This window comes from Brucella pseudogrignonensis, assembly GCF_031454375.1.
Lineage (GTDB): Bacteria > Pseudomonadota > Alphaproteobacteria > Rhizobiales > Rhizobiaceae > Brucella > Brucella pseudogrignonensis_A.
The window spans coordinates 115344-169620 of sequence record NZ_JAVDQT010000002.1; the positions used below are offsets into that span (position 1 = coordinate 115344).

Here is a 54277-nt window from a genome sequence, read left to right on the forward strand (position 1 = left end):
GAAACACTTTGTTGCTGGCGAATGGCTCGATGGAGCCGGAACCTTTGAATCTTCACCAGCAAGTGGGCCAGCGCATTCGTTTGCAGTCGGTACAGTCGAACTGGTGAACCGCGCTTGTGAAGCTGCGGAAGATGCTTTTTGGTCTTATGGTTATTCGACCCGCGCGGAACGCGCCACATTCCTGCGCGCAATCGCTGATGAAATTGAAGCACGTATTGCTGATATCGTCGTGATCGGCTCGCAGGAAACTGGCTTGCCGGAAGCACGTCTTCAGGGTGAAACCGGACGCACGACCGGCCAGCTACGCCTGTTCGCTGACCATATCGAAAAGGGCGACTATCTTGATCGCCGTTTTGATGCTGCGCTTCCTGACCGTCAGCCAGCACCTCGTCCTGAAATTCGTCTGGTTCAGCGTCCAATCGGTCCTGTTGCCGTATTCGGCGCATCTAACTTCCCAATGGCCTTTTCAACCGCAGGTGGCGATACCGCAGCAGCACTTGCAGCTGGTTGCCCTGTTGTCGTGAAGGGCCATTCGGCACATCCGGGAACTGGCGAAATCGTGGCACAGGCTGTTGAAGCCGCGATCAAGAAGACTGGCGTTCATCCGGGCGTATTCTCGCTCATTCAGGGCGGACGTCGTGATGTTGGTCACGCTCTCGTCCAGAATCCTTATATCAAGGCCGTTGGCTTCACCGGTTCGCTCGGTGGTGGTCGTGCATTGTTCGATCTTTGCGCAGCACGTCCAGAGCCGATCCCGTTCTTTGGTGAACTTGGTTCAGTTAATCCGATGTTCCTGTTGCCAGAAGCCATGAAAGCACGCGCCGAAACGCTTGGACAGGGTTGGGCAGGATCGCTAACCATGGGAGCGGGCCAGTTCTGCACCAATCCGGGTATTGCCGTTGTTCTTGATGGTGCTGATGCGGATACCTTCACAACTGCTGCTGTTGAAGGTCTCAAGAAAGTCGCTCCGCAGACCATGCTGACTGACGGTATTGCGCAAGCATATCATGAAGGCAAAGAGCGTTTTGAAACGCGCAATGCAGTCAAGCCGCTTTATGAAACCGTGTCATCGGGTCGTCAGGTTTCGCCAAATCTGTTTGAAACAACTGGCGAGCGCTTCCTGTCTGACCATGCGCTTGGCGAAGAAGTGTTCGGTCCTCTTGGACTGGTCATTCGCGTTGGCTCCGTTGACGAGATGGAAAAACTCGCGCGTGGCTTTGAAGGCCAGTTGACCGCAACTATCCATATGGATGCAGGCGACATTGGCGAAGCACAGAAGCTCCTGCCTGTGCTGGAGCGCAAGGCTGGCCGTGTGCTGGTCAATGGTTTCCCAACTGGCGTTGAAGTCGTTGATTCAATGGTTCATGGCGGACCATACCCGGCATCGACGAACTTTGGCGCAACCAGCGTTGGAACAATGTCGATCCGCCGCTTCCTGCGCCCAGTTTCTTACCAGAACTTCCCGAAGGAACTTCTGCCAGAAGATTTCGCGTAATCTCTTAGGTATGAAAAATATAAAGCCCCGCTTAGGCGGGGCTTTTTTATTAAAAGTCCTGCTTCATCCCACCCGGCAACAGTGTCGCTGCCTTTTCTATTGTCGCGGGATCGCGCCCTGTTTCCTGGCAAAAGCGGAGCAGCGTTGGCTCATGGCTTAGGTAGAATTGCAGTACGCCTGCGAGAAAGCCTGGCTCTTGCGCAGCCGAGCGAATTGAAGATACTTCAATGCCTGTCAAAGCGAGAAAACGCTGCATTAGCTCATTATCCTGCGCCATCCATACAAGTGCTTCTACCGCAAGAGCTTCGGCCTCTGTCTCACTCATGACAGTTTTCATCTCATTTCTCTCCACGTTAAGCTCAGCCACTTCGCCATAGTTCGCTGAAAATTCGATTCACGCTGATTTGCACTATACGCTAAAATGAAGCGCATATTCAGCTGTTGGGCGAAATAGCTGCAATGCGCGATTTGGGAGAATATTTGCTATTCGTCAATCAAATAGGCTTAAAGTGCGTAGAATCCATGCGGGCGTAATGGGCACAACAAACCTGTCGTTTGGCGGACAAGAATAAGGCCAGGGAATATTCGATGACCAAAACTGTGATGATCGTCGAGGACAACGAACTGAATATGAAGTTGTTTCGCGATCTAATCGAAGCCAGTGGATATGAGACCATCAGGACCAGAAGTGGTCTTGAGGCGCTTGATCTTGCCCGTGAACATCGCCCTGATCTCATTTTGATGGATATTCAGTTGCCTGAAGTATCCGGTCTGGAAGTCACCAAGTGGCTTAAGGACGACGAAGAACTCAAGCATATTCCGGTCATAGCCGTCACCGCATTTGCGATGAAGGGCGATGAGGAACGTATTCGACAGGGCGGTTGCGAGGCTTACATATCCAAGCCAATTTCTGTTCCGCGATTTATTGAGACGATAAAGTCTTATCTCGGCGACGCCTGATTATTTTGAGTAAAGGCACGTTCGCGGTATAAGATTTTAGGGGGGCAGGGGATCATGACAGCACGAATTCTCGTCGTGGATGATGAAGAATCGAGTGTAAGGCTGCTCGAAGCTCTGCTTTTGCGCGAATATTATGAAGTTGTGTCCGCTTATAATGGTGCGGAAGCGATCGAAATCTGTCTGGGTGGGCAGATTGATGTCGTTATTCTTGATGTTTTGATGCCGGGTATCGATGGTTTTGAAGTTTGTCGTCGTCTGAAAGATGATCCGCGCACGACCAATATACCTGTCGTGATGCTGACCGCCCTTAACAGCGCTCAGGATAAGATCACAGGCCTTGAAGCTGGCGCAGACGATTTTATGACGAAGCCAGTCAATGATATGCAACTGCTATCGCGTGTCAAAAGTCTTGCCCGATTAAAGATGGTCTCGGATGAATTGTTTCAACGAACCGGAACGGTTGCCGATACTGAAGTTGAAGCGTTGCTCGTCACCAAACTTTCCGGTCGCTTTGGTGGTGGAGAAGACGCAGCACGCATTCTGATCGTAGATGAGAACGAAATTGCGGCAGCACGACTACGCGTGATTCTGGGCGAAGACTATTTCGTCGATGTAGCCAGTGATGCCAATGATGCGCTCATCAAGGCAATTGAAAACGATTATGACAGCATCGTCATATCCGCCGATTTTACCTATTATGATCCGCTGCGCCTTTGTTCGCAGATACGAACGATAGAACGTACAAGGCTCGTGCCGATTATCCTGATCGTCAATGAAGATGAAGGCTCGCTGGTGGTGCGCGCGCTCGAATTGGGTGTGAATGACTATGTCATGCGCCCATTGGAGAAGCTTGAGCTTTACGCGCGTTTGCGTACGCAGATTAAGCGTAAATGCTACAATGATCTTCTGCGCCAGAGCCTGCACCGCACCATAACTATGGCGGTTACAGACAGCCTCACAGGGCTGCATAACCGCCGTTACCTTGATACGCATATGCCGGTGCTTCTCACGCGCGCCACAGGCCGCGAGAGGCCGCTAACGGTCATCATGATTGACTTCGACCACTTCAAGCGCGTGAATGATCAATATGGTCATGATGGTGGCGATGATGTTCTTCGAGAATTTGCTGCACGATTGCGCAAGAAGATTCGCGGCATGGATGTGATGTGCCGCTATGGCGGTGAAGAGTTTGCCATCGTGCTGCCTGACACTGATTTAGCGGCTGCTGCGGCCGTGGCAGAGCGGATTCGTGATGCCGTGTCAGAAGAGCCATTTTTGCTTGCTGGCGGCAAGCATCAGATTGCAATGACGATCAGCATTGGTATAGCGTCGCTTCGCTTGATGGGGGGCGATACGGTCGAAGCGCTTTTCGCCCGCACGGATGCGGCCCTTTATGAAGCCAAGAAGAAAGGTCGCAACCGGATCGTTCTTTCTGCGGCCTGAATGCAATAAATTGCACGCAACAAAAAAGCCGTCTCTAAGAGACGGCTTTTTGATTCCTGCCAGTTAGTCTGGCGGCGGAAACGAATTACTTGATCTTCGTTTCCTTGAAGTCGACGTGCTTGCGCGCGATCGGGTCGTACTTAGTCTTTGTCATCTTATCCGTCATCGTGCGGCTGTTCTTCTTCGTTACGTAGAAGAAACCGGTGTCAGCGGTCGACAAAAGCTTGATCTTGATGGTCGTAGCCTTGGCCATATCGAAATACCTGCTCTTTCATGATTAAACCGCTACGAGTCTCACCTATTGGTAAGAAGCGGAAATTCGGCGCGACACTACGGTTTGAGAGCGAAAAGTCAACCCCGCTTCTTCTTTTGAACCAACCTAATCGCAGCAAAGAGTGCAAAAGCCGCAAAAAAGATGCCGAGTGTGAGCGGGAATCCCTTTGGTCCCATCGCATCCATGCCGACTCCAACCGCTTGCGGGCCTGCCAGCATGCCAATCGCATAGCAGAAGATAAATGCGGCATTGGCGGATGCAAGTTCGCGTCCGGTAAGCTCAGAGCCGAGATGAGCAAGGCCCACGGTGTAGAGACCGGCGACCACGCCGCCCCACAGAAACAGCACGGCAGCCATGAGATACCAGCTGTGCATCAGGTAGGGCAGGGCTATCATTCCGATCAGGCCAGTCACAGCGCAGAACAGCAGCAATTTGCGGCGGTCTGAAATTTTGTCGCTGATAATTCCCAATGGAATCTGCATCAACACATTGCCAAGGCCGATCATGGTCAACAGCAATGCAGCGTCGCCTTCACTAAAGCCGACGCGTGCGCCAAAGACCGGGAACAGTGCGAAACCTCCGGTCTCGACTGCACCGAAAACAAACACGGCCATTGTCGCGGTTGGAACTGCGAAGATAAACGGCAGGAAGGGGACGTGCTCACCTTCTTCAAAATCTGGACTATCGCGCCATGCGATCAATACCGGAATGATGGCAATTATGATGATTGCGAAGCCGACATAGAAGGGCATGCCGCCAGCACTGCCGATTTTCGAGAATAGCCACGGCCCGAGCGCGAAACCGAGTGATAGCGACGTCGCATAGATACCAAGCACCAAGCCTCGTTTTTCTGGTGGAGCGGAAGCGTTGATCCAGTACTCGGAAAGAACGAAAAGCACGGTCAATGCGAAGTGCAGTACGATTCGCAGTGCGAACCATGCCCAAAGTGGCTGAAAAAAATGAAATCCAAGAAATGCGAAACTGCCAATCAGTAGCATCAAAACGATTGCTTTCGCGACGCCAAGGCGCGCTGCAATCGGTGCTGCGAGTGGCGCTGCAACGATGGATGCAAGGCCAGCGACAGCGGTGTTGGCACCAATGAGACTGGCTGAGTGGCCTCGGCTTTCCAGCAAAACGCTCAAAAGCGGAATGCCTAGCCCGATAGCGGCACCCATAGCGCTGATCGTAGCAATTGCTGCGGCAAGCGAACGCCAATGCAATTCGCCTTCATTAGGCCCGTTGCCGGGTTGCTGCGCTGCAAGATCGGCGGGATGAATTTCTTTGTTCATAAGGTCAGATCACTTCACGCACAAAGCGGCCATACCGCTTGCTGTATTGTACCACCGGAAGGGTGGCTGGCAATTCGTGCCGGGTTTCTGTCAGCAGCGTCTTCGCTTCTTTCAGAATGGCCTGAGTAATACGGGCAACATCCAGTTTATCAACCTCATCAATCGAAACCCAATTCAAATCCTGAAGTTCTCCACCGGGAACAAGTTTCTGGTTTGGCAGTTCTGGCAGGCTGTCACGAAAAGCAATGAAAAAACGCGCATCAAATCGTCGGACATTTCCGGGTGGTGTGATTGCGCGTGCGAAATAGCGCAGATCGCCTAGCGCAGGCAGTGCGCCACCCTCCAGAAATGAAAACCAGTCCTTGTTTGCAGGAGAATTGCCACCGTTTGATGACATGGCTGCTTGATGGTTTTGTCGGGCAAAACGAAGGCCGGTTTCTTCAAAAGTCTCGCGAATTGCGCAAAGCCCAAGCGCTCGCGCTCGCCGTAGCGTCGCGCGTGTTCCCATCCCTGTGACGAGCTTAACCGTGTCCTCAGCGGTTAATTCGGATGCAGCAGCCATGCTGCCATCGCCGGGGTCAGCCCGACCTCCTGGAAACACATATTTTCCCGGCATGAAGGCGAGAGATTGATGGCGGCGTCCCATCAAGATTCGCGGGATACGCTCAGTGCGATCAACAAGGAGAAGCGACGCTGCATCACGAGGGCGAAGCAGCGGTTTTATTTTATCATTTGTGGTGTGTGAGGCGGATGTCACGGGAAAAACCCTATCAGGTGACGTCGCCGTATTCACCTTCGCCTTTTCCGCCAAAACCATGCATGAACAAGGCCCATTGCAATCCAATGGTAGCGCCTTTGATCGGCTGCAGAAGCGCCAGCGACATCAGAACGATCATCGGTCCCCAGATGGCCATATGCGCTACGAGCGAAAGGTTTGTTGTCGCTTCAACGCCCATGAAGGCACCAACGACGATATGACCGACAATCAAAATTGTCAGGTAGGCAGGAAGATCATCGGCGCGCTGCTCTGTATAATCCTCATCGCAGACCGAGCAATGATCGACTGGCTTTACAAAAGAGCGAAACAGTTTGCCTTCACCGCAATGCGGGCAGCGGGATTTAAATCCGCGCCACATTGCCTGGCCCAGATTGCGTGTTGGCCGGGCTGTTTTCTGGCTATCGCCACCGAAAACGTGGATTTGATTATCAGTTGAACTGGCCTCTAACGTGCTCATTTGCGACCTTTTCTTTTTGAGCGCGAAACGCCTGCCGGCTTTCCTGTGCGCCCGCGCATTCCCTTGGTTGCCTTATGATGCGAACGCGTCGACATCGGCAGGGAGTGCGGTTCCGAAACCATCTCAAAACGAAGCGCACCCGCGACAGGGAGCGCTTCCACAAGCTTCACCGTGACTGTATCGCCGAGCCGGAAGCCTTTTCCGCTTCTTTCACCAGCGATCGCGTGGTTTGCTTCATCATACAGATAGTATTCATTGCCCAAAGTTGAAATGGGCACAAGTCCATCCGCGCCATATGTCGCAAGAGAAACGAAAAGTCCGGCTCTCGTAACGCCGGTAACACGGCCCTCATATTCATCGCCAAGATGCGCTGCGAGGAAATGTGCAATCAGGCGGTCAACGGTTTCGCGTTCGGCCAGCATGGCGCGGCGTTCGGTTGAGGAAATAAGTGCCGCTATTTCTACGAGTTGCGCCTCTTCAGCCGTGGTCAGGCCGTCATTTCCAAGTCCGAGAGCCTTCACCAATGCACGATGCACGATCAGATCGGCGTAACGACGGATTGGCGATGTGAAATGGGCGTATTTGTGCAAGTGCAGACCAAAATGCCCGATATTTTCGGGGCTATAAATGGCTTGGCTTTGCGTGCGCAATACAACCTGATTGACCAAATCCTGATGGTCGGTGCCCTCGACTGCTTCAAGAATACGATTGAACTGACCCGGCCTGAGTTCGGCACCTTTGGCGAGGTTCATATCAAGCGTACGCAGAAATTCGCGCAGCGATTCCTGCTTGGCAAGCGCTGGTGCATCATGGATACGGAAAATGAGCGGCTGGCGTTTCGCTTCCAGAATTTCTGCTGCAGCCACGTTGGCCTGAATCATAAACTCTTCAATAAGCTTATGTGCATCCAGACGTTCCGGCACGACGACCTTTTCGACTTTGCCATCAGGCGCGAGGATAATTTTCTTTTCCGGCAGATCCAGCTCAAGCGGCTCGCGTGCATCACGACCGCGTTTAAGTGCTGCATAAGCGGCCCAAAGTGGCTTCAGGATGGTGTCGAGGATTGGTGCGGTCTTCTCGTCCGTTGCACCGTCAATCGCCGCCTGTGCCTGCTGATAGGACAGCTTGGCGTGTGAACGCATCAAAATGCGATGGAACTTATGCGACTTCTTATGACCGTTTGCGTCAAACACCATCCGCACAGCAAGTGCTGGGCGGTCTTCCAGTTCACGCAACGAACACAGATCGTTGGAAATGCGTTCCGGCAGCATCGGCACAACCCGATCCGGGAAATAGACCGAATTGCCGCGCTTTAATGCCTCGCGATCAAGAGCAGAGCCGGGGCGAATGTAAGCCGCAACATCGGCAATCGCGACAACAGCGATAAAGCCACCGAGATTCTTGGGATCCGTATCGGGCTCCGCATAAACGGCATCATCGTGGTCTTTTGCATCTGCGGGGTCGATGGTGAGCAATGGCATTTCGCGCCAGTCTTCACGACCATCCAGCGTTGCAGGCTTTGCAGCTGCTGCTTCGCGCAGAACTTCCTCAGGGAAGATATGCGGGATTTCATGCTCATGAATAGCGATCATCGACAGCGCTTTTTCACTGTCTACGGAACCAACGACCTGACGCACCTTGCCAGAAGGCAGGCCATAGCGGCGCGACGACAGCAGTTCCACTTCGACAAGATCACCACTCTTGGCATCTTGCAGCGATTGCGGGTCAAGCTGCACTTCCGGCTGCTTGCGATTGACCGGCTCAAGCCGCCATTCACCATTGCTCAGTTTGCGCAAAACGCCGAGCACGGCATTGTTGTTCTGTTCAAGAACCTTGATGACACGCGCTGAATATTCCGGGCCGTCGTGCTCTTTGCTGCGGAAAATTTTCGCCAACACGCGATCACCGACGCCCACAACCGGGCCATCGGAGGTTTTGTTCAAGCGTGTGCGACGGATCAGAACGACGGGTGGCTTGCCATATTCTGCCTCGTCCCAATCGACAGGACTCGCAACGAGGCCACCTTCTTTATCGCGACCAGTGATGTTTAAGCTGGCAATCGGCGGCAATGAACCCGGACGAGACAAGCGGCGATCACGTTTTTGAACCAAGCCTTCATCGCTCAATTCACGCAACAGGTCTTTGAGATAAACCCGCGCATCACCCTTGATATTAAATGCCTTAGCCAACTCGCGCTTGCCTGCACGGTCGGGATTTTCCTCGATAAATTTGAGGACTTCCTCACGCGTTGGCAGATAAGCAATAGGATCGGCGGATTTTGCCTCGTTCAATTTTGCTGTTGCTGCACGCCGTTCGGTCCGTGCGGACCGTCCGGTATCGGGTTTGGGGAAACGACGTGCCAATTTTTACTCCTCTGCCGGCTTCGATTTTGCTTTTGAAGCGGCTGTTTTCTTCGCTGCAGGCTTTTTAGCAGCAGCTTTTTTCGGCGCTGCCTTCTTTTCGCCGTCTGCCGATTTAGCGGCTGACTTGCGAGCAGGAGCCTTCTTTGTCTTGGTGCTGCCAGCCTTTGCGGTGATCAGAACCAAGGCTTCTTCCAAGGTCACACTCGCCGGGTCTTGACCCTTTGGAAGCGTCGCATTGACCTTGCCCCAATTCACATATGGACCGTAGCGACCATCGCGAACAGTGATTGAACCACCATCCGGGTGATCGCCAAGTGTTGCAAGTGCTGCAGGCGTTGAACGCCCACGGCCACCACCATTGGCTTTTTTATCCGCAAGTACAGCAACAGCACGGTTCAGGCCAACCGAGAATACTTCTTCTGCGTTTTCAAGGTTCGCGAAAGTTCCGTCATGGCTGACATAAGGACCATAGCGGCCAATGCCTGCCGAGATCATTTTGCCGGTTTCAGGATGCTGTCCAACATCGCGTGGTAGTGACAGAAGGGCAATCGCCTTTTCATGATCAACGGTATCCAGCGACCAACCCTTTGGCAGACTGGCACGCTTTGCTTCTTTGCCTTCGCCACGCTGAATATATGGACCAAAGCGCCCACTGCGCGCCGTGATTTCTTCGCCGGTGAATGGGTCTTTGCCAAGTGACTTAGGCTCATCTGAAGCAGCAGCTTCACCATTGCCGTCGCCGCTCAACTGGCGCGTGAACTTGCACTCAGGATAATTCGAGCAGCCAACGAATGCGCCATACTTGCCAAGCTTCAGCGATAGCTGTCCGGTGCCACACGTTGGGCATGAGCGTGGATCGCTGCCGTCGCCACGATCAGGGAAGGCGAGTGGTGCGAGCTCTTCATTGAGCGCATCAAGAACATTGGTAACGCGTAGTTCTTTGATGTCATCAATTGAACCGGAGAAATCGCGCCAGAAATCGCGCAATACGTCTTTCCACAGCAGCTTGCCGTCAGAAATCAGATCAAGCTTTTCTTCGAGATCAGCGGTGAAATCATATTCCACATAGCGTTTGAAGAAGCTTTCGAGGAACGACGTTACCAAACGGCCTTTCGGGTCGGGTGTCAGCTTGCGCTTGTCGATAGTGATATATTCGCGATCGCGAAGCGTTGCGAGTGTCGCGGCATAGGTCGATGGACGACCGATGCCCAGTTCTTCCATCTTCTTGATGAGAGAAGCTTCAGAATAACGTGGCGGTGGTTCTGTCGAATGCTGTGTCGCATCGATTTTTTCGCGCGCAATCGTTTCGCCCGAACGGATTTCAGGCAGCTTTGCGCTGTCTTCATCTTCGTCTTCTTCCTCACGGTGATCCGTATATGCAGCGAGGAAGCCGTCGAATTTTGTTACCGAACCGTTTGCGCGCAGCATGGCTGATTTCGCGCCGTTGGTGGCTTCGATGTCAGCAGTCGTGCGTTCAATATCGGCCGCCTGCATCTGGCTTGCTATAGTGCGCTTCCAGATCAGTTCATAAAGGCGCGCCTGATCTTCATCAAGGAAGCGGCGCATTTCTTTTGGATGGCGCGAGAAATCCGTTGGGCGGATTGCTTCGTGCGCTTCCTGCGCATTCTTCGCCTTACTGGAATAATAGCGCGGCTTTTCCGGCACGTAATTTGGGCCGAAGTTTTTACCAATCGTGTCACGCGCCGCGTTGATCGCTTCTGGTGCGATCTGCACACCGTCAGTACGCATATAAGTGATCAAACCGGCAGTTTCGCCGCCAATATCGACACCTTCATAAAGACGTTGTGCGATCTGCATCGTGCGAGATGCCGAAAAGCCGAGCTGGCCCGATGCGGCCTGCTGAAGCGTTGAGGTGGTAAATGGAGGGCCGGGATTGCGCTTGGTTGGCTTTGCTTCGACAGAGACAGCCTTAAAGCTTGCGCCTTCCAGCATCGTGCAAATTGCCGTTGCTTGCTCTTCATTCTTAATGTCGAGCTTGCCGAGCTTTTTGCCGTCAACTGCCGTCAGGCGTGCGGTAAACGCATCATTGCGTGGCGTTTTCAACGAAGTGGCAACGTTCCAGTATTCTTCACGAATGAAGCGTTCGATCTCAGATTCGCGGTCACAGACGAGACGCAGTGCAACCGATTGAACACGTCCAGCGGAACGCGCGCCAGGCAGCTTGCGCCACAGAACCGGCGATAGATTGAAACCCACCAGATAATCCAGTGCACGGCGCGCCAGATACGCATCGACCAATGGCACGTCGAGATCACGCGGATTAGCGATGGCATCCAGAACCGATTTCTTTGTGATGGCGTTGAACGCCACACGCTTTACGGTTTTGCCTTTAAGCGCTTTTTTCTGGTTCAGAACTTCAAGAACATGCCACGAAATAGCTTCGCCTTCGCGATCCGGATCGGTTGCGAGAAACAATGCGTCGCTATCTTTCAGCGCTTTGATAATATCCGCCAGACGTTTGGAAGAATTGCCATCCACTTCCCATGACATAGCAAAGTCTTCATCCGGGCGAACTGAACCATCCTTAGCTGGCAAATCTCGCACGTGACCGAACGAGGCCAGAACCGTATAGTTCGAGCCAAGATATTTATTGATGGTTTTTGCCTTTGCAGGCGATTCTACGACGACAACATTCATTAAAGCAGCCCAGATTCGCGATCTTCACAGGCAAAATGCCAATTCATCGCGTTCAAATTGTTGCCTTTCACATGAACAGCGGTTTGCGTTTGGTCAAGAGCGACAAGCGAAAAATCGTCAAATACAACCTAAGATTGATGTTGTTAATTATAAACCAGATGGTAGTATTGCGGTGGGGTATATCCAAACGCATATGCCATATGGATGATTTTAGGATGGAGATAAACGACCGATCTTGGGGGCAAGTATGGTTCAACGGGTGGCGACACGCCGGGAGTTGTTGATGTATATTGAGCAAATGCTTGAGGAATTGATTGTGATGGCTAAAGAAACTAATCAGCCTTTGCTTGTTTACATGATGGACATGGCGTTGCAGGAGGCGAAAGAAGGCAGCCGCAAACGCAAATCTGCAAAATAATATTCAAATATATTTTCTACTGAGGCACCAATGCCACCTGATTGCCGGGATAGCGTAAAAGCCGCCCGGCAAGATCAAGCTCTAACAGAATGAGTTGCGCACTACTGGCATCAAGGCTGGTGTGTCGGACAAGCGTATCCACATCAATCGGGACAACACTTAACGCATCAAGTAGAATGTCGCGCTGTTCGTCGGTGGTTATTGCATGAGGCGGTTCTGGCGGCTCATCAAATTGTTTGAGCAGGTCCGGTTGATCCTCGTCACTGTGAATTGCTTCTCGACCTATCAGTGGGTTCAAGGCTTCAATAACGTCATCGGCATTCGTGACGAGTGTGGCTCCGTGTTTCAGCAGCGAATTGGTTCCGCGTGCGCGCGGATCAAGCGGTGAGCCGGGAACGGCAAACACCGTGCGGCCCATTTCACCTGCCATACGTGCGCTGATAAGCGAACCTGAGCGCTCTGCTGCTTCGACGACGATCAATCCGAGTGATAACCCGGCTATAATACGATTGCGCCGCGGGAAATCGCGTGAGCGTGGTTCTGCACCCATCGGCATTTCGGTGATTAATGCGCTCTCATGTTCCGGTATTGCGCGATAAATGGGCAGGTTTTCGGGTGGATAGGGTCGATCAAGACCGCCTGCCAGCACCGCGACTGTTCCGCTTGTTAAACTTGCCTTGTGTGCCGCAGCATCAATGCCTCGTGCAAGGCCTGAAATAATTGCAAAGCCAGCGTCACCGAGGTCCCTGGCTAGTCTTTCCGTGAAACGTGCGCCGACAACGGATGCATTGCGCGATCCAACAATAGCAACGGGCGGCTTGCGAAAGACATTTGGATTGCCCTTTATGATGACAAGCGGCGGTGGTGCTTCGCAATTTTTAAGCTGTTGTGGGTAGTCAGGCTCGCCCATGCCGACAAGCCGCGCACCCATGCGCGCAATTGCTTCAATCTCGCGTTCGGCATCCTCAAGCGGCGTAACACGGACGGGTTTTGAACCGCCGCCACGTATATTAAGATCAGGAAGCCGTTCTATGGCGCTGGCCGCAGAGCCACAGAACATGATAAGGTCGCGGAACGCGACGGGCCCGATATTTTCAGTGCGAATGAGACGCAGCCAATTGAGCCGCTGCTGGTCTGAGAGGCGAATTCCGTTTTTTGAATTCGCACTCTGCTTCATCCCTTTTTACCAATCTTGCTTTCTGTGCCGCTGAGAAGGCGGGAAATATTGGCATGGTGTTTGATGAAGATGATAATCGTCAAAACTGCAAACAGTGTGGCTATCGCCAAATCACCGCGCACATAAAGCGCGATTGGGACAATGAGGCTTGCTACGAGGGCAGATAGCGACGAATAGCGGGTAAGAAGAGCGGTTACGATCCAGGCCGCGATGAAAATCAGTGCGCTTGGCCATGCGAGGCCGAGCAGAACGCCGAGATATGTCGCGACGCCTTTGCCGCCTTTGAAGCCGATCCAGACCGGAAACAAATGGCCAATAAAGGCACCAAAACCGGCTGCAATAGCCGCATCCTGACCGAATTTAGAGGCAATGAGGACGGCTGCTGTGCCTTTCAGTGCATCAAGAATTAGAGTTGCTGCGGCGAGTTTCTTATTGCCGGTACGCAAAACATTGGTAGCGCCAATGTTGCCCGAGCCGATTGAACGTACATCGCCAAGTCCTGCAAGCCGTGTCAGGATAAGCCCAAAGGGAATGGAACCAAGGATGTAGCCGAATATCAGCGTGCCGAGTGTCACCAAATTGATAAGACCTGCGTCGGCCATGAAACTCCCCATATCTTCCTTATGAATTCAGTTGAGAAGAAAAGCCGTCTAAAATCAAGACGGCTTTTCAAAATTTGTGAGAGCGACAAGAAAAGCCTAAGGCATTATTCTTGATGCTTATTTAGTGAATGCTAAGCCGTATAAACGGTTTTCCCGCCAACGATCGTGCGGTTAACACGGCCCTGGAAGCGGGCACCTTCAAAACAGCTGTTTTTCGAGCGCGAATGCAGGTCTTCTTCGCGAACTACCCACGGTTCATCGAGATCAACAATTGCAAGATCAGCTTTTGCGCCGGGCTTCAGCGTTCCTGCATCGAGACCGAAGATACGGGCAGGAGCGGTTGAAAGCACTTCCACCAGACGAAGCAACGGAATGCTATCATTATGGTGAAGCCGAAGGGCCGCTGCCAGCAGTGTTTCCAGGCCAATCGCGCCAGCCTCCGCATCTGCAAAAGGCAGGCGTTTGGTGTCTACGTCCTGCGGATCATGTGCCGAAACCACGATGTCGATGGTGCCGTTTTTGACGGCTTCAACCATCGCCAGCCGATCCTGCTCGCTGCGCAAAGGTGGCGACAAACGGAAGAAAGTGCGGAACTCACCAATGTCGTTTTCATTGAGTGACAGATGATTGATTGAAATGCCAGCGGTAACATTTGCGCCGTGCTCTTTTGAACGCTTGAGCGCATCGGCAGACATGGCACAGGAAATCTGTGCTGCGTGATATTTACTGCGGGTGAGCGCAGCCAAACGCAGATCGCGCTCCAGTGGAATCACTTCCGCTTCACGCGGACTTCCCGAAAGTCCAAGCCAGCTCGCAAACAAGCCTTCATTCATTACGCCATTGGCGCCGAGATAAGGATCGCGGGTTTCACACGCAATCACTGCATCAAAATCGCGGGCATAGGTGAGTGCGCGGCGCATCAGCTGCGTATTCGCAATTGTGTGGCGACCTTCGGTGAAGGCAACCGCACCTGCATCGAGAAGCAGGCCGATTTCCGTCATTTCCTCGCCGTGCAAGCCCTTGGTAATGGCAGCTGCCGGATGCACATTGACGATAGCCGTGTCGCGCGCCGTGCGCTTTACGAATTCAACCAGGGCCACATCATCAATAACCGGATCTGTATCCGGCATCATGATGATCGAGGTTACACCGCCGGCTGCTGCGGCCTGACTGGCCGATGCAATGGTTTCGCGGTGTTCCGCGCCCGGTTCACCAACAAAGACGCGGGAATCAACCAGACCGGGCAGGATCGCCATGCCATTCAGGTTGATGACTTCGGCACCTTCTGGCGCACCCTGATTGCGGGCATCAGCGCCGCTGGCGACGATTTTATCGTCTTTGATCAGCAGGCTTCCAACTTCATCGAGCCCGCGTGACGGATCGATGATGCGGGCATTTTCAAAAAGGATCGCACTCATGCGCGTTCTCCTGCGGCTTCAGCACGACGCGGATCAAGCAGGGCTTCCATAACCGCCATACGCACGGCGACACCCATTTCCACCTGTTGCTGGATCATGCTTTGCGGGCCGTCTGCCACATCAGATGCGATTTCCACACCCCGATTCATCGGGCCGGGATGCATGACGAGTGCGTCGGGCCGTGCGAGTTTCAGCTTTTCTTTGTCGAGACCGTAGAAGTGGAAATATTCACGCACTGAAGGCACGAAAGAGCCAGCCATACGCTCACGCTGGAGGCGCAGCATCATGACGACATCGGCGTCTTTCAGGCCTTCTTCCATGGTGTTGTAAACTTCAACACTCATATCGGCGATGCCGGAAGGCAACAGAGTCGAAGGGGCGACGACGCGAACACGCGCGCCAAGCGCATTGAGAAGCAGAATATTGGAGCGCGCAACGCGCGAGTGAAGCACATCGCCGCAAATGGCAACGATCAGGTTTCCGATGTCGCCCTTTGCGCGGCGAATGGTCAGCGCATCAAGCAGCGCCTGTGTTGGGTGTTCATGCGCGCCATCGCCCGCATTGACGACTGCACAGCCGACTTTTTGCGCAAGGAGCGCTGCAGCACCGGCAGACGCATGGCGAATGACCAGAATGTCTGGCTGCATGGCGTTCAGCGTCATCGCGGTGTCGATGAGCGTTTCGCCCTTCTTGACCGACGAATTGCCGACCGACATGTTCATCACGTCCGCGCCCAGCCGTTTTCCGGCGAGTTCGAACGATGATTGCGTTCGCGTCGATGCTTCGAAGAAGAGGTTGATCTGGGTGCGACCGCGCAGCACGGACTTTTTCTTCTCGGACTGTCTGGATACAGCCACTTCCTGATCCGCAAGATCGAGAAGACAATTAATGTCCAGGGGCGATAGCCCCTTGATGCCAAGCAGGTGGCGATGAGGGAAAATCGGTGAGACCGTTTGATTTGTCATGGCAAGTCACCCGTATAGAGCCGCAAGAACTGGACCGCAACCGCCCTTATAATGGCTTTGGCCGATTCACAAAGAAAAACCTGTGTTCTTTGGGCATAAAGCGGTGGGCTGTGTGAAAATGTTAGGAAATTACGATGCAAGAAAGCATAGAATGTTAAATCGCTGAGCTTAAAAAGGCTCGCGAGCTGATTTTGAATTGAACAGAACCAAACGGATGAGCCTGTGAAAACGCACGAAGTCACCAACCAGACACCGTCCATGACGGGCACAAATGCATATCTGGGCGATCCGCTTCTGATACAGATCGCAGCGCGTTTCCCAAAAGAACTACATTCTGATCTGGAAAACACCGGACGTTTCGTCATGTCTGCGGAAGCGCAGGACCTTGCACGTCTTGCCAATACAGAACTGCCAAAGCTGCGCACGCATGATCGTCAGGGGCGTCGCGCTGATCTGGTGGAATATCATCCCGCTTATCATGCGCTGATGCGCCGTTCGATTGCGCATGGTCTGCATTGCTCAATTTGGGAGGCCAATCCAGCTGAAGCCGGACGACGCCATCAGGCGCGCGCCGCGCGTTTCTTCCTGACCGCACAGCTTGAGGCAGGCCACCTTTGTCCGCTGACCATGACCAATGCGTCGCTTGCAGCAGTGATGGCGTCTCCTGATCTTTACAAGGAATGGTCGCCGCAGGTTCTGTCGCGCAAATATGATTCCTCGCAAAAGCCTGCTCTGCAGAAGCACGGCATAACGCTTGGCATGGGCATGACCGAGAAGCAGGGTGGCACGGATGTTCGCGCCAATACGACCCGCGCAGAACGCAATGAAGACGGCACTTATTCCATCAGTGGTCATAAGTGGTTTATGTCTGCGCCTATGTCAGATGCTTTTCTGGTGCTGGCTCAGGCGGAAGAGGGGCTTTCGTGCTTCTTGCTGCCGCGTCTGACCAGTGAAGCGGCTGGAAATGGCTTCTTCTTCCAGCGTTTGAAGGACAAGCTCGGCAACAAGTCTAACGCCTCGGCAGAAGTTGAGTTCGACGGTGCTATCGGCCATCTGGTCGGCAATCCCGGCGAAGGCGTCAAAACGATCATGGATATGGTGACCCTGACGCGGCTTGATTGCGCGGTTGCCTCTGCTGGCCTGATGCGCTCGGGACTGGCCGAGGCCGTTCATCATGCACGTCATCGCGAGGTAGGTGGGCAAAAGCTCATTGAACAGCCGCTCATGGGCCGTGTTCTGGCTGATATGGCACTGGATGTTGCGGGTGCAACCGCACTTTCCATGCGTCTGGCGCGTGCTTTTGATATGGCTGCAAGTGATCGCGCGGAAGCTGCTTTTGCGCGCTGCATGACGCCTGTTGTCAAATATTGGGTCTGCAAAATCGCACCGGCATTGCTTTACGAAGCGATGGAGTGCCTCGGTGGCAATGGCTATATTGAAGATGGCAATCTCGCACGCGCCTATCGCGAAGCGCCGGTCAACGCGATCTGGGAAGGCTCGGGCAATGTCATGGCGCTGGACGTGGCGCGCGTGCTTTCACGCGCACCTTCGCTGTTCGACGAAGTTCTCGACTGGATCAGCGGACAGCTGGGCGTGCGTGGTCAGGGTACGATTGATGTGTTGCAGGCGGCATTGCAGCTGACCGAAACCGATCAGGGCGTTGCGCGTCTTCTGACGGAGCAGCTTGCTTATGCGGCTGCTGCCGCCGAATTGCGCAATCTTGGTGCGGATGATGTGGCCGATGCCTTCATCGAAACGCGTCTTGGTGGGCAGTGGCGCTCGACCTATGGCATGCTGGATGCACGCCATAATGCCAACCGGATATTGGACCAGCTTTATCCTGCGTCGTAATCGCTGTCGTCGGAGTGCGATGAGCGCAGCATGTGCAGGCGATCTAGTGCGCCTTGCAGAATGAAGGAAGCTGCGGCCGAATCGATGCGTTCGGCCCGCTTACCGCGTGAGACGTCCATGCCGATCAGTGCACGTTCGGCAGCGACTGTTGAAAGCCGTTCGTCCCAGTAGACGAAAGGCAGATCGGTTAGCGGTTGCATGGTACGAACGAAGGCGCGTGTCGCCTGAACGCGGGGTCCGGCTGAACCATCCATGTTCATAGGCAGACCGATAATGATGACGCCGACCTTGTCTGCTTCAAGTGCTTTCAACAGCACCTGTGCATCAATTGTGAACTTGGTGCGTTTAACCACGGGACGCGGATGCGAAAACGACAGGCCGAGATCAGAAACCGCAAGGCCAATAGTTTTGGTGCCAAGATCAAGCCCGGCGACAGTCTGGCCGGGGTGCAGAATTTCCAAAACGTCTTCGATTTCAACGACGGCCATGTGTCCTCATAGTATTTTGATCGGGCTTCATATTGCCTGATGGAATTGCGACGTAATATCTGTTTTAGAGTTGAAAATCGAGCCACACGGAGAAACACAATGAAAATCACTTGGTTGGGCCATGCAGCCTATCGCGTTGAAACGGAACAAGCGGTCATTCTCATTGATCCCTTTATCAATGGAAATCCGGGCGCCAAGGGCATCGATTTTAACGAAGCGACTAAAGGCACAACACATATCGCGCTGACCCATGGTCATGGTGACCATATCGGCGACACGGTTGCCATTGCCAAAGAACACGGCGCGACAGTCATCGCCAATGCTGATCTTGCAACATGGCTCGGTAGTCAGGGTGTTGAAAAGCTTGATGCCGGAAACACTGGTGGCACGCTGGCGCATGACGGTTTTACAGTGACCTTCGTCAATGCGCTGCATTCATCGGCTATGCTGACCGAAAATGGTGTCAGCCAGGCGCTTGGCAATCCAAATGGGCTCGTTTTCCATTTCAATGATGCGCCATCGCTTTATCATATGGGCGATACAGATATTTTCTCCGATATGGCGCTGATCAATGAATTGCATCAGCCAGAAATCGGCATTGTGCCGATTGGTGATCGCTTCACCATGGGTGGTGCTGTGGCAGCGCTTGCTTGCCAGCGTTACTTCAACTTCAAAACCGTTCTGCCATGCCATTTTGGTTCGTTCCCGATCATTGATCAGAACGCCGAAAAGTTTGTCGCAGGTATGGAAGGCCAGTCGAACACCAAAGTTCTGGTTGCTCCAGCCGGCACAGTTCATAGCTTCTAACTATGGATGGAAGCGCAAGAAATGTTGCGCTTCCGCACCCACACCGTTATAGCCGGTAAAAGAACCTTTTCGGGGCGGTTTCGTACCGTCCTAAACATGTAATTGCGGAGAACAGGATGTCCGTCGATATTTCAACCGTCAAGCGCGTTGCGCATCTTGCGCGTATCGCCGTCACAGAAGACGAAGCCGAGCGCATGACTGGCGAACTCAATGCAATTCTGGGCTTTGTTGAGCAATTGAACGAAGTCGATGTTGAGGGTGTTGAGCCTATGACCTCGGTTTCGCCGATGAAAATGCGCCTACGCGAAGATGCAGTGACGGATGGCAATATTGCCAATGCTGTCGTTGCGAATGCGCCTGTGACGGAAGACAATTTCTTCGTTGTGCCAAAGGTCGTGGAGTAAGCCAATGGCTATCCGGGTTTCCATCGAGACCCCATTGCAGGATGATGTGCGTGATCTCGTTGAGGCATTGAACGCGCATATGCTGCCGCTTTCGCCTATCGAGTTCCAGTTCAAGATGACTGTTGAACAGATGGCGGAGCCGGATACGACAGTTTTCGTTGCACGAGATGAAGACGGCAAAGCTGTTGGTTGTGGCGCATTGAAAATGCACGATAACGGTGCGGGTGAACTCAAGCGCATGTTCACGCGCCCTGAAGTTCGAGGTAAGCGTGTCGGCTCCCATCTTGTCGATGCGATTGTCGAGCAGGCAAAAGCCAAAGGTGTTTCTCGTCTGGTCCTCGAAACGGGTACTGGTCCCGGCTTTGAGGGTGCCTGGCGGCTTTATGAAAATTCGGGTTTTGCGCGCTGCGGAGTGGTTCTGGATTACCCCGATTCCGAATACAGCGCCTTTTTTGAAAAGCGCCTTGCTGAGGCATGACTTTACAGGATTAGATGATGAGCGAACTGACCGCACTAACCATTGCCGAAGCGCGCGATAAGCTGAAGGCTAAAGCTTTTACCGCCACCGAACTGACTGACGCCTATATTGCGGCTATTGATTCCGCCAATGACAAGATCAATGCCTATGTCGCTGTTACGCCTGAAAAGGCGCGCGAAATGGCAAAAGCTTCCGATGCCCGTATTGCTGAAGGCAAGGCCGGTGCGCTCGAAGGTATTCCGCTTGGCGTAAAAGACTTGTTCGCGACGAAAGGCGTTCACACGCAGGCCTGCTCGCACGTTCTTGACGGCTTCAAGCCTGAATATGAATCGACCGTCACTTCCAACCTTTGGGCTGACGGCGCTGTCATGCTGGGCAAGCTCAACATGGACGAATTCGCGATGGGTTCGTCCAATGAAAGCTCCTATTATGGCCCGGTGAAAAACCCATGGCGTGCAAATGGCTCGGATGTTGATCTGGTGCCGGGCGGCTCGTCTGGTGGTTCGTCGGCAGCAGTTGCTGCGCATCTTTGCGCAGGCGCGACTGCATCGGACACGGGCGGCTCGATCCGTCAGCCAGCGGCATTCACCGGCACTGTCGGTATCAAGCCAACATATGGCCGTGTTTCGCGCTGGGGTGTTGTCGCTTATGCGTCGTCGCTTGATCAGGCTGGTCCGATTGCGCGTGATGTTCGCGACGCTGCGATCCTGCTCAAGTCTATGGCATCGGTCGATCTGAAAGATACAACTTCGGTTGATCTGCCGGTTCCGGATTACGAAGCAGCTATTGGCAAGTCGCTGAAGGGCCTCAAGATCGGTATTCCGAACGAATATCGTATCGATGGTATGCCAGACGAAATTGAAGCGCTCTGGCAGAAGGGCATCCAGTATCTTAAAGATGCTGGTGCGGAAATTGTCGATGTTTCGCTGCCGCACACGAAATATGCGCTCGCTGCCTATTACATCGTGGCACCTGCCGAAGCTTCGTCCAACCTCGCACGTTATGACGGTGTGCGTTATGGTTTGCGCGTGCCGGGCAAGGACATTGCCGATATGTACGAGCAGAGCCGCGCCGCTGGGTTCGGTAAGGAAGTAAAGCGCCGTATTCTGACTGGAACCTATGTTCTGTCGGCTGGCTATTACGACGCTTATTATCTGCGCGCCCAGAAGGTCCGCACGCTGATTAAGCAGGACTTTGAAAATGTTTTTGCGAGCGGTGTTGATGCAATTTTGACGCCGATTACGCCGTCTGCTGCGTTCAGCATCGGCGATAAGGAACTCGCAAACGATCCGGTCAAGATGTATCTCAATGACATCTTCACAATCACGCTCAACATGGCGGGTCTTCCAGGGATCGCTGTTCCTGCGGGTCTGAATGATCAGGGTTTGCCGCTTGGTTTGCAGTTGATCGGTCGTCCGTTTGAAGAAGAAACTTTGTTCCAGGCAGCCAGCGCAATTGAGCAGGCAGCTGGACGCTTTACCCCGAAAAAATGGTGGTAAAATCTGAAGTTCTCATTCGCCGGGCAGAAATGTCCGGCGAATTTGTTTTGATGGCTGAAATCGCCGTGCGCGCATGGCAAACTGCAGCGCGTGACATTACGCTTACGGATGAAAGCCGGTCGGAACTTCAGGTCAAGTTCCTGCGTGATTTGCATGAGAATGCTGATGGTGTTTTGCTGGCGGAACGAAGCGGCGAGATTTGTGGCTGGGGCGCTCGTGTCCCGAAAACAAACTATATTTCGGACCTCTGGATCGATCCTACCCATCACGGTCAGGGGTTTGGCGGAGCATTGCTAGATGCGCTGATGGCGCAGATTGTTCTGAATGGCTTTTCAGACGCAGAGATAGGCACTCATGCCGACAATTTTCGGGCAATTGAGCTTTATGGAAAGTTAGGCTTTCGCATTTATCAGCGTGGCGAAGAATGGTCGGCGAGTTTTGGGTGCATCGTTGAAAAAGTCCGAATGCGCGCTGACTTATAAAGCGTCATTGCCATTTTGAGACATGCGCCTATCCTCTTGTAAGGAATCGTTTTTCAGAGGAGGGGCTTATATGTGGATTATGCTGACTGATGTGAGCGGCGAACGGGTCGCTGTCAATTTCAACCACGTTTTGTCATATAATGCCTATGGTACCGGAACGCGTATTGTGACGCTGAGTACCGATCTCACATTCTTTGTCAAAGAGTCGATTGATGATATTCAAACTAAACTCGGCATTGACGTGAAACAATAAATAACGCGTTCGGCTACGGGCTTTTCTTTCCGCACTTCATCGCTTGACCTTCCAGCGATGGTAAGCCTTATTTTTTGACATGAGATAAACCATGGAGGTTCTCATGTCATTTTTGAATATGCTTTTGCTTGGTGATAAACGCGCGACTAAGAGTTTTTTAGCGGGCGTGGTGGTTGCATGTCTCGGAGCAGGCGTTGCTCAGGCGCAAACAAAAGCGGGCGATGCACATATGCATCACGGTGGCGGTGCTGCCAAAACCGAAGCACCTTCAGATAATTCTGCGGTTGCGGCTTATATGGCTGCGAATGATCGTATGCATCAAGGTATGGCTATAGAATTTAGTGGTGATGCTGATGCAGATTTTATGCGGGGAATGATCCCTCATCATCAGGGTGCGATTGATATGGCTCGCGTTGTACTCAAATATGGTTCTGATCCGAAGGTGAAGGCGCTCGCGGAAGAAGTCATTTCCGCACAGGAAGCCGAAATCAAAATGATGCAGCAATGGCTGACAGAGCACAATAAATAAACTGATGGCGGGCGATTGTATGCGCCCGCAATCTTTCACGGATTGATAATCCAACTAATTGATTGCCTGCCGTCAGACTGAGTTAAATATCAAGCTCTTCCACAAACGCAGCGCGATCCTGAATAAAGCGGAAGCGGGCTTCCGGTTTTGTACCCATTAGATCATCAACGGTGCTGCGCGTTTCATCGACATAATCTTCATCAACATGAACACGAAGAAGCGTGCGCTTTTTCGGGTCCATCGTGGTTTCTTTCAGCTGCTCGGCGCGCATTTCGCCAAGGCCTTTGAAACGGCCGATTTCGATTTTGCCACGTCCGGTAAACATCGTGCGCAGCAGCTCGTCTTTGTGTGCGTCATCACGAGCATAGGCGACCTTGCCACCCTGACTGAGACGATACAGCGGCGGGACTGCCAGATAGAGATGACCGTTGCGGATGAGATCCGGCATTTCCTGATAGAAGAACGTGATCAGTAGTGATGCAATATGCGCTCCATCCACGTCAGCATCGGTCATAACTATGACTCGATCATAACGCAGATCGTCTTCGCGATAATTTTTGCGCGTGCCGCTACCCAATGCTTGCACAAGATCGGCAATCTGTTGGTTAGCTGTCAGCTTCTCACGGCCAGCACTGGCAACATTCAGAATCTTACCACGTAGCGGCAGGATCGCCTGATTGGACCGATTGCGTGCCTGCTTGGCGGAGCCGCCAGCCGAGTCACCTTCGACGATGAAAAGTTCTGCACCTGCTGCAGCATTCTGCGTGCAGTCTGCAAGCTTGCCCGGAAGGCGCAGTTTACGCGTCGCGCTCTTGCGGACGGTTTCCTTTTCCTGACGGCGACGCAGGCGCTCTTCCGCGCGATCGACAACCCAGTCGAGCAAGCGGGATGCTTCCTGTGGTGAAGCTGTCAGCCAGTGATCGAACGGATCGCGGATGACATTTTCCACGATACGCTGCGCTTCAACTGTTGCGAGCTTGTCCTTGGTCTGACCAACAAATTCTGGCTCACGAATGAAGACCGAAAGCATGGCTGCTGCCGAAATCATCACGTCATCGGTGGTGATGATCGAAGCGCGTTTGTTGTTGGTTAGTTCGGCATAGGCTTTGAGGCCGCGCGTCAATGCAATACGCAGACCTGCTTCATGCGTGCCGCCGTCGCCCGTCGGGATCGTATTACAATAGGAATTGACGAAGCCGTCACCACCATACCACGACACTGCCCATTCAACAGCACCGTGACCGCCTTGCTTTTCAGTGCGACCGGAGAAAATCTCGCGCGTCACCTGATGCTCTTTGCCAAGCGACGCAGAAAGATAATCCTTGAGGCCGCCGGGGAAGTGGAAAACAGCCTTTTCCGGTGTTTCCTTCTTCGGGTCGAGAAGCGCAGGATCGCAGCTCCAGCGAATTTCTACACCACCGAAAAGATACGCCTTTGAGCGCGCCATGCGGTAAAGGCGGTGCGGATCAAAATGAGCGCTCTTACCGAATATATCCGGGTCAGGATGAAAGCGAACACGCGTGCCACGACGGTTGTGGACTTCGCCGACATCTTCAAGGCCGCCCTGTGGAATGCCGCGCGAAAAGCGCTGGCGATAAAGGCGACGATTGCGTGCGACTTCCACTTCCAGAACATCGGAAAGCGCGTTCACCACTGAAACACCGACGCCGTGCAGACCGCCTGAGGTTTCATAGGCTTTGCCGTCAAACTTACCGCCCGCGTGCAGCTTGGTCATGATGACTTCAAGCGTTGATTTTCCCGGGACCTGCGGATGCTCATCAACTGGAATGCCGCGTCCGTTATCGCTGACGGTCAGGAAGCCTTCGGCATCAAGATTGACTTCAATAAAATTGGCATGGCCTGCAACGGCTTCGTCCATCGAGTTATCGATGACTTCTGCAAATAGGTGATGCAGCGCCTTTTCGTCGGTGCCGCCGATATACATACCGGGGCGCAGACGCACAGGCTCGAGGCCCTCAAGAACGCGAATGGAGGAGGCGTTGTAATCATCAGCACCAGATGAAACAGGCGGAGCTTTGGTTGTCACAGGCGCTGGCTTCGGCGCAGATGGTGTCGTTGCCGTTTGCGCAACAGGCGTCGATGCAGGAGCCTTCTTCGGCTGCTGCTCCATCTGCCGTTCACGGGCATTATTGACTACTCTGGAAAAGAGATCGTTATCGTCCATCTTTGTCCGAAAAGCTTTCTATCTGAAACCTGAAGGACCGCCCCCAGCGAACGGCGCCAAATCTATATCTGCGAATCACATATATAATGCCACTGTAATACCCGCATTGCGAATAAAGTTCGCCTTACGTTCCACTTTAGTCCCAGGTTATCAAGTGGTTTTGCCTAAAGCGAGACCGATTTGCACCATAAGCATGGCTAAAGTCAAACTGCATGCTCCATTACGCGGATTAAGATAGAAACCAGCCAATCATTCGCGTAAGCGCAATTGCAGTGATAAAATTGTGAGTAATAAAATGCAGGGCAAGGCGACAGGCGGTACCGAAGCGCACGTAAAGGGCATGGCGATCATGGTGCTTTCGGTGCTGCTGCTGCCGCTTATGGACGCCATCGGCAAGTGGCTTGCCATGATGGACAATATGCCCCCCGCAACTGTCACCTTCATGCGCTTTTTCATTCAGTCTGGACTGATGTTTGCTGTTTTGATCGCCATGGGTGGTCTGAGCGCACTGCATACGAAACATCTTACAGGCAATCTTGTGCGTGGCGCGCTGATGGGCTTCGGTGGAACATGTTTCTTTACCGCCGTTAAATATATGCCGCTCGCCGACGCTATGGCGGTGTTTTTTGCCGAGCCGCTGATCCTCACATTGCTATCCGCTATATTTCTTAAAGAGAAGGTTGGTTGGCGCCGGTTCAGTGCGGTCGGCATCGGCCTCATTGGTACGATGATCGTTATTCAGCCAAGTTTTGAGATTTTTGGCGCGGTATCTCTGTTGCCATTGGCGACTGCCGTCACTTTTGCGGTCTATCTAATTTTGAATCGCAAATACGGCGCTAAAGAAGGTCCAGTCGTCATGCAGTTTTATGCTGGCGTCGGCGGATCGCTGATCGCAGGTCTGTTTATGATTCTTGGCACGGCTGCTGGCATTGAAGATTTGAGCTTCGCGCTGCCTCATAGCCTACAGCCTTGGTTGTTGCTGTTTCTGCTCGGCGCAATTGGCACGGTCAGCCATTTGCTGGTTGTGCAGGCATTTAAGCTTGCACCAGCATCCATGCTGGCACCGTTTCAATATCTGGAAATCGTCAATGCAGTTCTGGTTGGGCTGATTGTATTTGGTGATTTTCCGACACCGTCCAAGTGGTTCGGTATCTTCATTATCGTGGGATCTGGCTTTTACGTCTTCATGCGCGAGAGGCGGATAAAAGCCGTCTGATTATTTCGTCTGACGTGGGCCAAAGACGCTTTCAAAAGCTATTCCCAGTGCCACGTCAACGTCGCCCATGGTGATTGGCAGGCCTAGATCGACAAGACTGGTCACGCCATATTCCGCAATGCCACAGGGCACGATGCCGCCAAAATGGTCGAGCTCGGGCTCGACATTGATGGCAATGCCGTGGAAGCTCACCCAGCGGCGAAGACGAATACCGATAGCGGCGATCTTATCTTCACACATGCCACCATTGGCAAGCAGTGGCTTCTCCGGGCGTGACACCCATACGCCAACACGATCTGCGCGACGTTCACCTTTCACGTTGAACTGTGCCAGTGTCTCAACGATCCATTGTTCAAGTGCGGTTACAAATGCCCGGACGTCTTCGCGGCGACGCTTCAAGTCCAGCATGACATAGGCCACACGCTGGCCGGGGCCGTGATAGGTGTATTCACCACCACGCCCGGTGTTGAAAACAGGGAAGCGATCCGGCGTCAGCAGATCTTCGGTGTGAGCGCTGGTGCCAGCAGTATAAAGTGAAGGATGTTCGACAAGCCAGACAAGCTCGTTGGCTGTGCCCTCGCGGATCGCCTGCACGCGCTTGTCCATAAACGCGAGTGCCGTGTCGTAATCTGTCAATCCATCCGCGACGAGCCACTCCACTGGCTGACCTTCTGTCTGCGGCAGAAAATGCGCTGATCGTTTTAGTTCGCTGGCTGGGCGAGAGTTGGGGAAAGCAGAGCTATTATTCATAGCAGTAGCATATGCTGCTTTTTCAATTCTGGTGCCAGATGTCAAAATGCCTCTATCCCAGATGATGAATAAAACACAAAGATTGATACCTTTAATGGCGAATTGTTGTAACGATCAGGATGGTTGTTAAATGTTTTAACCATGGTGATGCGATCTGAAGAGCGCAGCTTGTCATACACATAGGGTGCTATATATTTCTAACGATCATTCAGCACAGGTTCATCTTACTTTTGTGATGATGTGTGCAGTTGAACTGGAGAATAAGATGATAAACTCTTTGAAAAAAATAGTAGTTGGCCTTGTCGGTGCTACTTTTTTGATTGGTGCGATGGCACCTGTTTCGGCGGCTCCGGTCCTGCCAACTGCGCAGATTGCAGGCAGTGATAATGTTTATCAGGTTCGGGATGACCGCTGGCGTCGTCATGGTAACGGAAATTGGAATGGCCATCGTCCGGGAAACCGCCCTGGCTGGAATGGTGGACGTCCAGGCCCTCGTCCGGGCTGGAATGGCAATCATCGCCCGCGTGCAGGCTATTGGAATGGTCACCGTGGCTATAATAATTACCGCCATGGCTATCGTCGCCATAATGATGGATGGTGGTACCCGCTGGCAGCGTTTGGTGCTGGCGCGATTATAGGCGGAGCAATTGCTTCCCAGCCTGCGCCGCAGCCGGTGTATCGTCAGGGCAACAATCATGTTCAGTGGTGTTATAACCGATATAAGTCGTATCGCGCTTCGGATAACACTTTCCAGCCTTACAATGGTCCACGTCAGCAGTGCTATTCACCTTATTAATAAATGTCGAATAGCCTCTCAAACGACAGCCGCCTCGCAAGGGCGGCTGTTTTTGTTTTAGGATTTGTTAGCCCCCGCGCTGCTCGTAACCTTCGACATCATCATTCGCAATTTTACGCCCGAGATATTGCTTGAGTTGCTCAATCTCGTCGCGATCCCATCCGTCGACATCTGTCACTTTTATCCATGCATCAACATAGTCTTGAGGAGAATAGACGTGGCCGTAACCCATAGGCGTTGTCGTCGCGAATACCATATCGAGGGCCAATTGTAACATCGTTACTACCGGATACCACCGCAATTGAGGTGAAACGTCCGGGCCGCGCGGCGCATCCATCCAATCTGGCTGACGATAAAAGGCGTGGCTATCAAAGACCACGACAGCGTCGCTGGCATATTGCAGATAGACAATTCTTAGAGGTCCCCAGTGATCACCATTGCCTGGTGCCTCACCATTTTGATTCATAAAGCGTGCGAAAGAGCCATCTCTGAATACTGGCAACCATTCCGGTGTGCCCGGATTTCGGTCTCTTGTGATTTCTTTCCAGTCACGGCTTGGAAATGGCGGACCACTCCACAATGCGCCGTTGATAGGGTCCTCAAGCATTTCAAACAGGGCGACTGATTTTTCAGAGTTCATCGCGCCAAGGCTTAAGCCGTAAAGATATAAACGTGGACGTTGATTTTTTGGAAGTGTTTTCCAATGGTTATAAACACTCGTAAATAAAGCACGAGAGGACTCGGCGCCATATTCTGGCTGGAATAGCAAAGATAGGGGGCTGTTGAGATAGGAGTATTGCATGGCGATACTAGCGACATCGCCATTATGCAGAAATTCAAGGCCGTCCATAGCAGCTGGATCAACCCACCCTGTGCCCGTGGGAGTGATTATGACGAGCACTGAACGGTCAAAGCCATTTTGCCGCTTAAGTTCTTCCAACGCAAGTTCTGCACGTTGCTTGGGTTTGCTCGCTACATTCAAACCGGCATAGACCCGAATAGGGTCAAGTGCAGGCCGCTTGGTGACCGAGGATATCTCCAGAGCTGTCGGTGCGGAAGATATGTATTCCCGGCCCGCTCGCCCCAGTTCTTCCCATTTGAGCAACGATGAAGTGCTTCCGGTTCTGTTTGATTGGGTAGGTTGCGGGCGCTCAGGTTCAATGAGCGCATCATATTCACTAAACGATCGATCAACTATCTTGAAGGCAGATTGAATCATAAGACCATTCGCGATTGTCCATACGATTATAACGGTCAAGATAGCGCCCAAGACATTTGAAACTCGGCGTGGGATTAGACGGTGTGTTGTTTTTGAGATGAAAAATCCAAGCCGGAGAAGCGCGCGACTTAGCAACAGAAGAACCAGAAATGTAACAATGGCGATTCCGCATACGCTTGCTGGATAAGCGCTTGGAACTGCGTCCATGCCCATCACCGAGCGTACAGAGTTTTGCCATCCAGCTGAAAAATAAAGCGCTGTGATTGCTATTATCGTGCACGCAATTCCGACAAAGAGATTCGTGATGCTTCGCAAGCGGCTGCCTGGAGCAGGCAATTCAAGATAGTTCCATGTCCAGCGCCATACGACGCCAAAGCCGTAACCGAAACCAAACGCAGTTCCGCATAACACTCCCTGCATGACATAGGTGCGTGGAACGAGACTTGGCGTGAGGGCTGCCGCAAACAATAATGTGCCGAGTGCCAGGCCGATGCCCGAGAGCGAATGCCTGAATCGAAAGATGATGTCGGTGATGAGGGGCATGAAAAGCCAACATTGCTGAATTAAGTAAATGCGAGCGTGTCTATTGTGCCTAATGATAAACCGCCACATTAGTGAATGTTACAATGTCAGATCTATAGACGATATCGTTTTTTGGTTTTCTAAGCATCGAGTCAGCGCGAATCTGAGTGATTTGATCTTTCTCTGGTGATGAAATCGCCCAAATTTCGTGTGCTCATATTGTTCTTTATAAAGCTGGATCTGATTTTTCCCTTAAATGGCCGTTTTTTTTGAATTTATGTGGGAAAACTTGAACTTATGGTGTTGACCAATCCGAAAGTCGCCCGTATGTTCCGCGCACTTCCTGGGATGATTTGTCCCTCTTGGGAGCGCGTAGCTCAGCCGGTAGAGCAACTGACTTTTAATCAGTAGGTCCAGGGTTCGAATCCCTGCGCGCTCACCAAAATCAATCACTTAGCACCGTTTCCAAAACACCCATTTTACACTTTGCCATTTATTTTACACTTGGCTGCTATTTCGTTCCCTTTCTGATCGCGTCAATGACGTCTCCCCCAGCAAGATAATTCTTACGGATTATGCCCTCACATTCGGATTTGGAATGACCTGAGATTTCGGCAATACGCTCAATGTCCATCCCGTGCGCGTATGCATAGGTGATGGCGGTTCCCCGCAGATCGTGAAAAGTCACTCCGGATATTTCAAGGCGCTTCATCTCTTTGCCGAATGATGAGTTGAAGCCAGATGATGTCCAGCTTTCACCAAAGCTGTTCACAAGAACACGCTTCCGTTTCGCGTCTTTTGCTTTCCTGAGCATGGGCAATATCTCATCAGCAGGCTTAATTCTGACGCGAGCGCCAGTCTTGCCCTGTGTGATCCACAAAAGACCATCACTATAAGCGATTGTGGTCAGGCCCAACAAATCACCCTTACGCTGCATGGTCCACAAAGCCATCCTGACAACGTCAGCCAAGTGCGGTGCAGCTTCGTTGAGAAACTTATTAACTTGGCTTGGCATCCATATGATGTCCTTACGGCTTGACTTATGAAGCTTTCCAGCCTTCTCCAACGGGTTTCTAGCAATGATTTCTCGGTTTTTCGCCCATGAAAGCATGCGCGCAAGAACTGTTATGTGAAGATCTGCGGAGCGGGGAGTGGAGCGCATTTCATCGCGCCAGTCCATAAACAGCCGCCTTGCGCCTCGCGCATCTAAAGCAGGGATAGGCAGAGTGCCAAACCTGACCAAAATCACGCCCATCATCCGCTCATAATCGCGTTTTGTAGAAGGACTGAGCTTTTGATAATCAGCGCTAGATGTATATTGCTTGATAAGCCAAGATAACGTTTCCGGCTTTGCTTCTGCCTTCTTACGGTCTTTCGTGAGGCGTACATACTCCTGAGTGAACGCAGGCGTTCCGGGCTTTGATGTCATCCGAGGTCCACCACGCCAAGCATAGAAGTAATAGCCAAGCTCACCGTCAGCGAGCTTGACCTTGACCTTATGCACGCCGACGAGATTGACCTTCATTCATCCACCTTGCGAGAGCGTTTTCAGGGCTGTCGCTTTCTTCGTTAGTGTCATTGTTTGTGATACCGTGGAGAAACTCAATATCTCCAGATTTTAGAAGCCTTGCGTTCATTCCTGTATCAGCAGCGGCTCTTGCAGCATCCATTATTTCAGCCTTTGAAAAGGTTCTGGCTCTAGCCATCTCTCCCCCTTTCATGCAGTGCGGTGCGGTCGTATCGGCCTGTGTGTCGTGGTAATCCGTGCGGTCTGGGGATTGATTTCCATGTCTCCCCTCGGAGGATCGCTTGGATTGTGTAACGGCATGTTCGATATTGCTGGCAAAGGTCTTTAGTCAGAGCGCCGTTAACCGCATCGTGAAGGATATTCTTCACGTCTTCTTCTGATAGCTTTGCCGCTGACGCGTCCTCACCTGATGGTAAGCCATTTTTCAAATGATCTTGTTTCGAGGTGATTGTGTTCTTAGCGCGGCCCTTGCGCATCATATCCATCATATTCGTGGTCGCGTGGCCTAGGAACAAATGTGATGGGTTAACGCAACGAGGGTTGTCGCAGTGATGGCAAACCATCAATCCCTCGGGTGTTTCGCCGCAAAACAAAGTATAGCTGACCCGATGAGCGCGCCAAGTACGGCCACGAAATACCATACTCCCGTAGTTGCCAATCTTCGTAGTGCGCCAGTTCCAGCACCCATCTTGGCTTACGACTTTTCCTAGAAGCCGAGAAACGTCCGGATTTGCACGAGAAAGTTTAGCCTGTGCCTTTGTCAGCTTCATTCGCTCTGCTCCCCTAGTGGGCTGGCGTAAACAGCGGCATTTATTGCTGCGTGCGCCAAGTCATGACTACCATTTGTATAAAGTGCGGCGGCATATTTCATGGCAGGTGTCGGTCGCTGTAGAGCGGTGAGGATGGTGGAAATGGCTGCTTTGGATAATTTGCGATAAAAATCTTGCTCGTCTGATCGCTCCAAATGCCAAGGAAGTCCGGTGTCAGTCGCGGACTGCATTTCCCGCGCCACCTTCTCTATAAGTTCCTTACTCGCCATGGCTGGATGCCTCCTTTGCGCGCAAGATGGCGATGCAGAGGGCCAGCCCTGCTGTCGGTGCTGTTGCTTCGGCGCAAGAATTGTCGCCCTCATACCGATTGAGCGCGATGCCGATGCGGACCTTTTCAGGGTAATCCTCAATCTGGAAAGTGCAGTTTGGCCACCACTCGCGAGCAACACGTTTTGCACGATCCATGCTGTCAGAGGTGTAAAACGGGGCGCTATAAGTGGAGTGCTGTTTCTTGTGGTCATATGAGCGGTTGAAGTAAGAAACAACGGAGCCTTTCACTTTTCCGGGGCGATGACCATATCCACCCCACGGTTTAAACTCACACTCAATCAGAACGTCTTGTGCCCTATCAGGCCCGTCCAGCTTGGATAGTCTGTCAATGATGGTCATGGCTTGGCCTCCAAGGCGGCGCGGATAGCGAAGATGCAATAAGGCGCGCCGGGGAAATGGTTCATGCCTTCATTGATCCACCAATCTTCAACGGATTTTGCAGCATCTTTGAGTGCCGCAAGTTGGGTTCCGAGGGCTTCGGCGCACAATTGCTCGTCAAGACAATCTTTTGCATTGTGGGGGCTCGACTGCGCTTCCCGCTTTACGTACGCCTCTAACTCCTTAACCCGCGCAGTCAGCGCCTCGTTGTCGGCCTCCTGTAGTATCTTGGCCTCCGCCGCGTGATCCAATAGCTTTTGTTGTTTTGCGATTAAATCGTCCTTCGCCTCAATGATGGTCTCGGCCTGCGAGTGATCGCAAAGCTTACGTGTGCGCTCTCCGTTCGCTGTGTAGATGCTGTAAGCCGAAAGCGGACAGTCAAGCCAATCCCCTTGTAGGAAAACTTGGTAAAACGCCACCGTCAAACCGTTGACCGGCGCGGCTGGGCGGGTGGTACCTGCCTCTTGTTTGATGAGATAAGCTGAATGAGCGCAACTATCACAGCGCGTTGATCTTTTGGCTCCTACTGCTTGCTTATTTCCGCACTCTCCACAAACAAACCAATAATTTCCCGGCGCGTAACCGAAAGCTCTTAAATCAATCTCGGTCATCGCTGCCTCCTGTCGGGCGGGTGGCCGACGCTCCCGGTGAGGCTGGGAGGGCGGCGCGAGCGTTATTGAACGCCTTGAACGTCATCGAAGTTGAAATCTTTGAGCCTTTGGGCGTCTTGCGATGAACGGTGAAAACAATGTCACTCTCGTTATAATTCATGGCGAATAGTTCGCCTGCAATATCCGAAAATGGCTTGAGTGCCTTTTCAAGTGCTCGCTCGCGTTCCGTCTTGCACCCATCCGCCACAGGCTGAGACGAGAGGTCACCAAGCGTCGTATCCCCGGCGCTCTCTGCAAGTTGCAAAAGGCGCTCGCGCTTGCTTGGCTGAGACGAGAGGGCGCGGATTGCGGAGGCGGCAGCTACACGGCCATGATGGAAGCCGCTTTCACAATCCCGACATTCTGCAAGTGCAGACTGATGATCGAAATCCCCACTAGAACCTTCTGCAATCTTCGCCGCTTCCTCCAACGCCTGCGCACGCGGGGATGGGGCCGGTTCGATTGCGGGCAGGATGCGAGCGGAATAGTCGGCCTGTGCTGCGGATTTGGCGGCTTCTAATCCTGAAATGTCGTTCCATTGGCTATGCATTTGACGCCAGCCGCATTCTGTCACCAAGTACAGACCGCCGAATGCGTCCTTTGCGCTCTCATGTGATCCGTCCGGGTGCTTCACCCACTCCAGCGCCTTAACCTTCACCCCTTGCAGGAAAGGCAGGGCGGCTGTGAGGGCGGCGCGCATGTCTTCTTGGCGCTCTTCGTCCTCCAGCCATTTTTCCAAAATGTATGCATATTCTTCTTCGTGCAGCCACGCACACAATGCCGCCTGTACTGCTTCATCTGGGATTGTCATGGGCGCGCGCTCCCGATCAGAGAAAGCACGCTTTCGGCTGCTTTCTCGTAAATAAAGGCTGTGGTGGCGTCTTCTTTTTCAGCGTCCGTGTGAGGCTCAGAGCGATTAATCTCTGTCCGTTCCCACATTGCTGTTGCTATTGCATTGAGGTGGTCAGATGCCGCTTTAAGTGTTTGCTCGCAGAGTTTCATACTCGCGTCCTCGCAATCCCTGACTGCATCAGCCGGGACAATGGCAATGGTGGAAGGGCGGATTTATCGATGCGACCGGACTTTTCGTGTTTCGGGAAGCCGCGTGACGGGATGGAACCTTTCGGCTGCGCAATCCCAACATGCTTGCGACGTTGACTGTTTACCTTTGCGCGAACTTTAGCTTCGGCAGCAGTCTTCTTCTTATGCTCATCCTCAGTGATGGCTTGAAGATTGCTTTCGCAATGTTTGCCGCCGAGCCACAAAGGTGTTTTGTGGTCGAACTGAGGCTTAACGCCGGGGCCGAATTTCACGCCTGAGATTGCGCATAATCCGCCTTGGCGCTCAACGATACGATCTTTCGCCCTGTCGGGTATCTTGCTGTCGTCGGTCTTGCCGACCCACTCAGGAACCTTACGCATGGCTCACCTCCGAGAAGTCGGTGAGCGACAGGACGATATCAAGATACTGTTCGCACTCACGGTCGAACTTGCCGCGAACTTCGCGCTCAAGCTGGTTATGCGTGGCGATGTAAAGCTTTGCCTTCTCACGGCTGCGGCGAACATCGGAAGGGGCTTGGAGAGACATGGTTTTCATGCGACCTCCTGCCGGACATAGCCGTAGGTTTCAGCAAGCCACTTCTCAGCCTTCTTGAAAAAGGACTGGAAGTCAGCTTCGCTCATTTCGTCAAAAGAGATTGAACCGGGTAGCGCAATGGTGATGCCACTTGGGAGTGTTACCGGGTCGATAACTCCGTTTTGAAGCTTGATGATTTCGTGCAGCTTCTTGGAGGTATAAACTAGGCCGCAGGCGTTAATCACATTGCGCAACATTGCGAAGTAGGCTCGTAGCCGCCCTTTATTCCTAAACTGCGTAATATCGACTTTGACCATTTCACCTTGAGCGACACCTTCAAGTGCTTCAAGGTCATAGCTTGAAGCTGGCAGGAGGCTGTTACCCTTACGGACAAATCCATAAACTGGCTTTTCGTTCTTGCTCATTTGGCCTCCTGTGCGGCAAGGCCTTCCCAATAGGTTTCGAATTCATTGGCGAGCGAATCCATCCAGGCGCGCGGCCAACGGTCTTTTTGCGCCTTTAACTTGTAAGCATCCCAAAGCGCTCTCAGGGCAACGGTTGACTTCACATCAACAACATCAGCGCGCAGTTCTTTAATCATGCGCTCCCAAGCGTCATCACCGTTTGCGTCAGCGCGTTTCAGGGATGCACTTGATTTTGATGGTGGAGAATGAGGCTCACGATTTTGCTTCTCTGCGGCGCTTTCAGCATCATCATCTTCCCCGCGCGAAGTGATATTCAGCAGCGCGCATGCGGTGTATCGCTTGCCATATGATGTGCTGGAGCCAACGGCTTGCACCGCGTTCTTACTGCCAGATGTGTCAGTCGGTAGGTGTATGCAAGTTTCTTCTGAGTGACCTTCTGAGTGAGAAAGAACGCCGGTTACAACAATCATCCCATCTTCGCGACCGACCTTGAAACTAAGGGCAAATTCGTGTTGAGCCAGAACCGGCTTAATAGCGTCGTTAATGTCCTCCCATAGCGCATAGGTGCTCTGAATATTCCCAGCGCGGTCTTTAATGCCGCCTCGCTCATTGATGACAGGCAAGTTAGGTTGCATACGGGACAGAGCAGCAGAAAAAGCTGCTTTAGCAGTCCTCGCCATAATGCGCTCCTGCATTTCAAGCAGGCGTTCCATCTTGTCGATATCGACATTGGGATTCATTGCAGCGCGCTCAATGACCTGAATGATTGCTGCTGTTTCAGTCTGAACAGCAGGAACCGGCGCACTGGCCTCATGGTGAATATCAATTGCTTGAGAAGCCATTATCTTCCCCTCTGTGCGTAATCGTTGATGATTTCTGCTGCGAGTTGGCGAGCGCCGCCAAAGCCGTAAATTCTGGCTGCATCCGTGAAGGCCGAGCGCAGTTGATGCTCAACAAAGCCTTCTGACTTGCTCATGATTGAGCGCGTGGCTTCCAACTCGGCTTGAGTTTCTGCTGTGAGGTGATCGGTGGTCATGCTGCCACCTGCGCAATCGAAAGCGCGTTGACGTAACTCGCAGCAGCATCAAGAGCATCGCGCATTGTTGAGCCGCTGAGTGCCTCGCTAATGCGAGGCTGCTGAGACGTTATCAACACACTTGGCAGCTGGCTTGCGCCGGCAATGTAAGCGGTTGCACCCGCCCACTTGTAACCCTTTGCCAGCAATATCGAGTGCAGCACGGAGACTTCGGTTTTGATTTCCTGTTCGGTCATGGCCCGCCTCACTCAGCAGCTTCAAGAACAGCAGCTTGCATGTTCTCAAGGGCGGTAAATGTGAGGTCGGAATAGTCGTCGCGGCGAGCAAGGCGATACTGACTGCGCTCAAGCTGGCTAATCGCGTTCTCACTGCCGAACGAGCGGACCATGTCGATAGCCTGAATTTCTGCATCAGCATTTAGCTCTGCGATTGCTTCCAGCGTGCGGTTGATTTCAAGCCCACTGCTTCGCTGATCGACCATGTCAAAGCATGTCAGGGCAGGGATGCGCGCACGGAGCGCTACCAGCCGCGCGATCTGGTTATCAATGATTGCCTGTAGTTCAGATTGGCTGTTCATTTGGCGTTGCTCCCAACTCGTTTGTTGAGATTAATGTACGATAATCATACATAATGCGCAATATAAAATGTACGAAAATCATAATTATTTTTTAATGACGCTTCCACCCACCGCCAAACCGTGTAGAATCAGGGCGAAAGAATGAGACGTTTTCAGCCGCCTCAAGCTTCAAAAATTGCTTCTCTCCCGCCGCGTCGAAGAAGCGGCCTAAATTGCTTTTTAATTGTAATTCCAAAGTAAAATTCTTGGTCTTAGGATATTGATCTTTTTATTTTAGCCAATAAGAAGATCCCATCATAAAGATTAAATAATAAGGGGGGGTAATGCTTAAAGTTGCTGTTATAACTCATGATTTTTCTGGGTTTACCGGTTCAGAAATTGTTGCGCTTGAGATTGCAAATTATTTTGCTGAGCGGGGAAATGAGGTAGTCATCCGCGCCGAAAGATACTCCGATGTACTTGAGCCTCACCTACACGAAAGAGTGAGTGTTTCTCCGATCAGAATTGATATTTCGAAGTTCGATATAGTTTGCTCCCAGCACGGACATTTCTCTCTGAATACTCAAGATTTGCAGGATTTAAAAAAATGGGAAGGAATTTTTATTTCTGGCCATTTATCTTCATCAACTCCTGCAGAAATTTATCATTATCCTTTTGCTGCAAAATATGCAGGAGGCATATTTTTTAATGCTGAAAGAGTGGAAGGCGAGCTTAAAGCCAAACGTGAGCCTAAGGGTTATGCGTGCAACTTTCGGAATGCGGCACCAAAAAAGTTTCACCAGTCTAATGTCAAAAAATCAGATTCGTTGAGAAGGGTACTGGTTGTATCAAATCACGTTCCGGATGAGGTAAGGGATGCGCTGTCGATCTTGAGCAATATGGGCGTTACCTGTGAGCATATTGGTCGCGGAGGGGAAAGTAAGCTTATTGAGCCGTCTGATATACAGGCCGCAGATGCGATTATCACTATAGGGAAAACAGTTCAATATAGTTTGGTCGGCGGCTGTCCTGTTTACTGTTACGACCATTTTGGCGGTCCCGGCTGGCTTTCGGAGGCTAATTTTGAGCTTGCTGAAATAAGAAATTTTTCGGGTAGATGTGCCGGTATCAAGAAAACCGCTCAACAGATAGCTGACGAACTCGTTTCTGGTTATGCGAGCGCGCAAGAGTTCACTAGCGGTAGAGTGCCGTACTTTCAGGAAAGGTACAACCTAGAAGCTATTCTTGATTCATTTATGGATTGCGTGAGAAATAGCGGAGCAGGCAATTACTTTAATTCTCAGGACTGCATAGACGATATAGATTTAATGCGTGGTGGTTTTGCTCACTTTTGGTGGATATGGCACGATGTATTCGCAAAAGACTACATTCAAAACGCTCAATTGATGAGGCGAGAATTAGATCATCTAGAATTCCGAGAAAAAGAGCACAGTGCCGCGCATGAATTACTTGAATTAAAAGTGCGGGAACTAGAAAGATTAAGTGCTGAAGAAGCCAATGGTCATTTGGAGACTATTCGTGTCCTTTCGAGATATTGGCTTCTAGGCCTGGTTCTCGAGCCGTGGCGTCCGAGAAAATGGAATAGAATTCGAAAGCAGCAACATCAAATCAAGAGCGAATTAAAAGCCGTCTCTTAAAGAGATTCTTGCTCTTAGCGAGTTTTGCAAAGCCAAAAAGAAACCCCGTTGAAATTGTAAAACGGGGCTACGCATCAAATAATAGCTGGGTGGCTTCTGAGTGTGCGCTTGGTTTCTATACCATTGAAAAGAATAAATAAAAGACACCCTCTTGTGAAACTACATGCTGTCTTCAGCACAAAAAAGCCCCGCGTTAGCGAGGCTTGGTAGGCTTGATGTGGTCATGCCTTAGGCGGCTTGCCGATATTCTGAAATTTCGGATTTTGCTGCAATAATTGTATCGGCGGACATTGATAGTATCTGTCTTAACGGTGCTTCCGTTTTATCGTAATCGGATAATACGACTGTTGTTCTAGGATGGTCGAGCATGGCAGTTATGTCGCCGACCTTCATGTGAGCGAAGGCGACAGAAGCCGGGGCAGGCGTAACGAACTCAAAAACGGCTTCGACCCTATTGTGTGAGATGATTGCTGCGTCAACATCCCACTTTTTTGTTGTGCCCATAATCGGAGCATTGAATTTCGCGGCATCGCCAAATGCTTCGATAATCCTGTTTGTGAACAACTCTCTCGATGCCTTGACCTTTTGTCGGTCAAGCGCCTGTAGGGTTCGGTCAACAGACACAGTCGAAGCATTTGCAATCAGCGCGACTGCTGCTGGAAGCTGTTTCCTCTTCGCCTGCATGAGGAAAAAACAACGGTTGTCGTACTGCACTGAAAACCGCTTCGCCACATCTGGAGCAACTTGTGAAAATGCGCGGTTTGCTCCGAATAACTCAGCATTCAAAGCCCCTTGTCCGTCATCCGATACAAAGAAACTATCGCCGTCAATATCTATCCGAACTACGACTGCGGTGCCATTTGGATAATTTACTGCTGTGGTAATATACGCGGTCCGCCCTTCAATCATGGCATAGGAAAGCGACCGCGCGACTTCGTCGGCGATCAATTGCAATTCCTGCTCTCTCATACCAATTGCGGAGACCATGGTGGCGTTGGCACCCTTTCAATAGATGGACATTTCCATACTGTACCACAGAAATGAAGATATTCTGAAAATGTGGTAACTTCTACAGGTAATGGCAATGCAATGCCCGTGCTCTTTTGGAAAAATGCATCAGGATTCAGCGATCTGTTTAATTCATATGGGTGCCATCTATCAAAATAAGTGGCGAGGCTGTGATCGTCATTATCGAATGGCGGGTTTCTATGTGGCCTCATCGGCTTCCATTCAACCGGGTTAATGCGTACCTGTCGGTTGAGAGTTGCGGGCGAAACAATTTCTGTATGGCCGTAAACATCACGTTCCCACGCTGCTGCTGGCGTTGTGAGCCGGATAGATACCCCACCGCCAAGCCGACCATTAAGCTTTACGGCAGTGTGCCACATCAGCCTGCCACTTAGCCTGTCAGTCTTGAGCGTCCATTCTGGCATGGCATCCAGTTCTTTAGGCGCTCTGTCTACTCGGTCTAAATGATCAAAGAACCGCTCTTGTTGTTCACTATTCAACCCCGCACCCCCGCGCCATCATACAGCCGTCAACTGCTCAAACTCTTCCGGCGATAGCGCCGCTGTACCGATCATAAGCAGATTCGTTTATCCACAACCAGAATTCTCGCCAACCCTTTCGTAGCTCACCATATGTAGCGGCGACGATCTGCTACTCACTTCTAATTTAGAATGTTCTTGAAATGTTCTCATTCCTGAGTCATCCTGCCGCACACAACAAGCGTACAGGGAGTATGGGTAATGGGCATGGAAACGCATTTCGTAGTGCAGAGCTACAGCAAGGGTCAGCGGGGCAAGCTGGTTGCTGACACGCCTTTCATTGCAAAGGACGTTGCACACGCAAAGCGGACAGCTGAGCGCATGGCTATCAGCAGCCCTATGGTGATTGCTTTCACAAATACCGGCGATGCAGATACCGGGGATTTCGAACCGCCAAAGCTTATCTTTGCTCATGGCGATCAGTTGCCGCCAGAAGTCGATGAGATGGAAAAGGTCTAACGCCGGGGGTGTGAGTTGATCAACTACGTCTCAGGCGGAGAAGTTCTTAAGAAATCAACTGTCGATGAAATGTTAGAGCAAGCGCTTTCCAGCGAGGAATTGAAGGCTGTTCGTGAAATCGAGAAGATCAGTGAACGGCTTTCCGACCTTATGGGGTTGGTTCATGGTGGGGATTGGCAGGTAGTGATTGATCATCAGAGGCAAGCTCTGATGATTTTTTCTTCTTAGCCTGAAACGCGGCCTCTATCGCAAGAGATGCAAGCTCTACAGCGCGCTTGTCTAATCCTTCAGCCTGCTGCAACAGCCGGAATATCTCAGCTTCTGGGTCAACATTGGGCGTAATATCAACAGGCCAACTTGGTGGGGCTACGCCTAGATATTTTGCGATGATCGGCACCTCGCGGACCTTAATGTCACGCGTACCTTTGACGAGATGCGTAATTTGAGGATGCGCAACGCCTAGAGCCTCGGCAAGTCCCTTCTGGGTCTTGCCAGCCTTCTTATCTAGGTTGCTGGCAACCCATTCGGCGAACATTTGCGATATATTATCCTGCATTGTTTGATTTTCGCACAATGCTGCTTTTGTAGCACGTAGGATTATCGTACATTCTGACTTGCAAAGATTGTACGAATATCATACATTCTTGTTTATGAGACACGAGCCAGCAAACACAATCATCACAGAATTTGGCGGTTTGACCGCCGTTGCAACCATTGTCGGCGTTTCTCCGCATTCGGTGATGCGCTGGCGCATGCCCAAAGATGCGGGTGGCACTGGAGGGGCAATTCCTCATTGGCATGTTCCGGTGCTGATTGAAGCTGCGCAAGATCGAAAGATCAAACTCAAGCCAGAGGACTTCATCGCGAAGTCTGCGCCCAAGCGTTCCCGAATGAGGGCGTCAGCATGAACTCTCCAAACCTCAACCCCAATCAGGATTAACCAATGAACGACGATATTACATCGGAAGCCCAGACAATTGCTGTCGGCCAATTGCGTGCCTTCATCGAGCGGTACGAACGTCTCGACGAAGAAAAGAAGACTATCAGCGATGACCAGAAGGAAATCGTTGCCGAGCTTAAAGGCTCTGGGTTCGACACTAAGGCTTTCAAGGAAATCATTCGCCTTCGCAAGAAGGAAGACCATGAGCGTCAGGAAGAAGAAGCCATGCTTCAACTCTATCTCGATGCGTTGGGAATGGCCTGATCCATGAGCGCGACCGTATATCCCACACAAGACGGTAATTTCATTGCGACTTGCCAGATCACCGGCAAAGGCGCGAGCGGTCGCACTCGTCATCATGCTTTATCAAATCTCCTTAAGTCTGCTCCTAACGCCTCCCAAGCGGCAGACGAAAAAGCCGTGCCACCTTTCAATAAGCGTGGCACGGCTTCCTCTCATGGTCAGGACTAAGCGGCGATGAGGAAACAGCCTGACCAATTCTCAAATCTCAGAACTTGCGGGGCGCTTTTTGCGCGTTCTTTCAAGTCCGGCACTTTCTCCCGCAACAGTGGGCGCGGGGTGCTGGCGCGTGGTGGCAGGTCTTTTTTGAACCTTGAGCACTTCACTACGCCCTTCCGCGTCTTCGTCATTTCTTCGGGCTATCGCGGCCTTACGAGCGTTTTGCAGAACTCTCCAAGCCGCGTGTCCGATGTGGTCCAAACAGTCTCTCCAGCGATTGTTTCATTTCAGTGCGTCTCTGTCCTGAAACGTAGCTGGAGAGCTTTGCAATGTCCGACAAAGGTTTTGAAGGATCTGACAAAATGAGTGTCGATTTCGTCAGCAACGCAAAAGGTATGAGCGAATTCATCCTTGAACGGACCTTCCGGGGTCCGGGCGATACTGTTGACGCCGCAATGCACCGTGCCGAGCGCCTTTATGGAGCGCCAGCATCTTGGATGCACCGCCTGCGATACCGATCAATCAAAGACATGCCTGTGTCCGCTTATGCGGCCATAGCCCGCGCGTACGAGGCCGTGCGCATAGCATCAGTAAAATCATACGAAGCCGAGAGGGAATTGGCTCATGAGCGTGGTTCGAAACTTCTTGGCCTCACGGATTCTCTGGTTGGAGCGTCGGTTGCAGGCCGCGTGGCAGAAAGTGCGCGAGTATTGGAGGCGCAAGGTTCGCCGTCAAAAGGATCAGGAAACCTATCCGACCAGAATAGAGAAGGGCGATAAATGACTTTTGTTGCGTCGAACTATGCTCGTGCTGAAAATGATCTGTACCAGACAGAGCCGTGGGCTACAGAAGCCTTTCTTCGCCATTTTCCAGTGCGAGGCCTTTATGTTTGGGAGCCAGCCGCAGGCAATCACCTGATGGCCGATGTTTTGCGCGACAATGGCGGGATCGTCCGTACCTCTGACATTGCCACATATGATCGTCAGCATGACGCCATATTCGATTTTCTCAAGGATCGTCCACACAATGAACCTTCAATTGAGGCAATCATTACGAACCCGCCTTATGGCAAGGGAAACCGTGATGCAGTGAACTTTGCTCGCCTCGCTCTTGAGCGTTGTGATGGCATCGTTGCGTTGCTGCTCACTGCCAAATTCGACTTTGGTAAAACCCGCGCCGATCTCTTCCGAGATAATGCGCGCTTCTGGGCAAAGATTGCGCTCGTTGATCGCATCCAATGGTTCCCGGGCGATTCTTCCGGCACCGAAGATCATGCTTGGTATGTCTGGGGGCCAAAGGGTGGCGCGTATTCACCGCGCATTCTTTGGGAAGGCCGCAATCCGATTTTGGGAGAAGCGGCATGAACCTCTTTCACGCGGCACTCGTCTCCGCCCTTTCAACAGCCCTGACAATCTTGCTGATCGGTTTGATCGGCTTCTATTTCCTATGGAGAATGTAATGGCCGTGCTTTTCTCGATTACGCCGCGCATGACCTCTGCGGATTTTGATTGCCCGATCAGCAGCACCTATCTCGGACAGGCTCACATCGCTGGCACCGGGCCTCAAGGCACAACATGCCGGGAGTGCAAGCTTTGGGGAAAGAAGAAGTTCAAAAAGGATGCCGAAGGCAAGTATGTCGAAACAATTGAGCATCCAAAGCGCAACAGCAAAAAACACAAAGACCGCCCCGGACAGCCAAAGGACGCTTATTGCCTAAAGCCTATTCTGAATAAGGCAAAGAGGCTCATTCCTCACGAAGCGTCATCATGCCGGTTCTTTGAGGCTCACGATCATCCTATGCCGGTTCTTACAGGCAAGGATGCCTGATCATGCTTACCCTGCGAGAGATGCACGACATTGCCTTGGGCGAAGTGTTTTCAATGGAAGACCTTATTCGCAAAGGCCAGCGCTCAAAGCCGCCGCGTCCAGACAACTGGATTGCGCAGCATCAGCGCATTCTCCAGCATCGCAAGCAGGTTGTTAAGCTTCTCGATCAGCAGATCATCGCCCGCAAGGCAGAAGGCGAGGCGGCAGCATGATCAAGCTCGCGCTCCCGTTCCCGCCCTCTGTCTGGGACATCTATGTTGGCTGGGGCAAGTCTCGTCGCATTTCGCCTGAATACGCGAAGTGGCGCAAAGACTGCGGCTTCTTCCTCAACCGCAAGAATGAATTCATAGACGGGCCTTTCAGCATCTCAGTTGCTTTGAAGCGTCCGCATAAGCGCATGGACCTCGACAACCGCATGAAAGCGCTTCTCGACGTTCTCCAGCATTACAAGGTCATCAAGAACGACAGCCTCTGTGAACGCCTCACAATGACGTGGGATGCCGGTTTGAAAGAGGAATGTGTCGTCATCTTGCAGCGCGCCGAGGAGGCGTTAGCGTCATGAGCAGATGGGTGCGCGTTCAAACTTCCATATTCGACCATGAACTATTTCAGGCTGAACCTCTTACCGAACGTGAAGCATGGTTGTGGCTCATTGCGAACGCAGCATGGAAAGCAACGCGCCACCGTGTCGGCACCGATATGCACGAAGTTCCGGCGGGTAGCTTATTTGTGACCCTGCGCCAGCTTCAAACAGCATGGAAATGGAAGTCTGATTATCGTGTCCGCTCGTTCCTAAAGCTCCTCGAAAAAGAGGAAATGATCGCTTCGGAAACGAACGCAGGGAAAACGCAGATAAGTATCTGTAATTACTCGCATTATCAGGAAACAGAACGCACGGAAAACGCAAGCGCAACGCAAGAAAAACGCACTAAAGACACCAATACACCAATTACATCTTCACTTCGTTCAGATGTTAAGGCGCAAGCGCCCGCAAAATCAAAACGCGGTTCGAGACTGCCTGATGATTTCATAGCGGATATCTCGGAAGCCGTTCGCCTTGGCCTTTCGGAGCAAGACGCCCACCGTGAAGCCGATAAGTTCCGCGATTACTGGAACAGCCAGCCGGGGCAGCGTGGCGTCAAGCTCGATTGGCTTGCCACTTGGCGCAATTGGTGCCGATCAGCTGTAGAACGCAAGCCTCACCGCAAAGAACCGCCTCCTAAGCCTTCAACCCCAAGAAACGCAAGTGAAGCAGCTTATTTGGAGTTACAGCGAAATGGTACCGACGACATCAGCCCAGAATTCAGACAGCTTCTATTCGGCAGCGACACCGGCAGAGATCGACGCGAGCCTGACGATGCTAAAATCATTACCCTCGAGACAAAGCGATACGCCGGATTTTGATCGCCAAATCTACATGATGGCGCTGGAAGATGTATCCAAGGGCGCTCTCGCAAAGACAATCAGGGACGTTATTCGCGGTGCGCACGGCAGCGAGTTTTTGCCAGCAGCGCCAGCACTTCGCATCATGTGCGACAAGAACCAGAGGGCTGTAGCCGAGGATATGGCACGTGAACGGCTTCACCGGGAAACGTTAGCAGAGAGCAAGCGTCTATCAGCGCCAAAAGTCGAGCGAGACGAGGCATTCTACGAACGCGGTCGTAAGCGCATGGAAGCATTTCATGCGGCAATGAAGACTGAAAACGAGAAAGCGCAAGAAAACACTTACGACGCGGCAATGGCCAGATTGCAGGCCTTGGCAGAAGCAAACGGCAAGGAATTCAGCGCCGACAGCTTCACCAATTTGTCAACGGGTACATTCAAGCAAGCAGGGAAGGCAGCATAATGGCCGATACAACGTTTACGCCGGGGCCTTGGGAAGCTTTCAACCGAGATACCTATCAATCGATATTCGCCAAGGGATATGAGCGGACAATCTGCGTAGTCGAGAGCTACTCAAAAGGCTTTGGGCCTGATCGAGATGAAAGAGACGCCAACGCCCACCTCATTGCCGCAGCACCAGAGCTTTATGAGGCGCTATACCGTCTCGTCAGGGATTGCGAAATCGCAGGCCTGCAAGAGCAGGCAGGTTTCGATTGCTGGATCATCATGGCTAACAAGGCTCTCGCCAAAGCTCGCGGGGAGGCAGCATGACCCCTTCAACCCAACACCCAATGGGCAAACACCACGGCTATGCGCCAGCGCTTATCAAGCGGATATGCAGTCAGAGGAAAATCTTGAACGGCAATTCATGCGCAGCGCAAGCCCACCGGCTCTTCCGCAAAGGCTACGACACCATGGAGATTGCAAGGCTTATGGGAAAGACAGAGGCGGAAGCGGAAAGGCTTCTACACGTGGCACGAAACAAGCTGCGCGGCATCGAGCAAGCGGCATAAGCATAACCAAGGCGATGAGGAAACACTATGGCGGCGATAACAGAACAGCGGAAATCAAACGACAAGAATTTGCGCGATGCCCTCAAGGTGGCAAGGCGTAAGCATGATGAACCGGGGAGCCTGAAATCGCAGGTCGAAGTAAGTAAAGTTCCTAATCCCTATCACAACCCCGCTCACAAGGTTTCGCGTTCAAACCCGTTGAAGGTCAGCGCGCTCGTGAACATCAAAGAAAGCGCCGTTGGAACACTGTACGCTCGTGGACACATCAACGAAGCTCAATGGGCGGCAGCAGGACGATTCCGGATGCTTTGGGAGCGTTCAGGAGCAAAGGGGGCTATAGCGATTGATTACAGCCGCGTTCAAGTCGACGGCGGTAAGGCAATCGATCCTTTGCCTGATTTAGTCGTGGAAGCTACGCATCATTTGAATAACTGCTTGCCAGTTCTGGGCAAGCGAACCTTCGACATTATGATCAAAGTCGTTGGGCAGGGCATGGAAATAGCGGACATCGCCAAGACACAGCGCGAGAAGAAAACCATCAGTGATTACCTCAAGGACGGTCTTGACGATTTAGCTGTGCATTGGGGGTACAAAACGCGATAAGTAGTTGCCCGCGTACGCGAATTACACTATATTTTGTATTGTGGTGATTTGCGTAAAGTCGCCAAGTGATTTGCAAGCGGTCTTCGGGCCGCTTTTTTGTTGCCTATTTGTTAATCATAACAAGGTGCCAACCGGTTGAAAGTCCCTATTGCATTAGGTGTGGCTTATTTACTACAGACTTTTTAGCGTGGTGGCCTATTTTGATCTCTAGAGTTTTTCTAATGGGCTTGGAGAGATTAAAATGAAAATTAAAGCGATCTTGTTTGCTTCGGCAGCTATCTTTGCAGGTGTTTCGGCAGCGAATGCAGCTGACGCCATCGTTTATGACGAACCAGCACCGGTTGTTTCTGCACCTGTGTTCTCTTGGACTGGCGGTTATCTTGGCGGTCAGGTTGGTTGGGGTTGGGCGAAGTCCACCTTCGATCTAAACGGCTACAACGTCGGTCACATGAAGCCAGATGGTTTCCTTGGCGGCCTATACGCCGGTTATAACTTCGACCTCGGCAACAATGTTGTTCTGGGTCTTGATGGTGATGTAACCTTCAACAATCAGAAAGACAGCATTTCTGAGACCTTCACTGATGGCGTTGATACTCTGACGCTTGGCGCTGAAAGCAAGCTTCGCACTTCCGGTGCCGTTCGTGCACGTGCAGGTTATGCATTTGATCGTTGGCTTCCATACGTTGCCGCAGGTGTTGCAATTGGCAGCGTTAAGAATACCGTATCAGCTTCGGGCGACATTGATGGAACGGCTTTTGATGTTTCAGAATCCAAAAGCAAGACCCACGTTGGCTGGACTGCTGGCGCTGGCGTAGATTACGCTGCAACGGATAACGTCATTCTTCGCCTTGAATACCGTTACAGCGATTACGGCAAAAAGAACTACTCTGTAGTAGACGACGTGCTGACAGCGCGTAACAAGTTCAAGACCAACGAAGTTCGTCTCGGCGTTGCCTACAAGTTCTAATAACTGGTGACCTCCAGTTTAATTAAACCGCTCAGAGAAATCTGGGCGGTTTTTTATTGGAAATCGAACCCGCTGCATAGCGGATGGGCAAGAGTACGAGGCAACGCCTCAACGGAATGCGAGGCGGCGGATTGCAGCCGATCCCGGCGAATAGCTGCAAGTGAGCGCTGGGATAGTTGGATAATTGGCAGGAGAAATCCCGTGTATACTGCCGCCCAGATGGGCCGACTGCGGTGCGCTTCGCATATCAAACAAGACCCGCCACGCTTCCGCGCATCAGGTGGGTTACTAATCAGAATAGCGGTGGAGAATTGACGTTGAGGGAATATGCCCCTCTCGCTACACGAATGAAAAGAGCAGTGTCTAACGGTAGGTTATAATCACTGTTGTAAGCGAGAAAGCCAAAGTATTCGGTGTAATTCCAACCGGGTATAATTCGGCGCAAATCTCGAGCCGTAAATGGCTCTAAAAGGGTTCCATCAACGTGCACGGCAGTTAGAACCAGCTGGAAAGCGTTCTTGGCCGAGATTTTCATTTCGCAAATCTACATGCGCTCTGAAAATTAGCAAGCTAATCTTCGCCCTTAGCCTAACGTTAGGCCACCGTGTATGTGGTGAAAGTCGTAAAAGTTAGCCACTCATGCTAATCTTAACCTCGGCTGCGGCTACCTGTTCGGCAATTAGGTAAGGGTCTCTATTACCTGCCTCAAACTCGATGATGACCAATTTAGCCATTCGCGCACGGGCTTCATGAGTTTTCGGGCATCTGTCCAATAAGGTGCAGCATTCGGTATAAGCCGTCTGTAGTATGTCAACCTCACCTGGACGGAATGAACCACTGTACATTACATCTCTGAAAGGCATGCTTCCCTCCTTCCCTTGGAACGGAGATTAAAGCGCCAGAGATTGTAAATTTCAAGATTAATTCAGCCCCGCCATTGAGCGGGGTTTTATGTTTGGAGAGAGTAATGGCATCGTGTGACCTGAAACTCTCCCTGAATGGAGATAGCCTGTCTGTAATGCTATCGATGCTTACCGAGGTCGCTAATCGATTTCCTGAATTTGGCAGCCGCCTCCTCAGCCTCCTTAATTCTGGTGACGAGCTTTTCATTATTGATAACGACAATGGAGCCACAACGGTCACAGGTGAACTTGTGGTTAGTTTTAAGCCAAGCGACAGTCTTTTCGGTCTTGTGGCTACATTTTCGGCAAGCAATCCCGATATTCTGATTTGAAAACATGATGAGCCTCCCGCTGGTAATGCAGCACAGACGCATTGAACTGTCCACGTTATCCCGGGAGCGACCAATGCGCATTGTCTGGAAGAAGCACAGCAATGACGGATGGTTTGCCTACAGTGGTCGGCTGATCATCGGCTTTGTCGGCCAGCGAGAAGACGGCACATGCTTCTACAAGCTGGATGCTGTCAGTACCAAATGGGTTACAAAGGGAACTGGCGAGGTCAAATCCGTTGCTGGTGCTAAGCGCGCACTAACCCGCGCATGGCGAACGTGGCTGACCGATGCTGGGCTTATTGGCCAAGAATAAACCTCATCAATTCTGGGAGCGGCACTCCTTTCACTCATCCCACCGGGCGATGAGGCAATAGCTACACTCGTGCAGAAGAAGAAACACTGGCCGCTCCGGGGTGAGAACCCTGCATATCAACGGTGTGAAGTGGGCAAGCCCGGTTAAACGCTAATCAGGAGAATGGAATGTTTGGTCGTCTCTTTGATGGCGGAGCACAGCTTGCTGCGTTCAAAGCTAGATACTTTGCTAAATTAAAGATAATCGAAGATGGATGCCATGAATGGCAAGGAGCAAAAACATCAAAGGGGTACGGTGTAATCGGGTTCGGTCCAAGATCCACGCATGTCACATTATACGCGCACCGATTAGCCCTTTGGTTTTCAACGGGTGAGGACAAGCCGTCATCGTTCGTTCTTCACTCATGCGACAACCCACGCTGCTGTAATCCCAAACACCTCTCCTATGGATCCGCTAAAGCAAACAGCGCAGATATGGTAATGCGCGGTAGATCAACGCGAGGAGAGCGCAGCGCGCATGCCAAACTAAAAGAGTTTATGATCCCTGCCATACGCAGAGACACGAGAACTCTCAAGGCTATTGGTGATGACTACGGTGTGGACGCGAAGCAGGTGCATCGCATCAAGCGGCGCGAATGCTGGAAGCATGTAGCGTAATGGGTCGGTTGAAGAGGCTAAAGCCGCTCGTGAAGACCATCCCACAACGTCTATCGCCTCGACACGAAGATGAGGCTAGCCGCTCCCGATATAGGGATGACACTCAAGCTCACAGGCGTTGGTACAAGACCAGCAGATGGCAAAAGCTTAGATGGTCAGTGCTAACACGCGATCTGTTCACCTGCTCGATGTGCGGGAAGATAGAGGCAGATACCAGTCAGTTAGTCTGTGACCACGTAGAGCCACATCGCGGGAATGAAGCCGCGTTCTGGGCTGGTCCTTTTCAAACACTCTGCGCTCACTGCCACAATTCTACAAAGGCTCGTATGGAAAGGTCAGGAAAGAATGGCTAATGCAGACCTGTGCTCCATCGAGGGATGTTCGGGTGCGGCCAAAGCGCGAGGCTGGTGTGGGAAGCATTGGCTCAGGTGGCGCAAGTATGGTGACCCAAACCATGTAAAGCGTGAAGCCAAGCTTGAACTTTCTGGAGTGCGATACGGCAGGCTATTGGCTGTGCGCGATACTGGTGAGCGAAAGCAAGGCCAATCTGTATGGCTGTGCCGTTGCGACTGCGGTAGGGACGCTCATGTCCAATCAGGCAACCTTCAGTCTGGGAATACGAATTCCTGCGGCTGCCTACAACAAGATAGCCGTATCTTCACCTCGCTCCGACACGGAGAAACTAAGGCAGGCGGCAAGTCAGTCGAATGGGTAACATGGTGGAGCATGATATCTCGGTGCAAGTACTCGTCCACTCATGCCTACCCTTGGTATGGCGGCAAAGGCATCAAGGTGTGTGAACGCTGGGCAGGTGCGGATGGGTTCAGTTGCTTCCTCGAAGATATGGGCAGGCGACCGGGCGGTGGGTGGAGCATTGATCGCATTGACCCAACGGGTGATTACGAACCATCCAATTGCCGGTGGCTTCCGATGGCTGAGAACGTAGCGAGGGCACACAGGGTAATTGCTGGTCACATAGACCGAGACAAGCAGCGGATGGAGCGGAGATATGGCTAGACCTAAGCCGAGCGAAGCTCGTGTCGTTGTGAAGCATTACGAAGATGGAAGAATGAAAGTGTTCGTTGATGGCAATCCACTGCCCGGTGTCATCGAAGCAACCATTCATCAGAGCGGAATAGATAGATCAGAGCTGAAGCTTTCAATCATCGGCGTTGCATTCAAATTGGAAACATCAGAGCTCAATTTCCATCAAGATCGCGGAACGTCAATCAATACAAAGGCATAGGGGGGGGTAGGCAAAGTCTAAAACCCCTCTAGCCGCCAGACCCGCGTCCCCCACACGCGCAGATTTTTTCTCTGAAAACGAAAGTTGTTAAGTATGGCGTTAACTGAACAGAAGCGCCGGTACGCCGATGCGCGTTTGTCCGGAGCGTCAAAGAGAGAGGCGGCAATATCTGCTGGATGCCCTGAAAAGACGGCTTCGCAGGCTGCATCCCGGTATGAGAAGGACCCAGACGTGGTGGCCGCGGTTGACCGCAAGCGGGCTGTTAACACAGTTGTTAAGTCCGATCCGCCGAATGGTGATCTTGATCCTCACATCACAGAACAGGTGAATGACCCTCTAAAGTTCTTTGAGCAGGTTATGAACAATGCAGAAGCAGACCCGAAACTGAGGCTGGAAGCTGCAAAGGCTCTCGCAAGTTTCACAGTGGCTAAGCCGGGTGAAAGTGGCAAGAAAGAGCAACGCGAAAAAAAGGCAGCAGAGGTGATGAACGGCGGAAAGTTTTCGCCACGTACACGTCCTAACCTGAAGGTGGTTTGATGGTTGAGTGGTCAACACAATGCCCTGATTGGGAACAGCGCATTGTGAACCGTCAGTCAATGATCCCGTTTGAACCACTATTCCCGTCTGAGGCAGATTACGCGCTCCAGACGTTCAAGGCACTGCGCGTGCCGGACCTGCCGGGTAAACCGACATTTGGCGAATGCTGCGAAGAATGGGTGTTTGATTTTGTTGCTGCGATTTTCGGGGCAAATAACCCTGAAACGGGCAATCAGTTGGTAAGCGAATTCCTGCTTCTGATCTCCAAGAAAAATACAAAATCCACGATAGCAGCTGGCATCATGCTCACGGCTTTGATTATCGGCTGGCGTGAAGAGGAAGAAATCTTAATTCTGGCGCCAACAATTGAGGTCGCCAAGAACAGCTTTGATCCGGCCGCGGGTATGGTTCGCGCCGATGAAGAACTATCGGATCTGCTGCACATTCAGGATCATAGCAGGACAATCACCCATCGAAAGATGCGGTCGTCCTTAAAGGTTGTTGCGGCTGAAACAGATACAGTGTCCGGAAAAAAGGCCGGTCGTATTCTGATTGACGAACTTTGGATTTTCGGTAAGCGGCCAAAATCTGACGCAATGCTGCGTGAAGCAATGGGCGGTATGGTTTCAAGGCCAGAGGGCTTTGTTATCTACCTGACTACGCAGAGCGATGAGCCGCCGTCTGGCGTGTTTAAGGCAAAGCTCGACTATGCGCGGGACGTGAGGGACGGCAAGATTGAAGACAAGAAGTTTCTGCCTGTTCTGTACGAGTTCCCGCAAGCGGTGATTAACAATGGTGGCTATCTAAAGCCGGAGAATTTCTACATCACCAATCCCAATCTTGGCCGGTCGGTGTCGTCTGGCTGGATTGAGCGAGAGCTTATCAAGGAGTTGGCTAACGGGCCGGAGACGCGAAACGTGTTTCTTGCCAAGCATCTGAATGTAGAAATCGGCATGAACTTGCGGTCGAACCGCTGGCCGGGAGCTGATTTCTGGGATGCGCGTGTTGAACTGTCGCTAAATCTAGAAAGCCTAATGGAGAGGTCAGAAGTTGCGGTAATTGGTATCGATGGCGGAGGCCTTGACGATCTTTTCGGCTTGACGGTTGTCGGGCGCGAGAAAGGCACCTGGAACTGGCTTACATGGTCTCATGCATGGTGTCATCGCAGCGTCCTAGAGCGACGAAAGTCTATTGCATCAAAACTTAATGACTTTGAACGGGCTGGCGAGCTGACAATCGTCAATGATGATTTGGAGGATATTGCGGAAATCGTTGAGGTTATCTCGACGGTAAAAGACCGGGGCTTGCTCGCTTCTGTCGCGGTTGATCCTGCCGGGCTTGGTGACATGATTGAGGCGCTTGCGGAAATAGGCGTGACCGAAGCAGACGAAAACCTGCTCGGAGTGCAGCAAGGATTCCGCATGATGAGCGCGATCAAATCCACAGAGCGCCGTCTTGTGAATGGCACGCTGAAACATGCGCCGTCCTCTTTGATGGACTGGTGTGTCAGCAACCTTAAAATTGAACCTACGGCGACTGCAATCCGCGCAACCAAGCAAAACGCTGGCGATGCAAAGATCGACCCTGTGATGGCTCTATTTGACGCGGTTACGGTGATGAGCCGAAACCCGGAAGTTAAGAAAGAGCCTGCCTTTCAGTTGCTGGTGCTTGGCTAATTAAACCGAACAATTTGAATAATGGAGGTCCGTCATGAGTGAATTGACGCGGCGCGCTTACTCATTGCTTGAAATCAAGGCAGTGAACGAAGACAGGCGCATCATTCGCGGTGTGGCTACGACACCAGCTGTTGATCGTGTGGGCGATATTGTTGAGCCTCTCGGCGTCAAGTTCAGCAATCCAATGGCATTCCTTTGGCAACATGACCATTCAAAGCCAATTGGCACGGTCAAGTTCGATAAGCCTACCGCAAGCGGTATTACATTTGAAGCAGAGCTTCCGATCATCGATGAGCCGGGAACGCTGAAGGATCGCGTTGACGAGGCTTGGCAGAGCATCAAGCTGGGTCTTGTCCGTGCTGTGTCTATCGGCTTCCGCGCAATTGAATACAGTTTCATTGAGAATGGCGGGATCAAGTTTACTGAAACCGAAGTTTACGAGCTGTCGGCAGTGACAATTCCAGCCCATCAAGATGCGATCATGACGAGCATCAAGAGTTTGGACGCGGCAAGTGTCGCGATCATCAAGTCTTTCGATACCGGAGTACCAGCCGCGACCGGCAAAACGGTTCCTGTATCGAAGCCCAACCCCGGCGCTGCGGGGCTCATCAACAAAACCGTAAACCCTCCAAAGAAAGAACCAGTTATGAAAACTGTTGCTGAACAAATCGCGGCGCTTGAAGCATCCCGCAACGCAAAGTCTGCCCGCATGGGTGAGGTCATGCAGAAGTCGAT

70 protein-coding genes and 1 tRNA gene (2 of these 71 only partly in view) are annotated in these 54277 nt (G+C 52.0%); 39 read left to right on the top strand and 32 right to left on the bottom strand.

All coding sequences use genetic code 11. From position 1 onward, the window contains the following. Positions 1 to 1495, top strand: partial view of an aldehyde dehydrogenase (NADP(+)) gene (locus J2782_RS08275; protein WP_310011310.1) — the 3' portion only. Its footprint begins 20 nt before the window's first position; only the last 1495 of its 1515 coding nucleotides appear in the window; the start codon falls outside the window, past its left edge; it ends in the stop codon at positions 1493 to 1495. Positions 1496 to 1544: 49 nt separating this feature from the next. On the opposite strand, the gene J2782_RS08280 is transcribed toward J2782_RS08275, so the two are convergent. Then, entirely contained in the window at positions 1545 to 1832 is a 288-nt protein-coding gene (locus tag J2782_RS08280) for a DUF3572 domain-containing protein (protein WP_310011312.1), read from the bottom strand. A 251-nt stretch (positions 1833 to 2083) separates the two neighbouring features. On the opposite strand from J2782_RS08280, the gene J2782_RS08285 reads away from it, so the two are divergent. Beyond that, positions 2084 to 2455, top strand: coding sequence for a response regulator (locus J2782_RS08285; protein WP_250042903.1), 372 nt, complete (start codon positions 2084 to 2086; stop codon positions 2453 to 2455). A 54-nt stretch (positions 2456 to 2509) separates the two neighbouring features. After that, positions 2510 to 3898 (top strand): PleD family two-component system response regulator, encoded by a 1389-nt coding sequence (locus tag J2782_RS08290; protein ID WP_310011314.1) that lies wholly within the window; start codon positions 2510 to 2512, stop codon positions 3896 to 3898. Between the two features lie 85 nt (positions 3899 to 3983). On the opposite strand, the gene rpmG is transcribed toward J2782_RS08290, so the two are convergent. The 6 genes from rpmG to topA form a co-directional block, all read right to left on the bottom strand. After that, positions 3984 to 4151 (bottom strand): 50S ribosomal protein L33, encoded by a 168-nt coding sequence (rpmG, locus tag J2782_RS08295; RefSeq protein WP_094508422.1) that lies wholly within the window; start codon positions 4149 to 4151, stop codon positions 3984 to 3986. A gap of 98 nt (positions 4152 to 4249) precedes the next feature. After that, the gene (locus tag J2782_RS08300; protein WP_250042984.1) at positions 4250 to 5392 is read right to left on the bottom strand and encodes an MFS transporter; all 1143 of its coding nucleotides are present in this window, start codon (positions 5390 to 5392) and stop codon (positions 4250 to 4252) included. 73 nt (positions 5393 to 5465) lie between these two features. Continuing rightward, on the bottom strand, positions 5466 to 6077 hold the full coding sequence (locus J2782_RS08305; protein WP_310012294.1) for an NUDIX hydrolase: 612 nt from the start codon (positions 6075 to 6077) through the stop codon (positions 5466 to 5468). Positions 6078 to 6231: 154 nt separating this feature from the next. After that, positions 6232 to 6696, bottom strand: a complete 465-nt coding sequence (locus J2782_RS08310; protein ID WP_310011316.1) for a DUF983 domain-containing protein — start codon at positions 6694 to 6696, stop codon at positions 6232 to 6234. Next, complete coding sequence (gene rnr, locus J2782_RS08315) at positions 6693 to 9059, bottom strand: ribonuclease R (protein WP_310011319.1); 2367 nt, start codon at positions 9057 to 9059, stop codon at positions 6693 to 6695. Before rnr ends, J2782_RS08310 begins: the two co-directional genes overlap by 4 nt. 3 nt (positions 9060 to 9062) lie before the next feature. Continuing rightward, a complete protein-coding gene (gene topA, locus J2782_RS08320) occupies positions 9063 to 11717 on the bottom strand; it encodes a type I DNA topoisomerase (protein ID WP_310011322.1) in 2655 nt (884 codons plus the stop codon). Between the two features lie 247 nt (positions 11718 to 11964). Here topA and J2782_RS08325 point away from each other — a divergent pair, with 247 nt between their 5' ends. Continuing rightward, the gene (locus J2782_RS08325; RefSeq protein WP_310011323.1) at positions 11965 to 12135 is read left to right on the top strand and encodes a hypothetical protein; all 171 of its coding nucleotides are present in this window, start codon (positions 11965 to 11967) and stop codon (positions 12133 to 12135) included. Between the two features lie 16 nt (positions 12136 to 12151). On the opposite strand, the gene dprA is transcribed toward J2782_RS08325, so the two are convergent. From dprA to J2782_RS08345, 4 genes are all read right to left on the bottom strand, one after another. Then, a complete protein-coding gene (gene dprA, locus J2782_RS08330) occupies positions 12152 to 13312 on the bottom strand; it encodes a DNA-processing protein DprA (protein ID WP_310011326.1) in 1161 nt (386 codons plus the stop codon). Further along, positions 13309 to 13914: a glycerol-3-phosphate 1-O-acyltransferase PlsY gene (plsY, locus tag J2782_RS08335; protein ID WP_310011328.1), complete on the bottom strand. Its 606-nt coding sequence runs from the start codon at positions 13912 to 13914 to the stop codon at positions 13309 to 13311. The genes dprA and plsY overlap by 4 nt, the downstream gene beginning before the upstream one ends. 131 nt (positions 13915 to 14045) lie before the next feature. Next, positions 14046 to 15332 carry a dihydroorotase gene (locus J2782_RS08340; protein ID WP_310011330.1) on the bottom strand — a complete coding sequence of 429 codons (1287 nt, stop codon included), beginning with the start codon at positions 15330 to 15332 and terminating at the stop codon, positions 14046 to 14048. Then, the gene (locus tag J2782_RS08345) at positions 15329 to 16297 is read right to left on the bottom strand and encodes an aspartate carbamoyltransferase catalytic subunit (protein ID WP_310011332.1); all 969 of its coding nucleotides are present in this window, start codon (positions 16295 to 16297) and stop codon (positions 15329 to 15331) included. The genes J2782_RS08340 and J2782_RS08345 overlap by 4 nt, the downstream gene beginning before the upstream one ends. Positions 16298 to 16519: 222 nt before the next feature. On the opposite strand from J2782_RS08345, the gene J2782_RS08350 reads away from it, so the two are divergent. Further along, positions 16520 to 18148 (top strand): acyl-CoA dehydrogenase family protein, encoded by a 1629-nt coding sequence (locus J2782_RS08350; protein WP_310011334.1) that lies wholly within the window; start codon positions 16520 to 16522, stop codon positions 18146 to 18148. Here J2782_RS08350 and ruvX read toward each other — a convergent pair. Beyond that, complete coding sequence (gene ruvX / locus J2782_RS08355) at positions 18133 to 18636, bottom strand: Holliday junction resolvase RuvX (protein WP_310011338.1); 504 nt, start codon at positions 18634 to 18636, stop codon at positions 18133 to 18135. The two genes, J2782_RS08350 and ruvX, sit on opposite strands and share 16 nt — an antisense overlap. Positions 18637 to 18735: 99 nt before the next feature. Between ruvX and J2782_RS08360 the strand changes: the two genes are divergently transcribed. The 7 genes from J2782_RS08360 to copM all read left to right on the top strand — a co-directional run bounded on the left by J2782_RS08360 (position 18736) and on the right by copM (position 23088). After that, positions 18736 to 19443 (top strand): metal-dependent hydrolase, encoded by a 708-nt coding sequence (locus tag J2782_RS08360; protein WP_310011340.1) that lies wholly within the window; start codon positions 18736 to 18738, stop codon positions 19441 to 19443. Between the two features lie 116 nt (positions 19444 to 19559). Further along, complete coding sequence (gatC, locus tag J2782_RS08365; RefSeq protein ID WP_113499140.1) at positions 19560 to 19847, top strand: Asp-tRNA(Asn)/Glu-tRNA(Gln) amidotransferase subunit GatC; 288 nt, start codon at positions 19560 to 19562, stop codon at positions 19845 to 19847. Between the two features lie 4 nt (positions 19848 to 19851). After that, positions 19852 to 20325 carry a GNAT family N-acetyltransferase gene (locus J2782_RS08370; protein WP_310011345.1) on the top strand — a complete coding sequence of 158 codons (474 nt, stop codon included), beginning with the start codon at positions 19852 to 19854 and terminating at the stop codon, positions 20323 to 20325. A 17-nt stretch (positions 20326 to 20342) separates the two neighbouring features. Next, a complete protein-coding gene (gene gatA / locus J2782_RS08375) occupies positions 20343 to 21824 on the top strand; it encodes an Asp-tRNA(Asn)/Glu-tRNA(Gln) amidotransferase subunit GatA (protein WP_310011347.1) in 1482 nt (493 codons plus the stop codon). Further along, on the top strand, positions 21815 to 22306 hold the full coding sequence (locus J2782_RS08380) for a GNAT family N-acetyltransferase (protein WP_310011351.1): 492 nt from the start codon (positions 21815 to 21817) through the stop codon (positions 22304 to 22306). The genes gatA and J2782_RS08380 overlap by 10 nt, the downstream gene beginning before the upstream one ends. A 70-nt stretch (positions 22307 to 22376) precedes the next feature. Then, on the top strand, positions 22377 to 22559 hold the full coding sequence (locus J2782_RS08385; protein WP_310011354.1) for a hypothetical protein: 183 nt from the start codon (positions 22377 to 22379) through the stop codon (positions 22557 to 22559). 103 nt (positions 22560 to 22662) lie between these two features. Beyond that, positions 22663 to 23088, top strand: a complete 426-nt coding sequence (gene copM, locus J2782_RS08390) for a CopM family metallochaperone (protein WP_310011357.1) — start codon at positions 22663 to 22665, stop codon at positions 23086 to 23088. 82 nt (positions 23089 to 23170) lie between these two features. On the opposite strand, the gene parE is transcribed toward copM, so the two are convergent. Beyond that, a complete protein-coding gene (parE, locus tag J2782_RS08395; RefSeq protein WP_310011360.1) occupies positions 23171 to 25273 on the bottom strand; it encodes a DNA topoisomerase IV subunit B in 2103 nt (700 codons plus the stop codon). Between the two features lie 295 nt (positions 25274 to 25568). On the opposite strand from parE, the gene J2782_RS08400 reads away from it, so the two are divergent. Beyond that, positions 25569 to 26489 (top strand): DMT family transporter, encoded by a 921-nt coding sequence (locus J2782_RS08400; RefSeq protein ID WP_310012295.1) that lies wholly within the window; start codon positions 25569 to 25571, stop codon positions 26487 to 26489. Here J2782_RS08400 and lipB read toward each other — a convergent pair whose 3' ends face one another. Beyond that, complete coding sequence (gene lipB / locus J2782_RS08405; protein ID WP_310011363.1) at positions 26490 to 27239, bottom strand: lipoyl(octanoyl) transferase LipB; 750 nt, start codon at positions 27237 to 27239, stop codon at positions 26490 to 26492. Positions 27240 to 27504: 265 nt separating this feature from the next. Here lipB and J2782_RS08410 point away from each other — a divergent pair, with 265 nt between their 5' ends. Further along, the gene (locus J2782_RS08410; protein WP_310011366.1) at positions 27505 to 28035 is read left to right on the top strand and encodes a BA14K family protein; all 531 of its coding nucleotides are present in this window, start codon (positions 27505 to 27507) and stop codon (positions 28033 to 28035) included. 67 nt (positions 28036 to 28102) lie between these two features. Here J2782_RS08410 and J2782_RS08415 read toward each other — a convergent pair whose 3' ends face one another. Then, a complete protein-coding gene (locus J2782_RS08415) occupies positions 28103 to 29797 on the bottom strand; it encodes an alpha/beta hydrolase (RefSeq protein ID WP_310011369.1) in 1695 nt (564 codons plus the stop codon). A gap of 345 nt (positions 29798 to 30142) precedes the next feature. Here J2782_RS08415 and J2782_RS08420 point away from each other — a divergent pair. After that, positions 30143 to 30218: transfer RNA gene (locus J2782_RS08420), tRNA-Lys, on the top strand. Positions 30219 to 30287: 69 nt separating this feature from the next. Here J2782_RS08420 and J2782_RS08425 read toward each other — a convergent pair. From J2782_RS08425 to J2782_RS08485, 14 genes are all read right to left on the bottom strand, one after another. Further along, positions 30288 to 31301, bottom strand: a complete 1014-nt coding sequence (locus tag J2782_RS08425; RefSeq protein ID WP_310011371.1) for a tyrosine-type recombinase/integrase — start codon at positions 31299 to 31301, stop codon at positions 30288 to 30290. Continuing rightward, complete coding sequence (locus J2782_RS08430) at positions 31273 to 31482, bottom strand: hypothetical protein (protein ID WP_310011374.1); 210 nt, start codon at positions 31480 to 31482, stop codon at positions 31273 to 31275. Before J2782_RS08430 ends, J2782_RS08425 begins: the two co-directional genes overlap by 29 nt. Further along, a complete protein-coding gene (locus J2782_RS22840) occupies positions 31475 to 32074 on the bottom strand; it encodes an HNH endonuclease signature motif containing protein (protein ID WP_404989615.1) in 600 nt (199 codons plus the stop codon). Before J2782_RS22840 ends, J2782_RS08430 begins: the two co-directional genes overlap by 8 nt. Then, a complete protein-coding gene (locus J2782_RS08435; protein WP_310011378.1) occupies positions 32071 to 32343 on the bottom strand; it encodes a hypothetical protein in 273 nt (90 codons plus the stop codon). Before J2782_RS08435 ends, J2782_RS22840 begins: the two co-directional genes overlap by 4 nt. Then, a complete protein-coding gene (locus J2782_RS08440; RefSeq protein ID WP_310011381.1) occupies positions 32333 to 32743 on the bottom strand; it encodes a hypothetical protein in 411 nt (136 codons plus the stop codon). The genes J2782_RS08435 and J2782_RS08440 overlap by 11 nt, the downstream gene beginning before the upstream one ends. Then, positions 32740 to 33393: a hypothetical protein gene (locus J2782_RS08445; RefSeq protein WP_310011383.1), complete on the bottom strand. Its 654-nt coding sequence runs from the start codon at positions 33391 to 33393 to the stop codon at positions 32740 to 32742. The genes J2782_RS08440 and J2782_RS08445 overlap by 4 nt, the downstream gene beginning before the upstream one ends. Beyond that, a complete protein-coding gene (locus J2782_RS08450) occupies positions 33380 to 34243 on the bottom strand; it encodes a hypothetical protein (protein WP_310011386.1) in 864 nt (287 codons plus the stop codon). The genes J2782_RS08445 and J2782_RS08450 overlap by 14 nt, the downstream gene beginning before the upstream one ends. Positions 34244 to 34430: 187 nt before the next feature. Then, on the bottom strand, positions 34431 to 34853 hold the full coding sequence (locus J2782_RS08455; RefSeq protein WP_310011388.1) for an HNH endonuclease: 423 nt from the start codon (positions 34851 to 34853) through the stop codon (positions 34431 to 34433). Next, positions 34846 to 35028, bottom strand: coding sequence for a hypothetical protein (locus tag J2782_RS08460; protein WP_310011390.1), 183 nt, complete (start codon positions 35026 to 35028; stop codon positions 34846 to 34848). Before J2782_RS08460 ends, J2782_RS08455 begins: the two co-directional genes overlap by 8 nt. Next, positions 35025 to 35432, bottom strand: coding sequence for a hypothetical protein (locus J2782_RS08465; RefSeq protein WP_310011391.1), 408 nt, complete (start codon positions 35430 to 35432; stop codon positions 35025 to 35027). The genes J2782_RS08460 and J2782_RS08465 overlap by 4 nt, the downstream gene beginning before the upstream one ends. Beyond that, positions 35429 to 36274 (bottom strand): ERF family protein, encoded by an 846-nt coding sequence (locus J2782_RS08470; RefSeq protein ID WP_310011393.1) that lies wholly within the window; start codon positions 36272 to 36274, stop codon positions 35429 to 35431. Before J2782_RS08470 ends, J2782_RS08465 begins: the two co-directional genes overlap by 4 nt. Then, positions 36274 to 36468 (bottom strand): hypothetical protein, encoded by a 195-nt coding sequence (locus tag J2782_RS08475; protein ID WP_310011395.1) that lies wholly within the window; start codon positions 36466 to 36468, stop codon positions 36274 to 36276. Before J2782_RS08475 ends, J2782_RS08470 begins: the two co-directional genes overlap by 1 nt. After that, positions 36465 to 36704: a hypothetical protein gene (locus J2782_RS08480; RefSeq protein WP_310011397.1), complete on the bottom strand. Its 240-nt coding sequence runs from the start codon at positions 36702 to 36704 to the stop codon at positions 36465 to 36467. The genes J2782_RS08475 and J2782_RS08480 overlap by 4 nt, the downstream gene beginning before the upstream one ends. 8 nt (positions 36705 to 36712) lie before the next feature. Beyond that, a complete protein-coding gene (locus J2782_RS08485; protein WP_310011400.1) occupies positions 36713 to 37045 on the bottom strand; it encodes a hypothetical protein in 333 nt (110 codons plus the stop codon). A 323-nt stretch (positions 37046 to 37368) separates the two neighbouring features. Here J2782_RS08485 and J2782_RS08490 point away from each other — a divergent pair, with 323 nt between their 5' ends. Further along, positions 37369 to 38682: a hypothetical protein gene (locus tag J2782_RS08490; protein ID WP_310011403.1), complete on the top strand. Its 1314-nt coding sequence runs from the start codon at positions 37369 to 37371 to the stop codon at positions 38680 to 38682. A gap of 228 nt (positions 38683 to 38910) precedes the next feature. Here the strand turns inward: J2782_RS08490 and J2782_RS08495 are convergent, their stop codons facing one another. Then, the gene (locus J2782_RS08495) at positions 38911 to 39630 is read right to left on the bottom strand and encodes a hypothetical protein (protein ID WP_310011406.1); all 720 of its coding nucleotides are present in this window, start codon (positions 39628 to 39630) and stop codon (positions 38911 to 38913) included. 17 nt (positions 39631 to 39647) lie between these two features. Continuing rightward, positions 39648 to 40190: a hypothetical protein gene (locus J2782_RS08500; protein WP_310011408.1), complete on the bottom strand. Its 543-nt coding sequence runs from the start codon at positions 40188 to 40190 to the stop codon at positions 39648 to 39650. A 240-nt stretch (positions 40191 to 40430) separates the two neighbouring features. Here J2782_RS08500 and J2782_RS08505 point away from each other — a divergent pair, with 240 nt between their 5' ends. After that, complete coding sequence (locus tag J2782_RS08505; protein ID WP_310011411.1) at positions 40431 to 40688, top strand: hypothetical protein; 258 nt, start codon at positions 40431 to 40433, stop codon at positions 40686 to 40688. A gap of 148 nt (positions 40689 to 40836) precedes the next feature. Here the strand turns inward: J2782_RS08505 and J2782_RS08510 are convergent, their stop codons facing one another. Next, positions 40837 to 41223, bottom strand: a complete 387-nt coding sequence (locus tag J2782_RS08510) for a helix-turn-helix domain-containing protein (protein ID WP_310011413.1) — start codon at positions 41221 to 41223, stop codon at positions 40837 to 40839. A 109-nt stretch (positions 41224 to 41332) separates the two neighbouring features. Here J2782_RS08510 and J2782_RS08515 point away from each other — a divergent pair, with 109 nt between their 5' ends. The 22 genes from J2782_RS08515 to J2782_RS08625 all read left to right on the top strand — a co-directional run. Beyond that, positions 41333 to 41596: a carph-isopro domain-containing protein gene (locus J2782_RS08515; RefSeq protein WP_310011415.1), complete on the top strand. Its 264-nt coding sequence runs from the start codon at positions 41333 to 41335 to the stop codon at positions 41594 to 41596. Positions 41597 to 41631: 35 nt separating this feature from the next. Beyond that, positions 41632 to 41892, top strand: coding sequence for a DUF2312 domain-containing protein (locus J2782_RS08520; protein WP_310011417.1), 261 nt, complete (start codon positions 41632 to 41634; stop codon positions 41890 to 41892). Positions 41893 to 41895: 3 nt separating this feature from the next. Further along, complete coding sequence (locus tag J2782_RS08525) at positions 41896 to 42099, top strand: hypothetical protein (RefSeq protein ID WP_310011419.1); 204 nt, start codon at positions 41896 to 41898, stop codon at positions 42097 to 42099. A gap of 317 nt (positions 42100 to 42416) precedes the next feature. Then, positions 42417 to 42866, top strand: coding sequence for a hypothetical protein (locus J2782_RS08530; protein WP_310011422.1), 450 nt, complete (start codon positions 42417 to 42419; stop codon positions 42864 to 42866). Next, positions 42867 to 43451, top strand: coding sequence for a hypothetical protein (locus tag J2782_RS08535; RefSeq protein WP_310011425.1), 585 nt, complete (start codon positions 42867 to 42869; stop codon positions 43449 to 43451). 94 nt (positions 43452 to 43545) lie between these two features. Next, positions 43546 to 43914, top strand: coding sequence for a hypothetical protein (locus tag J2782_RS08540; protein ID WP_007877897.1), 369 nt, complete (start codon positions 43546 to 43548; stop codon positions 43912 to 43914). 2 nt (positions 43915 to 43916) lie between these two features. Then, positions 43917 to 44126: a hypothetical protein gene (locus tag J2782_RS08545; protein WP_310011430.1), complete on the top strand. Its 210-nt coding sequence runs from the start codon at positions 43917 to 43919 to the stop codon at positions 44124 to 44126. Next, positions 44123 to 44476, top strand: a complete 354-nt coding sequence (locus J2782_RS08550) for a RusA family crossover junction endodeoxyribonuclease (RefSeq protein ID WP_310011431.1) — start codon at positions 44123 to 44125, stop codon at positions 44474 to 44476. The genes J2782_RS08545 and J2782_RS08550 overlap by 4 nt, the downstream gene beginning before the upstream one ends. After that, positions 44473 to 45318 (top strand): hypothetical protein, encoded by an 846-nt coding sequence (locus tag J2782_RS08555; protein ID WP_310011434.1) that lies wholly within the window; start codon positions 44473 to 44475, stop codon positions 45316 to 45318. The genes J2782_RS08550 and J2782_RS08555 overlap by 4 nt, the downstream gene beginning before the upstream one ends. A gap of 13 nt (positions 45319 to 45331) precedes the next feature. Beyond that, positions 45332 to 45760, top strand: a complete 429-nt coding sequence (locus J2782_RS08560) for a hypothetical protein (protein WP_310011436.1) — start codon at positions 45332 to 45334, stop codon at positions 45758 to 45760. Then, a complete protein-coding gene (locus J2782_RS08565; RefSeq protein WP_310011438.1) occupies positions 45760 to 46068 on the top strand; it encodes a hypothetical protein in 309 nt (102 codons plus the stop codon). The genes J2782_RS08560 and J2782_RS08565 overlap by 1 nt, the downstream gene beginning before the upstream one ends. After that, positions 46065 to 46310 carry a hypothetical protein gene (locus tag J2782_RS08570; RefSeq protein WP_310011440.1) on the top strand — a complete coding sequence of 82 codons (246 nt, stop codon included), beginning with the start codon at positions 46065 to 46067 and terminating at the stop codon, positions 46308 to 46310. Before J2782_RS08565 ends, J2782_RS08570 begins: the two co-directional genes overlap by 4 nt. Positions 46311 to 46337: 27 nt before the next feature. Then, positions 46338 to 46913, top strand: coding sequence for a hypothetical protein (locus J2782_RS08575; protein ID WP_310011442.1), 576 nt, complete (start codon positions 46338 to 46340; stop codon positions 46911 to 46913). 241 nt (positions 46914 to 47154) lie between these two features. Then, positions 47155 to 47880 (top strand): outer membrane protein, encoded by a 726-nt coding sequence (locus J2782_RS08580; protein WP_310011445.1) that lies wholly within the window; start codon positions 47155 to 47157, stop codon positions 47878 to 47880. Positions 47881 to 48847: 967 nt separating this feature from the next. Next, on the top strand, positions 48848 to 49114 hold the full coding sequence (locus tag J2782_RS08585) for a hypothetical protein (protein ID WP_310011448.1): 267 nt from the start codon (positions 48848 to 48850) through the stop codon (positions 49112 to 49114). A gap of 73 nt (positions 49115 to 49187) precedes the next feature. Then, positions 49188 to 49427 carry a hypothetical protein gene (locus tag J2782_RS08590; protein ID WP_310011450.1) on the top strand — a complete coding sequence of 80 codons (240 nt, stop codon included), beginning with the start codon at positions 49188 to 49190 and terminating at the stop codon, positions 49425 to 49427. Positions 49428 to 49594: 167 nt separating this feature from the next. Next, entirely contained in the window at positions 49595 to 50083 is a 489-nt protein-coding gene (locus tag J2782_RS08595) for an HNH endonuclease (RefSeq protein ID WP_310011452.1), read from the top strand. A 475-nt stretch (positions 50084 to 50558) separates the two neighbouring features. Next, positions 50559 to 50798, top strand: coding sequence for a hypothetical protein (locus J2782_RS08605; RefSeq protein WP_310011454.1), 240 nt, complete (start codon positions 50559 to 50561; stop codon positions 50796 to 50798). A gap of 294 nt (positions 50799 to 51092) precedes the next feature. Further along, the gene (locus J2782_RS08610) at positions 51093 to 51329 is read left to right on the top strand and encodes a hypothetical protein (RefSeq protein ID WP_310011456.1); all 237 of its coding nucleotides are present in this window, start codon (positions 51093 to 51095) and stop codon (positions 51327 to 51329) included. Between the two features lie 93 nt (positions 51330 to 51422). After that, positions 51423 to 51866 carry a terminase small subunit gene (locus J2782_RS08615; protein ID WP_310011459.1) on the top strand — a complete coding sequence of 148 codons (444 nt, stop codon included), beginning with the start codon at positions 51423 to 51425 and terminating at the stop codon, positions 51864 to 51866. After that, a complete protein-coding gene (locus J2782_RS08620) occupies positions 51866 to 53542 on the top strand; it encodes a terminase large subunit (protein WP_310011461.1) in 1677 nt (558 codons plus the stop codon). The genes J2782_RS08615 and J2782_RS08620 overlap by 1 nt, the downstream gene beginning before the upstream one ends. Before the next feature lie 34 nt (positions 53543 to 53576). After that, on the top strand, positions 53577 to 54277 hold the 5' end (the start) of the coding sequence (locus J2782_RS08625; protein ID WP_310011464.1) for a phage major capsid protein. It continues 1315 nt past the right edge of the window; only the first 701 of its 2016 coding nucleotides appear in the window; the start codon lies at positions 53577 to 53579; its stop codon lies beyond the right edge, outside the window.

Bases quoted from the DNA above. Each gene is read 5' to 3' on its own strand.
- J2782_RS08580 (WP_310011445.1), top strand. From the start codon at position 47,155: ATGAAAATTAAAGCGATCTTGTTTGCTTCGGCAGCTATCTTTGCAGGT.
- J2782_RS08380 (WP_310011351.1), top strand. From the start codon at position 21,815: ATGGTGGTAAAATCTGAAGTTCTCATTCGCCGGGCAGAAATGTCCGGC.
- J2782_RS08585 (WP_310011448.1), top strand. From the start codon at position 48,848: ATGGCATCGTGTGACCTGAAACTCTCCCTGAATGGAGATAGCCTGTCT.
- J2782_RS08310 (WP_310011316.1), bottom strand. From the start codon at position 6,696: ATGAGCACGTTAGAGGCCAGTTCAACTGATAATCAAATCCACGTTTTC.
- dprA (WP_310011326.1), bottom strand. From the start codon at position 13,312: ATGAAGCAGAGTGCGAATTCAAAAAACGGAATTCGCCTCTCAGACCAG.
- J2782_RS08455 (WP_310011388.1), bottom strand. From the start codon at position 34,853: ATGCGTAAGGTTCCTGAGTGGGTCGGCAAGACCGACGACAGCAAGATA.
- J2782_RS08400 (WP_310012295.1), top strand. From the start codon at position 25,569: ATGCAGGGCAAGGCGACAGGCGGTACCGAAGCGCACGTAAAGGGCATG.
- J2782_RS08520 (WP_310011417.1), top strand. From the start codon at position 41,632: ATGAACGACGATATTACATCGGAAGCCCAGACAATTGCTGTCGGCCAA.
- J2782_RS08430 (WP_310011374.1), bottom strand. From the start codon at position 31,482: ATGGCTAGAGCCAGAACCTTTTCAAAGGCTGAAATAATGGATGCTGCA.
- J2782_RS08615 (WP_310011459.1), top strand. From the start codon at position 51,423: ATGGCGTTAACTGAACAGAAGCGCCGGTACGCCGATGCGCGTTTGTCC.
- J2782_RS08610 (WP_310011456.1), top strand. From the start codon at position 51,093: ATGGCTAGACCTAAGCCGAGCGAAGCTCGTGTCGTTGTGAAGCATTAC.
- J2782_RS08440 (WP_310011381.1), bottom strand. From the start codon at position 32,743: ATGACCATCATTGACAGACTATCCAAGCTGGACGGGCCTGATAGGGCA.
- J2782_RS08510 (WP_310011413.1), bottom strand. From the start codon at position 41,223: ATGTTCGCCGAATGGGTTGCCAGCAACCTAGATAAGAAGGCTGGCAAG.
- J2782_RS08345 (WP_310011332.1), bottom strand. From the start codon at position 16,297: ATGACAAATCAAACGGTCTCACCGATTTTCCCTCATCGCCACCTGCTT.
- J2782_RS08435 (WP_310011378.1), bottom strand. From the start codon at position 32,343: ATGGCGAGTAAGGAACTTATAGAGAAGGTGGCGCGGGAAATGCAGTCC.
- J2782_RS08540 (WP_007877897.1), top strand. From the start codon at position 43,546: ATGGCCGTGCTTTTCTCGATTACGCCGCGCATGACCTCTGCGGATTTT.
- J2782_RS08415 (WP_310011369.1), bottom strand. From the start codon at position 29,797: ATGCCCCTCATCACCGACATCATCTTTCGATTCAGGCATTCGCTCTCG.
- J2782_RS08530 (WP_310011422.1), top strand. From the start codon at position 42,417: ATGTCCGACAAAGGTTTTGAAGGATCTGACAAAATGAGTGTCGATTTC.
- J2782_RS08555 (WP_310011434.1), top strand. From the start codon at position 44,473: ATGAGCAGATGGGTGCGCGTTCAAACTTCCATATTCGACCATGAACTA.
- rpmG (WP_094508422.1), bottom strand. From the start codon at position 4,151: ATGGCCAAGGCTACGACCATCAAGATCAAGCTTTTGTCGACCGCTGAC.
- J2782_RS08280 (WP_310011312.1), bottom strand. From the start codon at position 1,832: ATGAAAACTGTCATGAGTGAGACAGAGGCCGAAGCTCTTGCGGTAGAA.
- J2782_RS08285 (WP_250042903.1), top strand. From the start codon at position 2,084: ATGACCAAAACTGTGATGATCGTCGAGGACAACGAACTGAATATGAAG.
- J2782_RS22840 (WP_404989615.1), bottom strand. From the start codon at position 32,074: ATGAAGCTGACAAAGGCACAGGCTAAACTTTCTCGTGCAAATCCGGAC.
- J2782_RS08485 (WP_310011400.1), bottom strand. From the start codon at position 37,045: ATGAACAGCCAATCTGAACTACAGGCAATCATTGATAACCAGATCGCG.
- J2782_RS08505 (WP_310011411.1), top strand. From the start codon at position 40,431: ATGGGCATGGAAACGCATTTCGTAGTGCAGAGCTACAGCAAGGGTCAG.
- J2782_RS08545 (WP_310011430.1), top strand. From the start codon at position 43,917: ATGCTTACCCTGCGAGAGATGCACGACATTGCCTTGGGCGAAGTGTTT.
- J2782_RS08340 (WP_310011330.1), bottom strand. From the start codon at position 15,332: ATGAGTGCGATCCTTTTTGAAAATGCCCGCATCATCGATCCGTCACGC.
- lipB (WP_310011363.1), bottom strand. From the start codon at position 27,239: ATGAATAATAGCTCTGCTTTCCCCAACTCTCGCCCAGCCAGCGAACTA.
- J2782_RS08475 (WP_310011395.1), bottom strand. From the start codon at position 36,468: ATGACCACCGATCACCTCACAGCAGAAACTCAAGCCGAGTTGGAAGCC.
- J2782_RS08575 (WP_310011442.1), top strand. From the start codon at position 46,338: ATGGCGGCGATAACAGAACAGCGGAAATCAAACGACAAGAATTTGCGC.
- J2782_RS08595 (WP_310011452.1), top strand. From the start codon at position 49,595: ATGTTTGGTCGTCTCTTTGATGGCGGAGCACAGCTTGCTGCGTTCAAA.
- topA (WP_310011322.1), bottom strand. From the start codon at position 11,717: ATGAATGTTGTCGTCGTAGAATCGCCTGCAAAGGCAAAAACCATCAAT.
- J2782_RS08370 (WP_310011345.1), top strand. From the start codon at position 19,852: ATGGCTATCCGGGTTTCCATCGAGACCCCATTGCAGGATGATGTGCGT.
- J2782_RS08490 (WP_310011403.1), top strand. From the start codon at position 37,369: ATGCTTAAAGTTGCTGTTATAACTCATGATTTTTCTGGGTTTACCGGT.
- J2782_RS08425 (WP_310011371.1), bottom strand. From the start codon at position 31,301: ATGAAGGTCAATCTCGTCGGCGTGCATAAGGTCAAGGTCAAGCTCGCT.
- plsY (WP_310011328.1), bottom strand. From the start codon at position 13,914: ATGGCCGACGCAGGTCTTATCAATTTGGTGACACTCGGCACGCTGATA.
- J2782_RS08590 (WP_310011450.1), top strand. From the start codon at position 49,188: ATGCGCATTGTCTGGAAGAAGCACAGCAATGACGGATGGTTTGCCTAC.
- J2782_RS08560 (WP_310011436.1), top strand. From the start codon at position 45,332: ATGATGGCGCTGGAAGATGTATCCAAGGGCGCTCTCGCAAAGACAATC.
- J2782_RS08535 (WP_310011425.1), top strand. From the start codon at position 42,867: ATGACTTTTGTTGCGTCGAACTATGCTCGTGCTGAAAATGATCTGTAC.
- gatA (WP_310011347.1), top strand. From the start codon at position 20,343: ATGAGCGAACTGACCGCACTAACCATTGCCGAAGCGCGCGATAAGCTG.
- copM (WP_310011357.1), top strand. From the start codon at position 22,663: ATGTCATTTTTGAATATGCTTTTGCTTGGTGATAAACGCGCGACTAAG.
- J2782_RS08385 (WP_310011354.1), top strand. From the start codon at position 22,377: ATGTGGATTATGCTGACTGATGTGAGCGGCGAACGGGTCGCTGTCAAT.
- J2782_RS08325 (WP_310011323.1), top strand. From the start codon at position 11,965: ATGGTTCAACGGGTGGCGACACGCCGGGAGTTGTTGATGTATATTGAG.
- J2782_RS08565 (WP_310011438.1), top strand. From the start codon at position 45,760: ATGGCCGATACAACGTTTACGCCGGGGCCTTGGGAAGCTTTCAACCGA.
- J2782_RS08550 (WP_310011431.1), top strand. From the start codon at position 44,123: ATGATCAAGCTCGCGCTCCCGTTCCCGCCCTCTGTCTGGGACATCTAT.
- gatC (WP_113499140.1), top strand. From the start codon at position 19,560: ATGTCCGTCGATATTTCAACCGTCAAGCGCGTTGCGCATCTTGCGCGT.
- J2782_RS08620 (WP_310011461.1), top strand. From the start codon at position 51,866: ATGGTTGAGTGGTCAACACAATGCCCTGATTGGGAACAGCGCATTGTG.
- J2782_RS08360 (WP_310011340.1), top strand. From the start codon at position 18,736: ATGAAAATCACTTGGTTGGGCCATGCAGCCTATCGCGTTGAAACGGAA.
- J2782_RS08290 (WP_310011314.1), top strand. From the start codon at position 2,510: ATGACAGCACGAATTCTCGTCGTGGATGATGAAGAATCGAGTGTAAGG.
- J2782_RS08305 (WP_310012294.1), bottom strand. From the start codon at position 6,077: ATGCCGGGAAAATATGTGTTTCCAGGAGGTCGGGCTGACCCCGGCGAT.
- J2782_RS08465 (WP_310011391.1), bottom strand. From the start codon at position 35,432: ATGAGCAAGAACGAAAAGCCAGTTTATGGATTTGTCCGTAAGGGTAAC.
- J2782_RS08570 (WP_310011440.1), top strand. From the start codon at position 46,065: ATGACCCCTTCAACCCAACACCCAATGGGCAAACACCACGGCTATGCG.
- J2782_RS08410 (WP_310011366.1), top strand. From the start codon at position 27,505: ATGATAAACTCTTTGAAAAAAATAGTAGTTGGCCTTGTCGGTGCTACT.
- ruvX (WP_310011338.1), bottom strand. From the start codon at position 18,636: ATGGCCGTCGTTGAAATCGAAGACGTTTTGGAAATTCTGCACCCCGGC.
- J2782_RS08525 (WP_310011419.1), top strand. From the start codon at position 41,896: ATGAGCGCGACCGTATATCCCACACAAGACGGTAATTTCATTGCGACT.
- J2782_RS08460 (WP_310011390.1), bottom strand. From the start codon at position 35,028: ATGAAAACCATGTCTCTCCAAGCCCCTTCCGATGTTCGCCGCAGCCGT.
- parE (WP_310011360.1), bottom strand. From the start codon at position 25,273: ATGGACGATAACGATCTCTTTTCCAGAGTAGTCAATAATGCCCGTGAA.
- J2782_RS08445 (WP_310011383.1), bottom strand. From the start codon at position 33,393: ATGACCGAGATTGATTTAAGAGCTTTCGGTTACGCGCCGGGAAATTAT.
- J2782_RS08470 (WP_310011393.1), bottom strand. From the start codon at position 36,274: ATGGCTTCTCAAGCAATTGATATTCACCATGAGGCCAGTGCGCCGGTT.
- J2782_RS08480 (WP_310011397.1), bottom strand. From the start codon at position 36,704: ATGACCGAACAGGAAATCAAAACCGAAGTCTCCGTGCTGCACTCGATA.
- J2782_RS08450 (WP_310011386.1), bottom strand. From the start codon at position 34,243: ATGACAATCCCAGATGAAGCAGTACAGGCGGCATTGTGTGCGTGGCTG.